This is a genomic window from Burkholderia sp. 22PA0099 (assembly GCF_047497165.1).
Taxonomy (GTDB): domain Bacteria; phylum Pseudomonadota; class Gammaproteobacteria; order Burkholderiales; family Burkholderiaceae; genus Burkholderia.
In genome coordinates, this window is record NZ_CP163165.1 from 969,943 (window position 1) to 1,026,009 (window position 56,067).

General features: G+C 67.4%; 51 protein-coding genes (2 of these 51 cut by a window edge). 26 read left to right on the top strand and 25 right to left on the bottom strand.

The features are described from left to right. On the top strand, positions 1-55 hold the final stretch of the coding sequence (gene murB, locus AB4851_RS19635) for a UDP-N-acetylmuramate dehydrogenase (RefSeq protein WP_414451136.1). 1,019 nt of this gene lie to the left of the window's left edge; the window shows 55 of its 1,074 coding nt (coding positions 1,020-1,074); its start codon lies beyond the left edge, outside the window; it ends in the stop codon at positions 53-55. A 93-nt stretch (positions 56-148) separates the two neighbouring features. On the opposite strand, the gene argF is transcribed toward murB, so the two are convergent. Further along, positions 149-1,078 carry an ornithine carbamoyltransferase gene (argF, locus tag AB4851_RS19640; protein ID WP_414442920.1) on the bottom strand — a complete coding sequence of 310 codons (930 nt, stop codon included), beginning with the start codon at positions 1,076-1,078 and terminating at the stop codon, positions 149-151. Positions 1,079-1,490: 412 nt separating this feature from the next. Here argF and AB4851_RS19645 point away from each other — a divergent pair, with 412 nt between their 5' ends. After that, positions 1,491-1,814, top strand: a complete 324-nt coding sequence (locus tag AB4851_RS19645; RefSeq protein WP_414445650.1) for a DUF3579 domain-containing protein — start codon at positions 1,491-1,493, stop codon at positions 1,812-1,814. A gap of 236 nt (positions 1,815-2,050) precedes the next feature. Here AB4851_RS19645 and rpsT read toward each other — a convergent pair whose 3' ends face one another. Next, positions 2,051-2,326, bottom strand: coding sequence for a 30S ribosomal protein S20 (gene rpsT, locus AB4851_RS19650; RefSeq protein ID WP_414442919.1), 276 nt, complete (start codon positions 2,324-2,326; stop codon positions 2,051-2,053). Between the two features lie 295 nt (positions 2,327-2,621). On the opposite strand from rpsT, the gene murJ reads away from it, so the two are divergent. Together murJ and AB4851_RS19660 are read left to right on the top strand one after the other, a co-directional pair. Then, positions 2,622-4,172, top strand: a complete 1,551-nt coding sequence (murJ, locus tag AB4851_RS19655) for a murein biosynthesis integral membrane protein MurJ (RefSeq protein WP_414451137.1) — start codon at positions 2,622-2,624, stop codon at positions 4,170-4,172. Between the two features lie 8 nt (positions 4,173-4,180). Beyond that, positions 4,181-5,023, top strand: a complete 843-nt coding sequence (locus tag AB4851_RS19660) for a SirB1 family protein (protein WP_414451138.1) — start codon at positions 4,181-4,183, stop codon at positions 5,021-5,023. A 149-nt stretch (positions 5,024-5,172) separates the two neighbouring features. On the opposite strand, the gene AB4851_RS19665 is transcribed toward AB4851_RS19660, so the two are convergent. From AB4851_RS19665 to lpxK, 5 genes are all read right to left on the bottom strand, one after another. Continuing rightward, complete coding sequence (locus AB4851_RS19665) at positions 5,173-5,931, bottom strand: SDR family NAD(P)-dependent oxidoreductase (protein ID WP_414451139.1); 759 nt, start codon at positions 5,929-5,931, stop codon at positions 5,173-5,175. Between the two features lie 151 nt (positions 5,932-6,082). Further along, positions 6,083-6,745, bottom strand: a complete 663-nt coding sequence (gene adk, locus AB4851_RS19670) for an adenylate kinase (RefSeq protein ID WP_414451140.1) — start codon at positions 6,743-6,745, stop codon at positions 6,083-6,085. A 209-nt stretch (positions 6,746-6,954) separates the two neighbouring features. Beyond that, positions 6,955-7,746, bottom strand: a complete 792-nt coding sequence (gene kdsB, locus AB4851_RS19675) for a 3-deoxy-manno-octulosonate cytidylyltransferase (RefSeq protein ID WP_414451141.1) — start codon at positions 7,744-7,746, stop codon at positions 6,955-6,957. A gap of 159 nt (positions 7,747-7,905) precedes the next feature. After that, complete coding sequence (locus AB4851_RS19680; RefSeq protein ID WP_414442913.1) at positions 7,906-8,106, bottom strand: Trm112 family protein; 201 nt, start codon at positions 8,104-8,106, stop codon at positions 7,906-7,908. Then, positions 8,087-9,115, bottom strand: coding sequence for a tetraacyldisaccharide 4'-kinase (lpxK, locus tag AB4851_RS19685; RefSeq protein ID WP_414451142.1), 1,029 nt, complete (start codon positions 9,113-9,115; stop codon positions 8,087-8,089). Before lpxK ends, AB4851_RS19680 begins: the two co-directional genes overlap by 20 nt. Positions 9,116-9,603: 488 nt before the next feature. Between lpxK and xseA the strand changes: the two genes are divergently transcribed. Next, positions 9,604-10,995 carry an exodeoxyribonuclease VII large subunit gene (gene xseA / locus AB4851_RS19690; protein WP_414451143.1) on the top strand — a complete coding sequence of 464 codons (1,392 nt, stop codon included), beginning with the start codon at positions 9,604-9,606 and terminating at the stop codon, positions 10,993-10,995. Positions 10,996-11,250: 255 nt separating this feature from the next. Then, a complete protein-coding gene (gene sodB / locus AB4851_RS19695; RefSeq protein ID WP_414442910.1) occupies positions 11,251-11,829 on the top strand; it encodes a superoxide dismutase [Fe] in 579 nt (192 codons plus the stop codon). A gap of 122 nt (positions 11,830-11,951) precedes the next feature. On the opposite strand, the gene surE is transcribed toward sodB, so the two are convergent. Both surE and AB4851_RS19705 read right to left on the bottom strand, forming a co-directional pair. Continuing rightward, entirely contained in the window at positions 11,952-12,734 is a 783-nt protein-coding gene (surE, locus tag AB4851_RS19700) for a 5'/3'-nucleotidase SurE (protein ID WP_414451144.1), read from the bottom strand. Positions 12,735-12,874: 140 nt separating this feature from the next. Continuing rightward, positions 12,875-13,582 carry a Crp/Fnr family transcriptional regulator gene (locus AB4851_RS19705; protein ID WP_414451145.1) on the bottom strand — a complete coding sequence of 236 codons (708 nt, stop codon included), beginning with the start codon at positions 13,580-13,582 and terminating at the stop codon, positions 12,875-12,877. A gap of 74 nt (positions 13,583-13,656) precedes the next feature. On the opposite strand from AB4851_RS19705, the gene AB4851_RS19710 reads away from it, so the two are divergent. Continuing rightward, positions 13,657-14,184: a DUF962 domain-containing protein gene (locus AB4851_RS19710; RefSeq protein ID WP_414451146.1), complete on the top strand. Its 528-nt coding sequence runs from the start codon at positions 13,657-13,659 to the stop codon at positions 14,182-14,184. 7 nt (positions 14,185-14,191) lie between these two features. Then, the gene (locus AB4851_RS19715) at positions 14,192-15,238 is read left to right on the top strand and encodes a 2-dehydropantoate 2-reductase (protein ID WP_414451897.1); all 1,047 of its coding nucleotides are present in this window, start codon (positions 14,192-14,194) and stop codon (positions 15,236-15,238) included. A 25-nt stretch (positions 15,239-15,263) separates the two neighbouring features. On the opposite strand, the gene AB4851_RS19720 is transcribed toward AB4851_RS19715, so the two are convergent. The 3 genes from AB4851_RS19720 to AB4851_RS19730 all read right to left on the bottom strand — a co-directional run bounded on the left by AB4851_RS19720 (position 15,264) and on the right by AB4851_RS19730 (position 19,892). Then, a complete protein-coding gene (locus AB4851_RS19720; protein WP_414445648.1) occupies positions 15,264-16,511 on the bottom strand; it encodes an EAL domain-containing protein in 1,248 nt (415 codons plus the stop codon). 413 nt (positions 16,512-16,924) lie between these two features. Continuing rightward, positions 16,925-18,358: a multidrug transporter subunit MdtD gene (gene mdtD / locus AB4851_RS19725; protein WP_414451147.1), complete on the bottom strand. Its 1,434-nt coding sequence runs from the start codon at positions 18,356-18,358 to the stop codon at positions 16,925-16,927. Between the two features lie 301 nt (positions 18,359-18,659). After that, positions 18,660-19,892 (bottom strand): citrate/2-methylcitrate synthase, encoded by a 1,233-nt coding sequence (locus AB4851_RS19730; protein WP_414451148.1) that lies wholly within the window; start codon positions 19,890-19,892, stop codon positions 18,660-18,662. 131 nt (positions 19,893-20,023) lie between these two features. Between AB4851_RS19730 and AB4851_RS19735 the strand changes: the two genes are divergently transcribed. Next, complete coding sequence (locus AB4851_RS19735; protein ID WP_414451149.1) at positions 20,024-21,442, top strand: CoA transferase; 1,419 nt, start codon at positions 20,024-20,026, stop codon at positions 21,440-21,442. Between the two features lie 84 nt (positions 21,443-21,526). On the opposite strand, the gene AB4851_RS19740 is transcribed toward AB4851_RS19735, so the two are convergent. Continuing rightward, the gene (locus tag AB4851_RS19740) at positions 21,527-22,273 is read right to left on the bottom strand and encodes a GntR family transcriptional regulator (RefSeq protein ID WP_414451150.1); all 747 of its coding nucleotides are present in this window, start codon (positions 22,271-22,273) and stop codon (positions 21,527-21,529) included. A gap of 129 nt (positions 22,274-22,402) precedes the next feature. On the opposite strand from AB4851_RS19740, the gene AB4851_RS19745 reads away from it, so the two are divergent. After that, positions 22,403-23,245, top strand: coding sequence for an aldo/keto reductase (locus tag AB4851_RS19745; RefSeq protein ID WP_414451151.1), 843 nt, complete (start codon positions 22,403-22,405; stop codon positions 23,243-23,245). Positions 23,246-23,269: 24 nt separating this feature from the next. Here AB4851_RS19745 and AB4851_RS19750 read toward each other — a convergent pair whose 3' ends face one another. Next, the gene (locus tag AB4851_RS19750; protein ID WP_414451152.1) at positions 23,270-24,316 is read right to left on the bottom strand and encodes a HoxN/HupN/NixA family nickel/cobalt transporter; all 1,047 of its coding nucleotides are present in this window, start codon (positions 24,314-24,316) and stop codon (positions 23,270-23,272) included. Between the two features lie 161 nt (positions 24,317-24,477). Here AB4851_RS19750 and AB4851_RS19755 point away from each other — a divergent pair, with 161 nt between their 5' ends. Both AB4851_RS19755 and AB4851_RS19760 read left to right on the top strand, forming a co-directional pair. Further along, entirely contained in the window at positions 24,478-24,930 is a 453-nt protein-coding gene (locus tag AB4851_RS19755; protein WP_414442901.1) for a MarR family winged helix-turn-helix transcriptional regulator, read from the top strand. 4 nt (positions 24,931-24,934) lie between these two features. Next, complete coding sequence (locus AB4851_RS19760; RefSeq protein ID WP_414451153.1) at positions 24,935-26,245, top strand: MFS transporter; 1,311 nt, start codon at positions 24,935-24,937, stop codon at positions 26,243-26,245. Positions 26,246-26,374: 129 nt separating this feature from the next. On the opposite strand, the gene fusA is transcribed toward AB4851_RS19760, so the two are convergent. The 4 genes from fusA to AB4851_RS19780 form a co-directional block, all read right to left on the bottom strand. Next, the gene (gene fusA / locus AB4851_RS19765; protein ID WP_414442899.1) at positions 26,375-28,486 is read right to left on the bottom strand and encodes an elongation factor G; all 2,112 of its coding nucleotides are present in this window, start codon (positions 28,484-28,486) and stop codon (positions 26,375-26,377) included. 393 nt (positions 28,487-28,879) lie between these two features. Further along, a complete protein-coding gene (locus AB4851_RS19770; protein WP_414442898.1) occupies positions 28,880-29,389 on the bottom strand; it encodes a DUF192 domain-containing protein in 510 nt (169 codons plus the stop codon). Between the two features lie 182 nt (positions 29,390-29,571). Continuing rightward, the gene (locus AB4851_RS19775; RefSeq protein WP_206129959.1) at positions 29,572-29,778 is read right to left on the bottom strand and encodes a hypothetical protein; all 207 of its coding nucleotides are present in this window, start codon (positions 29,776-29,778) and stop codon (positions 29,572-29,574) included. A 248-nt stretch (positions 29,779-30,026) separates the two neighbouring features. Further along, positions 30,027-30,605, bottom strand: a complete 579-nt coding sequence (locus AB4851_RS19780) for a pseudouridine synthase (RefSeq protein ID WP_414442897.1) — start codon at positions 30,603-30,605, stop codon at positions 30,027-30,029. Positions 30,606-30,838: 233 nt separating this feature from the next. On the opposite strand from AB4851_RS19780, the gene icd reads away from it, so the two are divergent. Both icd and AB4851_RS19790 read left to right on the top strand, forming a co-directional pair. Further along, the gene (gene icd, locus AB4851_RS19785) at positions 30,839-32,092 is read left to right on the top strand and encodes an NADP-dependent isocitrate dehydrogenase (RefSeq protein WP_414442896.1); all 1,254 of its coding nucleotides are present in this window, start codon (positions 30,839-30,841) and stop codon (positions 32,090-32,092) included. A gap of 170 nt (positions 32,093-32,262) precedes the next feature. Beyond that, complete coding sequence (locus tag AB4851_RS19790) at positions 32,263-34,491, top strand: NADP-dependent isocitrate dehydrogenase (RefSeq protein ID WP_414451154.1); 2,229 nt, start codon at positions 32,263-32,265, stop codon at positions 34,489-34,491. 185 nt (positions 34,492-34,676) lie between these two features. Here the strand turns inward: AB4851_RS19790 and AB4851_RS19795 are convergent, their stop codons facing one another. Next, positions 34,677-34,904, bottom strand: coding sequence for a hypothetical protein (locus AB4851_RS19795; RefSeq protein WP_414442894.1), 228 nt, complete (start codon positions 34,902-34,904; stop codon positions 34,677-34,679). Between the two features lie 693 nt (positions 34,905-35,597). Between AB4851_RS19795 and AB4851_RS19800 the strand changes: the two genes are divergently transcribed. The 6 genes from AB4851_RS19800 (at position 35,598) to AB4851_RS19825 (ending at position 42,322) form a co-directional block, all read left to right on the top strand. Further along, on the top strand, positions 35,598-37,982 hold the full coding sequence (locus AB4851_RS19800) for an ATP-binding protein (protein WP_414451155.1): 2,385 nt from the start codon (positions 35,598-35,600) through the stop codon (positions 37,980-37,982). A 10-nt stretch (positions 37,983-37,992) separates the two neighbouring features. Next, positions 37,993-38,730 (top strand): methyl-accepting chemotaxis protein, encoded by a 738-nt coding sequence (locus AB4851_RS19805; RefSeq protein WP_414442892.1) that lies wholly within the window; start codon positions 37,993-37,995, stop codon positions 38,728-38,730. Further along, positions 38,727-39,254 (top strand): hypothetical protein, encoded by a 528-nt coding sequence (locus tag AB4851_RS19810; protein WP_414451156.1) that lies wholly within the window; start codon positions 38,727-38,729, stop codon positions 39,252-39,254. The genes AB4851_RS19805 and AB4851_RS19810 overlap by 4 nt, the downstream gene beginning before the upstream one ends. A 26-nt stretch (positions 39,255-39,280) precedes the next feature. Next, positions 39,281-40,243: a chemotaxis protein CheX gene (locus tag AB4851_RS19815; RefSeq protein ID WP_414451157.1), complete on the top strand. Its 963-nt coding sequence runs from the start codon at positions 39,281-39,283 to the stop codon at positions 40,241-40,243. Between the two features lie 20 nt (positions 40,244-40,263). After that, on the top strand, positions 40,264-40,629 hold the full coding sequence (locus AB4851_RS19820) for a response regulator (RefSeq protein ID WP_414442889.1): 366 nt from the start codon (positions 40,264-40,266) through the stop codon (positions 40,627-40,629). A 79-nt stretch (positions 40,630-40,708) separates the two neighbouring features. Further along, a complete protein-coding gene (locus tag AB4851_RS19825) occupies positions 40,709-42,322 on the top strand; it encodes a multicopper oxidase family protein (protein WP_414451158.1) in 1,614 nt (537 codons plus the stop codon). 73 nt (positions 42,323-42,395) lie between these two features. On the opposite strand, the gene AB4851_RS19830 is transcribed toward AB4851_RS19825, so the two are convergent. Next, complete coding sequence (locus tag AB4851_RS19830; RefSeq protein WP_206130780.1) at positions 42,396-42,599, bottom strand: cold-shock protein; 204 nt, start codon at positions 42,597-42,599, stop codon at positions 42,396-42,398. A gap of 529 nt (positions 42,600-43,128) precedes the next feature. Here AB4851_RS19830 and clpS point away from each other — a divergent pair. The 3 genes from clpS (at position 43,129) to AB4851_RS19845 (ending at position 46,371) form a co-directional block, all read left to right on the top strand. Next, complete coding sequence (gene clpS, locus AB4851_RS19835) at positions 43,129-43,443, top strand: ATP-dependent Clp protease adapter ClpS (protein WP_414442887.1); 315 nt, start codon at positions 43,129-43,131, stop codon at positions 43,441-43,443. Next, on the top strand, positions 43,440-45,740 hold the full coding sequence (clpA, locus tag AB4851_RS19840; protein ID WP_414442886.1) for an ATP-dependent Clp protease ATP-binding subunit ClpA: 2,301 nt from the start codon (positions 43,440-43,442) through the stop codon (positions 45,738-45,740). The genes clpS and clpA overlap by 4 nt, the downstream gene beginning before the upstream one ends. Before the next feature lie 193 nt (positions 45,741-45,933). Continuing rightward, positions 45,934-46,371 (top strand): hypothetical protein, encoded by a 438-nt coding sequence (locus AB4851_RS19845; protein ID WP_414451159.1) that lies wholly within the window; start codon positions 45,934-45,936, stop codon positions 46,369-46,371. 15 nt (positions 46,372-46,386) lie between these two features. Here the strand turns inward: AB4851_RS19845 and dut are convergent, their stop codons facing one another. From dut to AB4851_RS19870, 5 genes are all read right to left on the bottom strand, one after another. Further along, the gene (gene dut, locus AB4851_RS19850; RefSeq protein ID WP_414451160.1) at positions 46,387-46,833 is read right to left on the bottom strand and encodes a dUTP diphosphatase; all 447 of its coding nucleotides are present in this window, start codon (positions 46,831-46,833) and stop codon (positions 46,387-46,389) included. 77 nt (positions 46,834-46,910) lie between these two features. Beyond that, entirely contained in the window at positions 46,911-48,122 is a 1,212-nt protein-coding gene (gene coaBC, locus AB4851_RS19855; protein WP_414451161.1) for a bifunctional phosphopantothenoylcysteine decarboxylase/phosphopantothenate--cysteine ligase CoaBC, read from the bottom strand. Between the two features lie 85 nt (positions 48,123-48,207). Continuing rightward, positions 48,208-48,711: a signal peptidase II gene (gene lspA, locus AB4851_RS19860; RefSeq protein ID WP_414442882.1), complete on the bottom strand. Its 504-nt coding sequence runs from the start codon at positions 48,709-48,711 to the stop codon at positions 48,208-48,210. Between the two features lie 2 nt (positions 48,712-48,713). Further along, positions 48,714-51,551 (bottom strand): isoleucine--tRNA ligase, encoded by a 2,838-nt coding sequence (gene ileS / locus AB4851_RS19865; protein ID WP_414451162.1) that lies wholly within the window; start codon positions 51,549-51,551, stop codon positions 48,714-48,716. A gap of 100 nt (positions 51,552-51,651) precedes the next feature. After that, the gene (locus AB4851_RS19870; protein ID WP_414451163.1) at positions 51,652-52,644 is read right to left on the bottom strand and encodes a bifunctional riboflavin kinase/FAD synthetase; all 993 of its coding nucleotides are present in this window, start codon (positions 52,642-52,644) and stop codon (positions 51,652-51,654) included. Positions 52,645-52,769: 125 nt separating this feature from the next. Between AB4851_RS19870 and purN the strand changes: the two genes are divergently transcribed. The 3 genes from purN to AB4851_RS19885 form a co-directional block, all read left to right on the top strand. Next, positions 52,770-53,441, top strand: coding sequence for a phosphoribosylglycinamide formyltransferase (gene purN, locus AB4851_RS19875; RefSeq protein WP_414451164.1), 672 nt, complete (start codon positions 52,770-52,772; stop codon positions 53,439-53,441). Beyond that, entirely contained in the window at positions 53,438-54,868 is a 1,431-nt protein-coding gene (locus tag AB4851_RS19880; protein ID WP_414451165.1) for an RsmB/NOP family class I SAM-dependent RNA methyltransferase, read from the top strand. The genes purN and AB4851_RS19880 overlap by 4 nt, the downstream gene beginning before the upstream one ends. Before the next feature lie 77 nt (positions 54,869-54,945). Next, positions 54,946-56,067, top strand: partial view of a mechanosensitive ion channel family protein gene (locus tag AB4851_RS19885; RefSeq protein WP_414451898.1) — the 5' portion only. It continues 123 nt past the right edge of the window; only the first 1,122 of its 1,245 coding nucleotides appear in the window; its start codon is at positions 54,946-54,948; its stop codon lies off the right edge, out of view.

Genomic DNA, 56,067 nt, shown 5'->3' on the forward strand with positions numbered 1-56,067 from the left:
CGACGTGCGCGCGCGCTTCGGCGTCGAACTCGAAGCCGAGCCGGTTGCGATCTGAGCCCCGCTCGGCCGATTCCGCCGCGCAACCATGAAAAACCCCGCCGAAGCGGGGTTTTTCATATCAAGCCAGCGGGGTATTGATGCCGCCGGCTCAGTGATTGAGCTTGCCGAGCAGCAGGAATTCCATCAGTGCCTTCTGCACGTGCAGACGGTTTTCGGCTTCGTCCCAGACCACGCTTTGCGGGCCGTCGATCACGCCGGCCGTCACTTCCTCGCCGCGATGCGCGGGCAGGCAGTGCATGAACAGCGCGTCGGGGTTGGCGAACGCCATCATTTCCTCGTCGACGCACCAGTCGGCGAATGCCTGCTTGCGCACTTCGTTCTCGGCTTCGAAGCCCATGCTGGTCCACACGTCGGTGGTGACCAGGTCGGCGCCTCGGCAGGCTTCGTTCGGATCCTCGTACACCTCGTAGGCCGACGCGCTTTCGGCATCGACGAGCTTCATGTCGAGCGCGTAGCCCGGCGGCGTGGACAGGCGCAGCTTGAAGCCGAGGATTTGCGCGGCCTGGATCCAGGTGTACAGCATGTTGTTCGCGTCACCGACCCAGGCGACCGTCTTGCCGCGGATCGGGCCGCGCTGCTCGACGTACGTGAAGATGTCGGCGAGCACCTGGCACGGGTGGAAATCGTTGGTCAGGCCGTTGATCACCGGCACGCGCGAATTCGCGGCGAAGCGCTGGATGATCTCCTGCTCGAACGTGCGGATCATGATGATGTCGACCATGCGCGAGATCACCTGCGCCGAATCCTCCACCGGTTCGCCGCGGCCGAGCTGGGTGTCGCGCGTGCTCATGAACACCGCGTGACCGCCGAGCTGGAAGATGCCGGCTTCGAACGACAGGCGCGTGCGCGTCGAGTTCTTCTCGAAGATCATCGCCAGCGTGCGGTCGTGCAGCGGGTGGTAGGTTTCGTAGTTCTTGAATTTGCGCTTCAGGATACCCGTGCGTTCGAGCACGTACTCGTAGTCTTCCAGCGAGAAATCCTTGAACTGCAGGTAGTGACGAATGGTTTTGGCGGTCATGAAACGAAACGCGGCGGGAGGCAGCCGGCGCGGTGCGCCGTACGGCGCCCGCCGTCGGAGGTGATAACCCGATCGAGCATAAAGGATTTTCCGGGCTTTGACGAGTTGCGCCGGAGGCCGCTGCCGGCCGCCGTTGCGGGCCGTCGGGTTGTGGCCGAGGCGCGCGCAGGGGGCTTTGTGGCGCCGCAGCATGCGGCGGTGCGGTATAATTTCGCGGTTTTCCGAAGCCCGGCGGCTCTCGTTGCCGGGTGAGGGCGGCACCCGTGCGCAAGCGTGCGGATGCGTGTCCCGGCATGCTCGCGGTGGTCGTCGGGCAGCGCCGGCAACATCGCACCCGCAGCCGGCAAGCGAAGCCAGGCCCTGCTTCCGCCGCGGCAGCATCGTGCCGTCGGCCCCTCATCTGGGACCCTTCATGGCAGAAACTCCCCCGATCGAATTTTTCATTCAAGGCATCACGACAGAAGGGAAGACGTTTCGTCCGAGCGATTGGTCGGAGCGGCTGGCCGGCGTGATGGCCCAATTCGGACCGGGCGCGAGCGGGCGCAATGCCTACATGAAGTATTCGCTGTATGTGCGTCCCACCATCGTCGGCAACGTCAAGTGCGTGATCATCGATTCGCGCTTGCGCGAGCTCGAGCCGATGGCCTTCGATTTCGTCATGAATTTCGCGCGCGACAACGATCTGGTCGTGACCGAGGCCTGCGAGCTGACGCTCCACAAGCACGACAAGGCCTGATCACCAGGTTGCCTGCCGTTCAATCGATGTGCCGGGCATTCCCGCCCCGGCTTCGCATCGAGATTCCGGTTTCCCTATCGAGATAGCCCGCTGAGAGCACCGCGTTGCGCCGCAGCCGACCCGCGTTCGTCGCAATCGAAAAAGCGCTGCCGAAGGAACGACGAAAAGCCCGCCAAGGCGGGCTTTTCGTGATCGGCAGGAAACAGGGCCGCCCGCGCGAGGCGGGCGTGCCGGAGTTACTGCGCGGCGGCCTGCAGGCCCTTGACCGCTGCCGACAGGCGGCTCTTATGGCGAGCAGCCTTGTTCTTGTGAACGATCTTCTTGTCGGCGATCGTGTCGATCGTCTTGGTGGCGGCCTTGTACAGATCGGCAGCCTTGGCTTGATCGCCGGCGTCGATCGCCTTGCGAACGGCCTTGATGGCGGTGCGGAATTTCGAGCGCAGTGCCGAGTTGTGCGAGTTTGCCTTCGCTGCCTGACGGGCGCGCTTGCGTGCTTGTGCGGAGTTAGCCATTGACGGTTCCTTATCCTGTCCTGTTCCCAGAGCTTGGAGCCTGACGGCCAAGCGCTGCTTTTCGATCCGACCCTCGAGAGCGATTGCCCGGGGCCCAAAAAACGTAGGTTTCACCGAGGCCGGCAACGTGCTCGATGATTACGCAGCGCGAATGCAGACTCAGAAACGGCGGATTATAGCAACAAAATCAAGGCAATGACAAGCTCGACGCGCATCTGCGCTGCGGCGGCCTCGTGGCGCGTTTTTCGGCGGCGATCGGCGGTTCGCCGCGGGCGTTCCGTATAATCGGTGCCCCATGAATCTATTCCGCGCCCTGCTGACGGTCAGCGGCTTCACGTTGTTGTCGCGCGTGACCGGTCTGGCCCGTGAGACGCTGATCGCGAGAGCGTTCGGCGCCAGTCAATATACCGACGCATTCTACGTCGCGTTCCGCATCCCGAACCTGCTGCGCCGGCTGTCGGCCGAGGGCGCCTTCTCGCAGGCGTTCGTGCCGATCCTCGCCGAATTCAAGAACCAGCAGGGGCACGACGCCACCAAGGCGCTGGTCGATGCGATGTCGACGGTGCTGGCCTGGGCGCTGGCGGCGCTGTCGGTGGTGGGCGTGGTGGGCGCGTCGTGGGTGGTGTACGCGGTGGCGTCCGGCCTGCGCACCGACGGCCAGGCCTTTCCGCTTGCCGTCGCGATGACGCGGATCATGTTCCCGTACATCATCTTCATCTCGCTGACGACGCTCGCCTCGGGCGTGCTGAACACCTACAAGAACTTCTCGCTGCCGGCGTTCGCGCCGGTGCTGCTGAACGTGTCGTTCATCGGCGCGGCCGCGTTCGTCGCGCCCTATATGAAGATGCCGGTGTATGCGCTGGCGTGGGCCGTGATCGTCGGCGGCGTGCTGCAGTTCATCGTGCAGTGGCCGGGCCTCAAGCGCATCGACATGATGCCGCGCATCGGCCTGAACCCGATGCGCGCGCTGGCTCACCCGGGCGTCAAGCGCGTGCTGGTGAAAATGGTGCCGGCCACCTTCGCCGTGTCGGTCGCGCAGCTTTCGCTGATCATCAATACCAATATCGCGTCGCGGCTCGGGCAGGGCGCCGTGTCGTGGATCAACTATGCCGATCGGCTGATGGAATTTCCCACCGCGCTGCTCGGCGTGGCGCTCGGCACGATCCTGCTGCCGAGCCTGTCGAAGGCGCATATCGACGCCGACGCCACCGAATATTCGGCGCTGCTCGACTGGGGCCTGCGCGTGACGTTCCTGCTCGCCGCGCCGAGCGCGCTCGGCCTGCTGGTGTTCGCCGAGCCGCTCACGGCCACGCTGTTCAACTACGGCAAGTTCGACGCGCACACGGTGGAGATGGTGTCGCGCGCGCTGGCCGCCTACGGCATCGGCCTGGTCGGCATCATCCTGATCAAGATCCTGGCGCCGGGCTTCTACGCGAAGCAGGACATCAAGACGCCGGTCAAGATCGCGGTCGGCGTGCTGATCGTCACGCAGTTGTCGAATTATGTGTTCGTGCCGATCCTCGGTCATGCGGGTCTGACGCTGAGCATCGGGGTGGGCGCCACGCTCAATTCGCTGCTGCTGTTCCTCGGCCTGCGTCGGCGCGGCATTTACACGCCGTCGCCGGGCTGGCCGCGTTTCTTCCTGCAGTTGCTGGGCGCCTCGCTGGTGCTGGCCGGCGTCATGCATTGGTTCTCGATCAGCTTCGACTGGACCGGCCTGCGCGCCGAACCGCTCGCGCGCATCGCGCTGACGGCCGCGTGCCTGGTTCTGTTCGCCGCTCTATATTTCGGTATGTTGTGGTTGATGGGCTTCAAATACGCGTATTTCCGCCGCCGAGCCAAATGACGAAAGCCATGACCCGCGTCCTCGATTTTTTCAGCACCCTCGTTGCCGAAGACGACAGCCTGCCGCTCACCGAGGCGGCGCTGTCGCTTGCGCAGGACGCCTATCCCGACCTCGACATGCAGGCGGTGCAGGCCGAGCTCGACATGCTGGCCGTGCGCTTTCGCCGCCGCGTGCGCGCCGATCTCGGCGAGCGCGGCAAGGTCGACGCGCTGAACGATTTCTTTTTCCGCGAGCTGGGTTTTGCCTGCAATCACAACGATTACTACGATCCCGACAACAGCTACCTGAACATGGTGCTCAAGCGCCGGCGCGGCATTCCGATCTCGCTGGCGGTGCTGTATCTGGAACTGGCCGGGCAGCTCGGGCTGGCGGTGCGTGGCGTGTCGTTCCCGGGGCATTTCCTGTTGCGCGCGACGCTGGCCGACGGCGACGCGATGATCGACCCGACCACCGGGCGTTCGCTGTCCGAAACCGATCTGATCGAGATGCTCGAACCCTATGTCGCGCATCCCGAGGCCACCATGGCGAGCACGCTGCGCGCGCTGCTGCAGCCGGCCACGAGCCGCGAAGTGCTGGCGCGCATGCTCAACAACCTGAAGGCGATCTATCTGCAGACCGAGCGCTGGCAACGGCTGCTGGCGGTGCAGCAGCGGCTCGTGGTGCTGCTGCCGGGGCAGCCCGACGAACTGCGCGACCGCGGCTTCGCCTATGCCCGGCTCGATTACCTGCGCCCGGCGCTCGAGGATCTGGAGGCGTATCTCGACGAACGCCCGGAAGCGGTCGATGCGACCGTGGTGGAGGCGCAGTTGACCGAGCTGCGGCAGCGCATGCGGCGCGGCGACGACGACTGACGCGCGAAATCCCGCGCTTTCGGCCTGCTCCGGAGAATGACCGAGGCCCGCACCTGCCGTTACCGGCGCGTGCGGGCCTCGTTGTTTTGCGATGGGTGTGGCGGGCTCGTCGTTTGCTCGGCAAGCCCGTTGGTTCGCTTTTCCGTCGCTTACTTCGGCTGCATGCGGATCGCGCCGTCGAGGCGGATCACCTCGCCGTTGAGCATCGGGTTCTCGAAGATCTGGCGCACCAGCATCGCATATTCGTCCGCTTTGCCGAGGCGCGGCGGGAACGGCACCATCGCGCCGAGCGCATCCTGCACCTCCTGCGGCATGCCGAGCAGCATCGGCGTTTCGAAGATGCCGGGCGCGATCGTCATCACGCGGATCGCATTGCGCGACAGGTCGCGCGCGAGCGGCAGCGTCATGCCGGCCACGCCGGCCTTCGAGGCGGCGTAGGCGGCCTGGCCGATCTGGCCGTCGAACGCGGCCACCGAGGCGGTATTGACGATCACGCCGCGCTCGCCATAGCCGTTCGGCGCATTGGTGGCCATCGCGGCCGCGGCCAGGCGCGCCATGTTGAAGGTGCCGATGAGATTGATCGACACCACCTTCGCGAACAGGTCGAGCGCGTGCGGGCCGTCCTTGCCGACCGTCTTCGCGGCCGGCGCGATGCCGGCGCAGTTCACCAGCCCGCGCAGCGTGCCCAGTTGCGTGGCGGCCTCGACGGCGGCCTGCGCGTGATCCTCGCGCGTGACGTCGCAGGCGACGAACACGCCGCCCAGCTCGCGCGCGAGCGCCTCGCCCGCCTCGCGGTTCAGGTCGGCGAGCACGGGCTTGCCGCCCGCGGCGGCCAGCATGCGCGCGGTGCCGGCGCCAAGGCCCGAGGCGCCGCCGGTGATCAGAAAGACGTTGTCGCGTAATTCCATCGTTGCTCCTGTTGCGTGGGTCGTGTGGATGCCGACCGATTGTACGGAAGCCGGCCTGACGGTGGCGTGAAGCGAACGCCCGTGCGCTTTCATGCGCGCAGGCGAAAAAAAACCGCCCGGGCAGGGCGGTTTCGCGTGGCGCGCGAGGCGCTTACTTCAAGGCGTCGAACGCGCGCTGACGGATTTCGTCGACGCTGCCGAGGCCCGAGATCTTGCGGTAGGCCGGCGCCTTCAGGCCGTTTTCCTCGCCGCGTTGCGCCCAGTCGCCGTAGTAGCTGATCAGCGGCTTGGTTTGCGATTCGTACACTTCGAGGCGCTTCTTGACGACGTCTTCCTTGTCGTCGTCGCGCTGGATCAGCGCTTCGCCGGTGGTGTCGTCCTTGCCTTCTTCCTTCGGCGGGTTGAACGTGACGTGATAGATGCGGCCCGATGCCGGGTGCGTGCGGCGGCCGCTGATGCGCTCGATGATTTCCGAGAACGGCACGTCGATTTCGAGCACGTAGTCGATCGCGACGCCGGCGTCCTTCATGGCGTCGGCTTGCGCCAGCGTGCGCGGGAAACCGTCGAACAGGTAACCGTTCGCGCAATCCGCTTCCTTCAGGCGTTCCTTGACGAGGCCGATGATCAGCGAATCCGGCACCAGCTTGCCTTCGTCCATGTAGCCCTTGGCCTCGACGCCGAGCGGCGTGCCGGCCTTGACGGCGGCGCGCAGCATGTCGCCCGTCGAGATTTGCGGGATGCCGAACTTTTCCTTGATGAAGGTAGCCTGAGTGCCCTTGCCGGCGCCGGGCGCGCCCAACAGGATCAAACGCATGGTGATATCTCCAAGTTTCGTGAATATGTGGCGCGAGGGGAATGGCATCGGCGCGCGGCCCGGAGGTCGGCTGCAACAGACAGGCTCCGGCCGGACTGACGGCGGCGCCGGCAGCGGGGCCGGCGCGGCTGCCGGCGGGAGAGCTGGCGAGCGCGACTCATCGTGGGCGGCGCCTGACGGCTCGCACAGTCGTCCGATTATGCCACGGCTTATTTTGCCGTCGACCGAAAAAGGGCCTGCACGCGGGCCAGGTCGGCCGGCGTATCGACGCCCGGCGCGGGCGCCGAGGCCGTCACGCGCACCGCGATGCGCTCGCCGTGCCACATCGCGCGCAGCTGTTCGAGCTGCTCGGCCTGCTCGATCGGCGCCTGCGCGAGCGACGGATAGGTGCGCAGGAAGCGCGCGCGGTAGGCATACAGCCCGATGTGCCGATACACCGGAAAGGCCGGCTCCGGCATGGTTTCGACGGCCGGCCAGTGCGGCTGGTAGGCGTCGCGCGACCACGGAATCGGCGCGCGCGAGAAATACAGGGCCACGCTTTTCGCGTCGAGCGCCACTTTCACCACGTTCGGGTTGAACACTTCGGCGGGATCGTCAATCGGATGGGCAGCGGTTGCGATCGCGCAATCGGGGTGCGATGAAAGGTGCGACGCTACGTCGCGGATTAGCGCCGGGTCGATCAGCGGCTCGTCGCCCTGTACGTTCACCACGATCGTGTCGTCCGGCAGGGCGAGCAGCGTGGCGACTTCGGCGAGCCGATCGGTGCCCGACGGATGGTCGGCGCGCGTCATCAACGCCTCGAAGCCTTCGGCCTGGGCGGCGTCGAGCACGCTTTGCGCGTCGGAGGCCACCAGCACGCGGGCCGCGCCCGCTTCACGCGCGCGTTCGGCGACGCGCACCACCATCGGCTTGCCGCCGAGGTCGGCGAGCGGCTTGTTCGGCAGGCGCGTCGAGGCCAGGCGGGCCGGGACGACGGCGATGAAGGGCTGCGGGTTGGTCATCGGAGTTCGGGCGGTGAGCAGGAGACGGAACCAGGAGGCGGAACCGCCGGCGCGCTTCGCGGCGCGCGCGGCAATGGGATTCGGGCGGCTGAAACGCCGCGCCCGCCACGAGGGCGGGCGCGAGCGGCGCGGCGGGCGCCAAGGCTGCCCGCCCGCGCGTCAGTTCGCGGGGCCGGCAGGGTCGACGGGCGTGCCTTCGACGGTCTGTCGCGCTTCGTCGACCAGCATCACGGGGATGCCGTCGCGAATCGGATACGCGAGCTTGTCGGCGTGACAGATCAGTTCCTGCGCGGCGCGGTCATGCTGGAGTGGGCCTTTGCAGATAGGGCACACGATGATTTCAAGCAGGCGAGCGTCCACGGAGTTTCTCCACAACGAGAGCGATAAGGCGGGGGTCGAGCGCGGCTTCGACAGGGACAACCCACAGTCGGGCATCGCGCCAGGAAGCGCCCAATTTTACTGCATCCTTCTCGGTGATCAGGATCACATCGGCATCGTCGTGCGCGAACGGGTTCTCGGCGAAGGCGTAATGGTCCGGCAGCGCACGCGTGGCGGGCGCGAGGCCAGCCGCGCGCAGCGTGGCGAAGAAGCGCTCGGGCGCGCCGATCCCGGCCGCGGCCAGCACGCGCTCGCCCGCGAATTGCGCGAGCGGGCGTCGCCGCGACGGGGCGTCGAGATGCCAGGCGTCGCCCGGCGCCAGTTGCAGCGCGAACGTGTTCGGCCAGGGCGGCAGCGCCCGGCTGTACGGATCGTTGACGAGCGTGGCGTCGCGACGGCGCGACAGCGGCTCGCGCAGCGGGCCGGCCGGCAACAGGAAGCCGTTGCCGCCGAGCCGGTGATCGAACACCACGAGTTCGACGGTGCGCGCCATCCGGTAATGCTGGAGGCCGTCGTCGCTGATCACCACGTCCACCTCGGGATGCGCGGCGCGCAGCGCGCGGATCGCGGCGATGCGGTCGGGGCACACGCACACCGGCGCCTGGGTGCGGCGTGCGATCAGGAGCGGTTCGTCGCCGGCGCGCGAGGCCGGCGAATCGGGCGTGACCTCGGTCGGCTCGCGGATCTCGGCGCCATAGCCGCGCGACACCACGCCGGGATGGAAGCCGTTGGCGCGCAACGCGTCGACCAGCGCGATCACGGTCGGCGTCTTGCCGGTGCCGCCCACCGTCACGTTGCCGACCACCACCACCGGCACGCCCGGATCGACGCGCGCCTTCCAGCCGGCCGCGAACGCCGCGCGGCGGCCGGCGGCGATCGCGCCGAACACGGCGGCGAACGGCGTCAGCGCCCATGCGAGCGGCCCGCGCCGTTGCCATTCGCGCGTGAGCGTCGCCTCGATGCGCGCCACCCAGCCAGCGGGGCGGCTCATCGAAGGGCGCCGGCGGCGGGCCGGATCGGACGGAGGGCGAACGGATCGGTCAAGGGCAAATCTCCGGAAGCGGCGGCGGGATCGTCGAGGCAGGACGAGGGGCTGACGGCCGCTCGGCCGGCCTCGGCAATGACCCCTCGAAAGGCGGCACTCTAGCGCGGCGGCGGCGCGTGCGGCAAGTCGCGCGCACGGGGCGCTTGCCCGCGAGACCTGTGGATAACTCTGTGAAGAACTACCCCGACGATCTGCGCAAACGCCCGTATGGCGGCCTTCCGGTCGGTGGCAAGTCACAATATGTCACATATTATTTGTTTTAAATCAATGGTTTAAGTATTTTTCATGCTGTTTTTAAGGGGTATGTTACGGCTCTGTGAATGCCGCCGCGCGGGTGTGGACACTTCTCGCCGGCCCGCCGCCGGCTGGCGGTGGCGCTTGCCGGCGCGGCGCGGCGGGGCTATCGTGTGCCCGCTCCCATTTCTTCCGACGCGATGCCTTCCGATTCCTTCCTGTCCGGCCCCGGCGGCGCCTCATCCGGCGACGGCGTGATCCCCGTTTCCGCGCTCAATCGCGCGATCGGCTCGATGCTCGAGCGCGCGTTCCCGCTCAGTTGGGTGTCGGGCGAGGTGTCGAATTTCACGCGTGCGGCCAGCGGCCACTGGTATTTCTCGATCAAGGACAAGGACGCGCAGATGCGCTGCGTGATGTTCCGCGGCCGCGCCCAGCACGCGCCGTTCACGCCGCGCGAGGGCGATCGCATCGAGGTGCGGGCGCTGGTCACGATGTACGAGCCGCGCGGCGAGGTGCAACTGAGCGTCGAGGCGGTGCGGCGGACCGGCCAGGGGCGGCTGTTCGAGGCGTTCCTGAAGCTCAAGGCGCAGCTCGAAAGCGAAGGGCTGTTCACGCCCGAGCGCAAGCGGCCGCTGCCCGCGCACCCGCGCGCGATCGGCATCGTCACGTCGTTGCAGGCCGCGGCGTTGCGCGACGTGTTGAGCACGCTGGCGCGCCGCGCGCCGCACGTGCCGGTGATCGTCTACCCGGCGCCGGTGCAGGGCGCGGGCGCCGCCGAGCGGCTCACGGCAATGGTCGAGGCGGCCAACGCGCGCCGCGAGCAGGATCGCACCGACGTGCTGATCGTTTGCCGCGGCGGCGGCTCGATCGAGGATCTCTGGTCGTTCAACGACGAAGCGCTGGCGCGGGCGATTGCCGCGAGCGCGTTGCCGGTGATCAGCGGCGTGGGCCACGAAACCGACTTCACGATCGCCGATTTCGCCGCCGACGTGCGCGCGCCCACGCCCACCGGCGCGGCCGAACTCGTCAGCCCGCAGCGCGCGCTGCTGCTGCGCGAGCTGGCCGAGCGTCACGCGGCGCTCGCGCGCGGCCTGCGCCGCGGGCTCGACGCGCGTGGCCAGCAGTTGGACTGGCTCGCGCGCCGGCTGGTCAGCCCGGCCGAGCGGCTGGCGCGTCAGCGCACCCACTTGCAGCAACTGTCGGTACGGCTTGCCTCGGCCGGCGCGCGGCCGGTGCGCGATGCGCGCGGCCGTTTCGCGCTGGTCATGCTGCGCTGGCAACGCACCCGTCCCGATCCGGCGGCGGCCCGGCAGGCACTGGCCGGGCACGCGCAGCGCCTGGGCACGGCGCTGCGTTACCGCCACGAGCGCGAGGCGTCGCGTGTGGCCGGCCTGGCGGCGCGGCTCGAGGTGTTGAGCCCGCAGCGCACGCTGGAGCGTGGCTACGCGGCGCTGATCGACACGCAAACCGGCCGCGCGGTGCGCTCGCCGGGCACGCTGAAGCCGCAGCGCCGGCTGGCCGTGCATCTGGCCGAGGGCACCGTCGACGTGACGTTGGCCGACGTCCAGCCGCGCCTCGACGAATCGTTCTGAACCCCGCGCGGCCGGCGCGGTTCGCCGCGCCGCGCAACGGGATCGAATCGTGCTGCATTTCCATCGACGCGTGCGCGTTTCCCGATGCCGGAAATATGTCGCACGCGTGTCGGCAGGCCGCTATGACAGCGGCTCCGACAGCCGGACGGATGGCGGCGCGCCCGAATACCCGCGAGTTTGCGGGGTTATTCGGTCTCGCCTACAATCGGACGCTCGCAGGACCCTGTCCCCCACACATACTTCAAAGGAATCGCCATGGCTCATACGCTCCCGCCGCTGCCGTACGCTGAAGACGCGCTCGCTCCGCACATCTCGGTCGAGACGATCCAGTTCCACTACGGCAAGCACCATCAGACCTATGTGACGAACCTGAACAACCTGATCCCGGGCACCGAGTTCGAAAACCTCTCGCTCGAAGAGATCGTGAAGAAGTCGTCGGGCGGTATTTTCAACAACGCCGCGCAAATCTGGAATCACACGTTCTTCTGGAACAGCCTGTCGCCGAAGGGTGGCGGTGCACCGACGGGCGCGCTGGCCGACGCGATCAACGCCAAGTGGGGTTCGTTCGACGCATTCAAGGAAGCGTTCACCAAGACGGCAATCGGCACGTTCGGCTCGGGCTGGGCATGGCTGGTGAAGAAGGCCGACGGTTCGCTCGACCTGGTCTCGACCAGCAACGCCGCCACGCCGCTGACGACCGATGCCAAGGCCCTGCTGACGATCGACGTCTGGGAACACGCCTACTACATCGACTACCGCAACGCGCGTCCGAAGTTCGTCGAAGCGTTCTGGAACATCGTGAACTGGGACTTCGCAGCCAAGAACTTCGCGTAAGTCACGGTTTCGGTTCTGATCGGCAAGCAGCTTCCGGGCTGCCGCCGATGAAAAAAGCCCTCGCATGCGAGGGCTTTTTTTCGTCCGGGCGAAACGGCGCGTGCCGCCCGCCCGTTGGCGGTTCAGCCCGCCAGTTTCGCCGCGAGCCGCTCGCGCGCCGCGTCGTGGGTGCGCTCGAACTTCAGCGGCGTGACGGTGATGTGGCCGGCGCGCAGCGACAGCGTTTCGGAATCGGGCGCGTCGTCGCGCGGGCCGCGCGCGAGCTTGAGCCAGTGATAGCCGTGTTCGCGCGGATCGGTGCGCGAGACGATCTCCACGCCGCCGAGCAGGCCCCGGCCCTGCGTGGTCACCTTCAGCGTGCCCACTTCGCTGGCCGCCACGGGCGGGAAGTTCACGTTCAGGCACGCGTCGGCATCCCAGCCGGCCGCCACCAACTGGCGGATCACGCCGGCCGCATGCTCGCCGGCCGTGTCCCACGGCACCGCGTTGCGGTTCGCGAACGCCTGGCTCAGCGCGATGGCCGGCACGCCGATCAGCATGCTCGTCATGGCCGCGCCGACGGTGCCCGAGAACACCGTCTCGGTGCCGAGGTTCGCGCCGCGATTGATGCCGGACAGCACGAGTTCGGGCCGCGCCTCCTGCATCAGGCTGCCGAGCGCCACGGCCACGCTGTCGCCCGGCGTGCCGCGCACGGCGAAGCGCCGTTCGCCGGCGGGAACCACGCGCAGCGGCTCGTGCAGGCTCAAGGAATGCGAGGTGCCGCTTTGGTCCGAGGCCGGCGCGACGGTCCAGACTTCGCGCGCCAGCGTCCGGGCGACCCGTTCGAGCACGGCGAGGCCGGGCGCGTCGATACCGTCGTCGTTGGTGAGCAGGATGCGGTTGAAGAGCGGCGGGGCTGACGACATCGGGTGGGTCCTCGTGGAATGAAGTGACGTGAAGCGGGATGGGGAGACGGGCGAGGGGAGTACACACTGCCGGCCGCCCGCGCCGAGAGGCTCATGCTATCAACATCCGGCGGCGCGGCAGCCCGCGATGCGCGCAGGGTTCACAGCGCCCGCCCGATATCGCCGCTCGCGGCCCGCAATGCGGCGAGATCGAGGATCTCGATCTCGCCCACCTGCAAGCGCACCACGCCGCGCGCGGCCATCTCGCGCAGCAACTGGTTGGTGGTCTGGCGCGTGAGCGAAGCCAGCGACGCGAGCCGCTCCTGCGAGAGCCGGATGCGCGTGTGGCCGGTGCTGATGCCGCCGTAGCCCTCGGCGATCATCAGCAGCCGCGCGGCCAGCCGCTGGGCGGCCGGCATCACGCTGATCGCCTCCACGCTCAGGAACGACAGCCGCAGCTTCTGGGCCATCAGGAGCCCGAAGTGTCGCCAGTAATGCGGCGACTCGGCGAGCAGTTGTTGCAGCGCAGCTTGCGCGAGATGCAAAAGTCGTGTGTTCTCCACGGCAATCGCATCGTGTGTGCAGGGCTGGCCGTCGAACAGGGAGATCTCGCCGAACCAGGTGGTGGGTTCGAGCACGGTCAGCAGCGATTCGCGGCCATCGGGATCGACGGCGCCGATGCTGAGTGCGCCGGTTAGTACCGCGTACAGCCCGCACGGCGGATCGCCGCGCCGGAACAGCGTCTCGCCGGCGGCGAGTTCGCGCACGGCGGCGGTGGCGCGCAGCCTGGCGCGCAAGGCGTCGGGCAGGGCGCGGAACCAGGGGTTCGCGTCGAGCAGGGGAAGCAGCGGATCGGGCGGCGCGAGCATGGGGGATGTCGGGTAGCTGACAGCGAAGGCGCGGGGCAATCCGCATCATAGCGCTCGTCAAGGAGGCAGACACGATGAAGACACTGGTCGATCAACTCGCAAACTACGCCGCGTATCACCGCGATACGCGCAATATCGTCACCCACTTGTTCGGCATCCCGATGATCGTCGCCGCGGTGGCCGTGCTGCTGTCGCGGCCGGCGGCCGGCGCGCTGGCCGGCGTCGCGTTGAGCCCGGCGCTGGTGGTGGCCGTGGCCGCCGCGCTTTACTACCTGCGGCTCGACCTGCGCTTCGGCGCCGCCATGAGCGTGCTGCTCGCGCTGACGCTCTGGCTCGGCCAGGCGCTGGCCGCCGAGCGCACCGGCGTGTGGCTCGCGGCGGGCATCGGTTTGTTCGTGGCGGGGTGGGTGATCCAGTTCGTCGGTCATGCGTTCGAGGGCCGCAAGCCGGCCTTCGTCGACGACGTCATCGGCCTGGCGATCGGGCCGCTGTTCGTGGTGGCGGAGCTCGCGTTCCACGCGGGCCTGCGCCGCGAGGTGCGTGACGCGATCGAGCGGCGTGTCGGCCCGCAGCGTCACGGGCCTCACGGCGCACGCGTCTGACCCGACCATGACCCGGCTCGCGGTGTTCGGCGCGGGCACCATCGGCTGCTATATCGGCGGCCGGCTTGCGGTCGCGGGCGGCAATGTGCGCTTCGTCGGCCGCGCCGACACCGGGGACATGCTGCGCACCCACGGGCTCACGCTCGACGATTACTTCGGCCGCGAGGCGCAGGTCGCGCCCGAGCGGATCGATTTCCACACCGACGCGCGTGCGCTGGCCGATGCCGACGTGGTGTTCGTGACGGTGAAATGCACGGCGACGCCGGCCGCGGCCGCCGCGCTCGATCCGGTGCTGCGCCCCGGCACGCTCGTGATCAGCTTCCAGAACGGCGTGCGCCAGGCCGATGCGTTGCGCATCGCGCTGCCGGCGCGCACGGTGCTCGCGGCGATGGTGCCGTTCAACGTGATGGCGCGCGGCAACGGCGTATTCCATCAGGGCTCGGGCGGCCAGCTCGTGGTGGAGGCGTCGCCGCGGCTCGACGCCATCAACGACGTGTTCGACCGCGCGGTGCTGCCGCTGCGGCATTGCGAGAACATCCTGCCGGTGCAATGGGCCAAGCTGCTGTTCAACCTCAACAACGCGATCAACGCGCTGTCGTGGCTGCCGTTGCGCGAGCAACTGGGCCAGCGCGATTACCGGCGCTGCCTCGCGCTGGCGCAAACCGAGGCGTTGCGCATCCTGCATCGTTCGGGGATTCGGCCGGCGTGGCTCACGCCGTTGCCGCCCGGCTGGCTGCCGGCGGTGCTGGGGTTGCCCGATGCGCTGTTCGCGCGATTCGCGGGGCCGATGCTGTCGATCGATCCGCATGCGCGCTCGTCGATGGCCGACGATCTCGCCGCGGGCCGCCAGACCGAGATCGACTGGCTCAACGGCGAGATCGTGCGGCTGGCGGCGGAATCGGGGATGCGCGCGCCGGTCAATGAGCGGCTGCGCGAGCTGGTGCGGCTGGCGAGCAGCGATCGTTCGCACACGCGCTGGCGCGCCGATGCCTTGCTGCATACGTTGCGCGACGCGGCGGATGAGCCGCCGCCGCTGCCCGCCGACCAGGCCTGAGCCTGGCCTGAGCGGGCGCCGCGCGTTACCAGTTGATGTCGACGCAGAGCACCTGCATGCCGCTCGTGCGCACGGCGGCGATCGAGGCGGTCACGCACAGGTGCGCCTCGTTGATCGACAGATAGGGCGGCGTCACGCGCACGCTGCCCGGCGCGCGCATCGCCTCGATGAAGTACGGCCGACGTTCCCAGCTCGCGCCCTCCGAATGCAGCAACGGCCTGAAGCGCTTGGCGCGCTGCGAGGCGCGGGTGCGCGGCAGCACGTTGTCGCCGATCTGGCGGCCCGAGGCGTCGAGCAGGAAGCAGCGCGCCGCGTCGGGCAGCGCGAGCAGGTCGGCGGCGGCCGTGCCGATATCCTGTCCGGCCGCGATGCGCGTGCTGGCCTGTTCGAGCGCGGCCACGTACGGCGCGAGCCGCGCATGCTGGGTGCGCTCGCGCTCGGCCACGCGCAGCCGCAGCGCGGCCGACAGCGTGTCCATCGAGCCGGCCGCCGCCTGCGGCTGCACCGGCTCGACGCTCGGCCCAGAAAAATACGTGCCCTGCACGAAATCGACGTTGCATTCGAGCGCGATCAGCGCCTCGCGCTCGGTCGACAGCCCGCCCATCAGCACCAGTTGCCCCGATTCGTGCAGCAGCGAGACCAGCCCCGGCAGCACGCGTTCGAGGTGCGAGTGCTCGCTCGCCTGGGCGAGAATGCCGCGGTCGAGCGCGACGATATCGGGATGCAGATGCCAGACGCGATCGATGTTCGAATGCTTCGCGCCGAAGCCGCCCAGCGCGATCAGGAAGCCGGCCTTGCGCAGGCCGTCGACGATCGCGCCGAAGCGCGGCGTGTCGCCACCGGCCTGCTCGGGCACTTCGAGCACCACGCGCTGCGGCGGCAGGCCCAGGGTTTTCAGGTTCGCGAGCAGCGCGTCGCCGTAGATGGTGTCCATCAGCGCGGCCGGGTGCAGGCTCAGGAAGAGCCATTCCTCGTGGCTGTCGAACGCGTGGAAGTTGCCCAGATGCAGCGATTCCGCGAGCCGGCCCAGTTCGAGCAGGTCACCGCGCCGCGCCGCCTGCGTGAACACTTCGTGCGACGGCACCTGCGCGCCGTCGGCGCCATGCGCGCGCAGCGAGGCGTGATAGCCGATCGCGCGGCGGTGCGAGACCGAGAACACCGGCTGGAACACGCTGAACACGGTGTAGTCGCCGTACAGCACGGTGCGCCGGTTGCCGTCGTCGCCCGCGACGGGGCGCGGCGGCTGGAAGCCGGGAGGATCGATATCGATCATGGTCGTCATGGTGCGGCGGGGAAGAGGGTGACAGTTTACCTAGCACCGGTGAACGAGCAAGAAACATGCGCGGCGGACGTGCCGCATGCAGCCGTTGTGCAACGCTCGCGCGGGTGGGTGCCGGCGACGTGCATGGTGCGTTTGCACCGAGTTGGTGCGGTGATGCGGGCGCGGTCGTGCATGGCGCGGCGCTGCCGGTCGGCTTCGATGTCGAGCCGGATGTCGCGCCGGGCGAGGCTTTTCCGGCTGCGCCGGGGCCCCGGGTTCGCGGTCGAGTTCCCGGCCGAGTTCTGCGCCGAGTTCCTGCCGAATCCCCACTGAATCCCCACTGAATCCCCACTGAATCCCCCGCCGAATCCCCCGCCGAATCCCCCGCCGAATCCCCCGCCGAATCCCCCGCCGCTCGTCCCGATTTACGCCCGTTCCGACGGATCGGTCTTCTTCGCCGTGCTGCCGCGCACGTCAGGCGAGAGCTGCGCGAAGATCCACGCCGAGCACGCGGTGATGATGCCCACGCACACGAACGTGGCGTGGAAGGCCGGCAGCGTGTGGGTGGGCGTCACGCTGTGCATCACGCCCGTGAACGTGGCGAGCAGCGCGCCGGCCACCGTCACGCCGAGGCTCATCGCCAGCATCTGCACGAGCGAGAACAGGCTGTTGCCGCTGCTCGCGCCGCCGGTGCCGAGATCCTTGAGCGTCAGCGTGTTCATCGCCGTGAACTGCATCGAGTTGAAGCCGCCGAACACGGCCAGTTGCAGCACCTGCAGCCACAACGGCAGGCGGTCGCTGATCAGCGCCATGCTGGCCATCATCAGCCCGACCATGATGGTGTTCAGCAGCAGCACCTTGCGGTAGCCGTGGCGCGTGATGAGCTGGGTGATCAGGCGTTTCGAGAACATCCCGGCGGCCGCCACCGGCAGCATCATCAGGCCGGCCTCGAACGCCGAGTAGCCGAGGCTCACCTGCAGCAGCAGCGGAATCAGGTACGGCATCGCGCCGCTGCCGATCCGCGCGAACAGGTTGCCGAGCAGGCCCACGCTGAACGTGTGGATCTTGAACAGGTCGAGCGGAAACAGCGGATGCGGCGCGCGCACCGCGTACAGCCCGTAGGCAACGAACGCGGCGAGGCCGAGGATCATCAGCACCAGCACGGCGCCGTGGTCCATGCCGAGATCGGCCAGCCCGTCGAGCGACAGCGATACCGCAATCATGCCGATCGTCAGCAGCAGGTAGCCGCGCAGGTCGAAGCGGCCCACCGCCGGGTTGCGCGAATCGGGCATCGAGTAGTAGGTGGCCAGGCAGCCGACCACGCCCACCGGCACGTTGATCAGGAAGATCCAGTGCCACGAAGCGATCTTGACGAGCCAGCCGCCGAGCGTCGGGCCGATCAGCGGGCCGATCAGGCCCGGGATCGCGACGAACGACAGCGCCGGCAGGTAGCGCTCGGCCGGGAACGTGCGCAGCACGGCGAGCCGCCCGACCGGCAGCAGCATCGCGCCGCCCACCCCCTGCGCGACGCGGAACCCCACCAGTTGCGGCAGCGTGTGCGCGTTGGCGCACAGCAGCGAACTGGCCGAGAAGATCAGGATCGCGCTGAAGAACACCCGGCGCGTGCCGAATGTGTCGGCCAGCCAGCCCGAGACGGGGATCATCACCGCCATCGTCAGCGAATAGGCGATCACCACCGATTGCATGCGCAGCGGCGATTCGCCGAGGCTCGCGGCCATCGACGGCAGCGCCGTGTTTACGATGGTGGAGTCGAGCGTCTGCATGAAGAAGCCGGTGGCGACGACCCACAGCATCACGGTCAGGGACGATTCGCTCGGAGCGGCGGGGGGACGGGACATGGGTGGGGTTCGGAGTCGCGGACAGCCGCCATTGTAGGAAAAAGCGCAGTGGTCGCGCAGGAAGATCGTGGCGGGCGGAGGGACTTGCGCGACTGAAGTACTGACGTGACGAAGCGACGAAGCGACGAAGCGATGGACGCGACCGACGCGACCGATGTGGTCAACACGGCCGACGCAACGGACTTAACGGACTTAACGGACACAACGGACACAACGGACACAACGGACACAACGGACACAACGGACACAACGACTGCAACCGAATGTGCCAATGCGACCAAAGCGCCTGCCTACCACCCGCTCACCCGCCCGGCGCGTCGCTGCCCACATAGCGGGCGCGTGGGCGGATCAGCTTGCCGTCGCGCTGCTGCTCCAGCGCGTGCGCGATCCAGCCCGCGGTGCGCCCGGCCGCGAACAGCACGAAACCTGCGCCCTCGGGCAGCGCCAGCACGCGTTCGATCAGCGCGAGCGCGAAATCGACGGTCGGCCGTTCGCCGGTGGCCGCCTCCACGCGCGCGGCCACGGCCAGCCCCTGGCGCAGCGCCGCTTGCGTGCCGGCGTGCTCGCGCAACATGTCGATCAGCGCGATGCAGCGCGGATCGCCTTCCGGGTAGAGCGGATGGCCGAAGCCGGCGAGCCGGGTGCGGCCGCCGTCGTCGCGCTCGTCGTGGGCGAGCCGGATCGCGAGGTAGCGGTCGAGGTCCGCCGCGCGCGCGGCTTCCTCGAACAGCGCCCGCACGCGTACCGTCTCGCCGCCGTGACGCGGCCCCGACAGCGCAGCCAGGCCGCCCGCGATCGCGCCGAACAGATGCGTGCCGGTGGAGGCGATGCAGCGCACCGCGAAGGTCGAAGGGTTCAACTCGTGATCGGCGCACAGCACCATCGCGGCGCGCAGCAGGCCGGCCGCCTTGCCGCCGCGCAGGCCCCAGGCGGCGGCCAGTTGGCGGTGCGCCGGCTGCGCGGAAGGCGTCGTGCCCGCCAGCGCTGCGAGCGTGGCACGCAGCAGCGCGACGGCCACGTCGATCTGCGCGTGCGGCCCGCTCGCCCAGACGCGCGGCAGGCGCGCGGCGGCGGCCGGCAGCATGACCAGCGCGCGGTCGAGCGGCGGGCAATCGGCCCAGTCGTGCAGCCAGCGCTGCCATTGCGCGGCGTCGATGCCGTCGAGCGCGGGCTCGGCGGCGAGGCGCGCCGGCTCGCATTCCCACAGCAGCGCGGCGGTGTCCTCCAGCGAGGCGCGCCCGGCCAGCTCGACGGCATCGTGGCCGCGATAGCGCGGGCGGCCGTCGGCGATCCGCGTGATGCGCGATTCGAGCACCGGCACGCCGAAATCGAGCGAGCGCTCGGCCACGCCGCCCGCGCGTTTCGCGTCGGCGCGGCGGCGCGCCAGCAGCGTGACCTCGTCGGCATCGTAGTGGCGGCGCTTCGAGCGGCCGTCGGGATAGGACGCGAGCAGCCCGCGGCTGACATAGGCGTAGAGCGTGGGCAGGCTCACGCCGAGCTGGCGGGCGGCGTCGGCGGCGCTGATTCTGGGCATCGGCAGGCTCCGGCGCGCAGTCGTGCGCGCATAACCGAACAAATCTGTATGTATTGATTCGGGCCATCAAGATTGATCGCCCCGGTAGCGCGATTCTAGACTCGTCGCACCCCTTATGAACGGAGCAGACGATGGAGCCACGACAAGCCTTGCAGACCCTCTGGCAACTGGCGGACGGCGATCCGGCCGCGTTGGCGCGCGTCGATTTCGACGCGGGCGCGGGAGACCCTGGGCTGCCGTCGGTGCATCGCGTCGGCACGCTGGCCCAGGCCACCATTGCGGCGGCCGGCCTGGCCGCCGCCGAGTGCGACCGCTTGCGCACCGGCCGCGTGCAGCGCGTGGCGCTTTCGCAGGAGGCGGCGCTGGCCGCGTTTCGCAGCGAACGTTACCTGCGCGTCGATGGCCAGCCCGCGCCCGACCCGCGTGATCCGGCCACCGGCTTCTACCCGACCCGCGATGGCCGCTGGATTCAGTTGCACGCGAATTTTGCGCATCACCGGCAGGGCATCGTCGCCGTGCTCGGCTGCGCCGACACGCCCGAAGCGATCGCCACGGCGATCCTCGGCCGCGATGGCGCCGAACTCGACGCCACGCTGGCCGACGCGGGCCTGTGCGCGGCATTGATTCGCACCCCGGACGAATGGGCCGCGCTCGACGCGGCACGCGCGCTCGCACGCCGGCCGCTGTTCGAGATCGAGCGGATCGGTGACGCGCCACCGCGCCCGATCGGCCGCGCCGCGCGCGATGGCGCCCCGCCGGCGCGGCCGCTGGCCGGCACCCGCGTGCTCGATCTGACGCGCATCATCGCCGGGCCGGTGGCCGGGCGCACGCTCGCCCAGCATGGCGCCGACGTGCTGCTGGTGAACGGCCCGCATCTGCCGAACATCCCGGCGCTCGTGATCGACAACGGCCGCGGCAAGCGCTCGGCGCACGTCGATCTGCGCAGCAACGAAGGCCAGGCCACGCTCGACGCGCTGGCCGGCGGTGCGGACGTGTTCCTGCAGTCGTACCGGCCCGGCGCGCTGGCCGCGCGCGGTTTCGGCGACGACGCGCTGGCGCATCGGCATCCGGGCATCGTCAGCGTGTCGGTGTGCGCTTACGGCTATGACGGCCCGTGGGCGACGCGGCGCGGCTTCGACAGCCTCGTGCAGTCGGCCAGCGGCATCGCCTGGCACGAGCAACGCGCGGCCGGCGCCGACGGCCCCGTGCATCTGCCGTGTCAGGCGCTCGATCATGCGACGGGCTACCTCGCAGCGTTCGGCGCGATGATCGCGCTGGCGCGGCGCGCGACCGAGGGCGGCAGTTGGCGCGTGCGCGTGTCGCTGGCGCAGACCGGCCGCTGGCTGCAATCGTTCGGCCTGGTGGACGGCGGGCGCGCGGTGCCCGATCGTTCGCTCGACGACGTGCGCGATTACCTCGATACACCGCTCGCTTCGCCGTTCGGCGCGGTGCAGGGCGTGCGGCCGGCCGAGCGGCTCGACGCCACGCCCGCGCATTTCGCGCGGCCGCCGGTGCCCCCCGGCACCGATGCGCCGGCATGGCTCGATTGATCGGTGTGAATCGATAAAAAGGGCGGCGCGGCACGCACGGAAATTGCGCGCTGCGAGGGCGATGCGTCGGCCGCCAGCGGGGGCTTACTTCCGCAATTCCACGACGAAATCGTAGTAATCGTTGCGGCAGTACGTGTCGGTCAGTTCGATCGCGCGCTGGTCGTGGGTGTAGCCGATGCGCGTGATCAGCAGCAGCGCGTCGTGCGGCGCGATGCCCATCTGCGCGGCGATCTCGTCGCTGGCGTTGACGGCGCGGAAATGCTGCAGCGCCCGCACGATCGGTGTGCCGCGCTGTTCGAGGTAGGAATAGAGCGAATCGCCGATCACGGCGGGATCGGGAATCAGCGTGGCCGGGAACGTGGAGTTCTCGACCGCCATCACGATGCCGTCGGCGAGCCGCAAGCGCTTGAGCCGCGTGACCGAGGCGGCCGGCGACAGCCCGAGCTGGATCACCTCGTCGCGGTTGGCCGGCTGCACGCTGCCCGCGATCCAGCGCGAGCTGGGCGTGAAGCCGCGCCGGCGCAGCATCTCGCTGAAGCTCGACAGCCGCGAGAGCGGATCTTCATAACGCGGCTGGATGAAGTTGCCGGCGCCGTGCGTGCGGCGGATCAGGCCTTGCTCGACGAGCAGCGCGATCGCCTTGCGGGCCGTGATGCGCGACACGCCGAGCGCCTCCGACAGCACGCGCTCGGATGGCAGCGCTTCGCCGGCCGACCAGCGGTTGTCGTGGATCGCCTCGCCGAGCTTGCGCGCGAGTTGCAGATAGAGCGGCGTATCGTTGTCCGGGTCCGGGCGCAGATCGTGCCAACGGTCTTCCGTCGATGGCTTCATGAGGGCGGCGTGAAACAGGGTGGGGGCCATTTTATGTCATCGCGGACCGCCGTTATAGCCCGGCGATCCCTGCCATGAATCGCTACACTGGCCAGCCCGGCCTGTTGCCGGATCACCCGCGAGGACGAGATGGCGAACACTACCGATACGATCGCGCTGCCCGACGGCGAGCGCGTCGCGAAGCTCGGGCAGGGCACCTGGGAAATGGGCGAGCGGCCCGCGCGCCGCGCCGCCGAGATCGCCGCGCTGCGCGCCGGCATCGAACTGGGCATGACGCTGATCGATACGGCCGAGATGTACGGCGACGGCGCGACCGAAGAGTTGGTGGGCGAGGCGATCGGCGGCCTGCGCGATTCGGTGTTCCTGGTCAGCAAGGTCTATCCGCACAACGCCGACCGCCGCCGCATGATCGCGTCGTGCGAGGCCAGCCTGAAGCGTCTGGGCACCGATCGCCTCGATCTGTATCTGCTGCATTGGCGCGGCGGCGTGCCGCTCGACGAAACGCTCGAAGCGTTCGATGCGCTGCGCACGGCCGGCAAGATTCGCCATTGGGGCGTCAGCAACTTCGACACCAGCGACATGGAAGAACTGGTGGCCGCCAACGGCGCGGGCTGCGCGACCAACCAGATCCTCTACAACCTGGCACGGCGCAGGCCGGAATTCGACCTGCTGCCGTGGCTCGCGACACGCCACATGCCGGCCATGGCCTACAGCCCGATCGATCACCAGCGCTTGCCGCGCGGCACCGTGCTCGACGAGATCGCGGCCGAGCGCGGCGCCTCGCCCGAGCAGGTGGCGCTGGCCTGGGTGTTGCGGCGTGAGGAGGTGCTGGCGATTCCGAAAGCGGGCACCGTCGAGCATGTGCGCGCGAACCGCGCCGCGCTCGATCTGGTGCTCGACGACGCGGCGCTGGCGCGGCTCGACGTGGCGTTCAGGCCGCCGCGCCGCAAGCAGCCGCTCGAAATGCTGTAGACGCAGCCGCGCGCCCGCGCTCGTTCAGGCCAGTTGCGAGCTGGCGCGGCGCCAGCGGTGGAACAGGATCGAGCCGACCCAGCACACCAGAAACAGGCCGACGATGCCGTAGCCGATCGCGCCGAAGCGATCGTTGATGGCGCCCACCAGGTCCCACACGCCGCCTGCCAGCCCGAGCTTGTCGGCCACCAGGCCGAGCGCCTCGACGCCGCCGATCACCAGCGCCACCGCCGCCGACACGAACGTGATGCTGAGGTTGTAGGCGAGCTTGCGCTTCGGGTCGTCCATCGCCCAGCCGTAGGCGTGCACCATCAGCACGTTGTCGGTCGAATCGATCAGCGTCATGCCGGCCGTAAACAGCGCCGGGAACACCAGCACCGCGTGCAGCGGCAGCCCCTGGTTGGCTTGCGCGGCGGCGATCGCGAGCAGGCCGATTTCGGTGGCGGTGTCGAAGCCCAGGCCGAACAGCAGGCCGACCGGATACATGTGCGCGCTCTTCGTGACGAGCCGGAACAGCGGGCGCAGCAGACGCGTCAGCAGGCCGCCGGCCGGGTGGTGATGGGCATCGCCCGGGTGTGCGTCATGGTCGTCGTGTGCACCGTGACCGTCTTGACCGGTGCCGGCGCGCGCACGGCGGTAACGGCGCCAGATGTCGCGCAGGATCACGAGGTTGATGATCGCCAGCACCAGCAGGAAACTCGCCGAGACGGCCGTGCCGATCGTGCCGCCGACCGCCTTGAAGGTGTCGAACTGCGTGCGCAGCGCGAGCGCCGTGACGGCGATGCCGAGCGTCGCGACGATCACGATGGTCGAATGGCCGAGCGAGAAGAACAGGCCCACCGAGAACGGCCGCTTGCCGTCCTGCATCAGCTTGCGCGTGACGGTGTCGATCGCGGCGATGTGGTCGGCGTCGACCGCGTGGCGCAGCCCGAAGCCGTAGGCGAGCGCCGCGGTGCCGAGCAGCAGCGGATGGTCGTGCAGCGCCACCAGCGCCCAGATCCAGGCGGCGAGATTCGCGCCCAGCAGCGCGGCATAGAGCGTGAACAACTGGCGGCGGGGCGAGGTCGGCATGATCGGACGGAGCAGGGTGGGCGGCTGGGATGCGGGCATTCTGACACGAGCAAAAATCCGGTGGTATGACCGGACGAGCCGCTGCGCGCGGCTCGGCGGGGTTGAAGCAGGATGTGCAGTTTAGCTGTGCAGTTTTCCTGTAGAAGTGCTATCGTGCGCCGATGTCCCGATCCTCCGAATCTCCCATCGCCCCCGAGCCCGCCCATCTGGCCGGCGACCTGCGCATCGCGCTCGCCCGGCTGATGCGGCGGTTGCGCGAGCAGGGCCGCGCCGGCGATTTCACGTCGTCGCAGCGCTCGGTGCTGCTGCGTCTGGAGCGCGATGGCCCGTCCACCGTGTCGGCGCTGGCGCGCGCGGAGAGCGTACGGCCGCAGTCGATGCGCGCCACGGTGGCCGCGCTGGAAGCGGCCGGCGCCGTGAGCGGTTCGCCCGACCCGGCCGACGGCCGCCAGACGCTGATGCAACTGACCGATACGTTCCGCGCGCGCTTGCAGGCGAGCCGCGCCGCGCGCGAGGATTGGCTGGGCCGCGCGCTCGACGCGCGCCTGTCGGCCGCCGAGCGGCGCGAGCTGGCGGCGGCCGTGGCGCTGCTGCAGCGGCTCGCCGAGGACTAGCGCGATGGCGATGAACCTGGCCCGCTCGTTCCGTTCGCTGCGCAATCCGAACTACCGGTTGTGGGCGGGCGGCGCGCTGGTGTCGAACGTCGGCACCTGGATGCAGCGCACCGCGCAAAGCTGGCTCGTGCTGACCCAGCTCACGCATCACGATGCGTCGGCGGTCGGCATCGTGATGGCGCTGCAATACGCGCCGCAGATGCTGCTGCTGCCGTGGACAGGCTACGCCGCCGATCACTTCGACCAGCGCAAGCTGCTGCGCGTGACGCAGGCGCTGATGGGCCTGATCGCGCTGGCGCTCGGCGTGAGCGTGGTGGCCGGCGTGGTGAGGCTCTGGCATGTCTATCTGTTCGCGCTGCTGTTCGGCAGCGTGGCCGCGTTCGATGCGCCGGTGCGGCAGACCTTCGTCACCTCGCTGGTCGGCGACGCCGATCTGGCCAATGCCGTCGCGCTCAATTCCACCGTGTTCAACGCCGCGCGCATGATCGGGCCGGGCGTGGCCGGCGCCGTGATCGCCACGGTCGGCACCGGCTGGGCGTTCGTGCTGAACGGCCTGTCGTTCGGCGCGGTGCTGCTGTCGCTGTCGCGGCTGAAGGTGTCGGCGCCGCCTGCGGGGGCGCGGCCGCGGCGCGCGCAGGGCGGGCTGGCCGCGGGCCTCCATTACGTGCGCGGCCGGCCCGATCTGGTCGCGATCCTCGTCATGCTGTTCCTGATCGGCACGTTCGGGCTCAACTTCCAGATCTTCATTTCGACGATGGCCGTCGACGTGTTCCATACCGGCGCGAGCGGGTTCGGGCTGCTGTCGTCGATCATGGCGATCGGCACCATCGCCGGCGCGCTGGTGGCCGCCGGCCGCGACCGGCCGAGCCTGCGCACGCTGTTGTCGGGCTGCCTGCTGTTCGCGCTCGGCTGCGTGTGCGCGGCGCTCGCGCCGGGCTTCTGGATCTTCGGCGCGATGCTGGTGCTGACGGGCATCGCTTCGCTGACCATCACCAATTCCTCGAACAGCCTGATGCAGTTGTCGACCGAGCCAGGCATGCGCGGGCGCGTGACGGCGCTGCGTGTCGCGGTCGTGATGGGCGGCACGCCGATCGGCGCGCCCATCGTCGGCTGGATCGCCGACCGCTGCGGGCCGCGCTGGGCCTTGGGCGTGGGGGCGGCAGCCGGGGTGGTGGCCGCCTGGGTGGCGTGGCGAGCGATGCAGCGGCAGGCGCGGGAGGCGGATGAGGCGGCGGCCGTGGCGGCCGGTCATCGCATCATCGATGTCGTCGAGGCCGAGCCGGCCGATGAACCGCCTGCGCCTCGCCGGCGCTGATCCCGCCGCCGAAATACCCAGGCACAGACGAAAAAAAGCCCGTCCACACGGGACGGGCTCGATCCTGCCGATGGGCCGGCCGCCGCTCGCGCGGCTGCACCGGCCTGAGCCAGGCGATGCGCGCGGGGCTTAACGGCCCTTGGCGCTGATCACCGCTTCCGACACGTTGGCCGGCGTTTCGGCGTAGTGCTTGAACTCCATCGTGTAGGTCGCGCGGCCTTGCGTGGCCGAGCGCAGCGAGGTGGAGTAGCCGAACATCTCCGACAGCGGCACCTCGGCGCGCACGACCTTGCCGCCGCCGCCCGCGATGTCGTCCATGCCCTGCACGATGCCGCGACGGCTCGACAAATCGCCCATCACGTTGCCCATGAAATCCTCGGGCGTTTCCACCTCCACGGCCATCATCGGTTCGAGCAGCACCGGCTTGGCGCGCCGCATCGCTTCCTTGAACGCCATCGAGCCGGCCATCCGGAACGCGTTTTCGTTCGAGTCCACGTCGTGGTACGAGCCGAACGTCAGGTGCACCTTGACGTCGACGATCGGGTAGCCGGCCAGCACGCCGCTCTTCAGCGTGTCCTGGATGCCCTTGTCGACCGCCGGGATGTACTCGCGCGGAATCACGCCGCCCTTGATCTCGTCGAGGAACTCGTAGCCCTTGCCCGGATTCGGCTCCAGCGTCACCACCGCATGGCCGTACTGGCCGCGCCCGCCCGACTGCTTGACGAACTTGCCCTCGACATCCTTCGCGGTGGTGCGGATGGTTTCGCGATACGCCACCTGCGGCTTGCCGACCGTGGCCTCCACGCCGAATTCGCGCTTCATCCGGTCGACCAGGATTTCGAGGTGCAGCTCGCCCATCCCGGAGATGATCGTCTGGCCCGATTCCTCGTCGGTCTGCACGCGGAACGACGGGTCTTCCTGCGCGAGACGGTTCAGCGCCAGGCCCATCTTCTCCTGGTCGACCTTGGTCTTCGGCTCGACGGCCTGCGAAATCACCGGCTCGGGGAATTCCATGCGCTCCAGGATGATCGGCGCGTTGACGGCGCACAGCGTGTCGCCGGTCGTCGCGTCCTTCAGGCCGACCGCCGCGGCGATATCGCCGGCGCGCACTTCCTTGAGCTCCTTGCGCTCGTTGGCGTGCATCTGCAGGATCCGGCCCAGGCGTTCCTTCTTGTCCTTGGTCGCGTTGAGCAGCGTGTCGCCCGATTCCACCACGCCCGAATAGACGCGGAAGAAGATCAACTGGCCGACGAACGGGTCGGTCATGATCTTGAACGCGAGCGCCGAGAACGGCTCGTCGTCGCTCGGGTGACGTTCCGCCGGCTTTTCCGGGTCGGCGTAGTCGTGGCCGAGAATCGCGGGCACGTCCACCGGCGACGGCAGATAGTCGATCACGGCGTCGAGCATGGCCTGCACGCCCTTGTTCTTGAACGCGCTGCCGCACAGCATCGGCACGATTTCGTTGGCCACCGTGCGCTTGCGCAGCGCGGCCTTGATTTCATCCTCGGTCAGCGATTCCGGGTCCGCCAGGTATTTCTCCAGCAGTTCCTCGCTCGCCTCGGCGGCGGCCTCGACCATCTTCTCGCGCCACTCCCGCGACAGCTCGACGAGGTTCTCCGGGATCTCCTCGTAGGTGAACTTCACGCCCTGGCTCTCGTCGTCCCACAGGATCGCCTTCATCTTGACGAGGTCGACCACGCCCTGGAAGTGATCCTCGGCGCCGATCGGAAGCTGGATCGGCACGGCCACGCCCTTCAGGCGGTCGCCGATCTGCTTCTGCACGCGCAGGAAATCCGCGCCGATGCGGTCCATCTTGTTGACGAACGCGATGCGCGGCACCTTGTACTTGTTGGCCTGGCGCCAGACGGTTTCCGATTGCGGCTGCACGCCGCCCACCGAGTCGTAGACCATGCACGCGCCGTCGAGCACGCGCATCGAGCGCTCGACCTCGATCGTGAAGTCGACGTGCCCGGGGGTGTCGATGATGTTGATCCGGTGTTCGGGATAGTTGCCGGCCATGCCTTTCCAGAACGCGGTGGTTGCGGCCGACGTGATCGTGATGCCGCGTTCCTGCTCCTGCTCCATCCAGTCCATCGTGGCCGCACCGTCATGCACTTCGCCGATCTTGTGGCTCACGCCGGTGTAGAACAGGATGCGCTCGGTCGTCGTGGTCTTGCCGGCGTCGATGTGAGCGCTGATCCCGATATTTCTATAGCGCTCGATGGGGGTTTTGCGGGGCACGTGAACCTCCTGATGGTTCCTGGATGAGTCGGAGCCGGCCGAGATGGCCGGGTCGGCGACAACTTGCAAGCCTTCAAGCATAGCTTGTGCTGGTGGCTTTTGCAGATGAGGGCGTGAGCGGGCGATTCAAGCGGTGGCGCGCGGCGGGTGCGGGGGCCGGGCGAATGGCCGGCGAGCCGTGCGGGGCGGGCCTGACGGGGGATTCGGCTAAGCGCGATCAGGGAGGGCGTCGCGCTGGCCGGCGAGAAACCGGCACGCCGGCAGGGGCAAGCGCGAGCGGGGAAACTGCGATCGCGGGCCGGCAGCCGACGTGAAAACGGCGGCACGCCCGGCCGGAACCGGTGCGTGCCGCCGTCATGCGAACGGGCGCGCGTGGCGGAAAACCGGGCGGGCTTATTGCGCCGCCGGCAATCCGTCGATCTTCATGCCGGGCTTGATGCCCTTGGCGGTGAACCAGCCCTTCGGCATTTCGAGCGCATAGACGCCGTTGTTGCGCGGGCAATGGTTGTCGGTGGTTTCGGCGCGCATCTCGTCGATGTCGGTGATCGTGCCGTCGGCGCGGATGAACGCGATCGACAGCGGGATCAGCGTGTTCTTCATCCAGAAACAATGGACCGCATTCTCGTTGAAGACGAACACCATCCCTTCGTTGGGCGCGAGCTGGCTGCGGTACATCAGCCCCTGCTCGCGGTCGGCCTCGTTCGCGGCGACGCCGGCGTCGATCACGAACATGCCGACCCGCAGCTTCGCGCGCGGGAATTCGTTCGGCTGCTTCGCGCCCGGCGGGATGCCGTTCGACTGGGCGAAGGCGGGCGCGATGCCGCCGGCGGCCAGCGCGAGCGCGACGGGGAACACGGCGGCTCGCGCCAGGCGGGCGAGCGAAGAGCGCGGGGAAAATCGCACGACGAAACTCCTGAACGGGTAATCGAGGGCTGCATGGTACGCGATGCGCGCGGCCCGGTGCAGCATGCGCGGGCTCGTTGGCGGGCCCATAAAGAAAAAGGCAGATCGCCTTGCGGGGATCTGCCTTTCAACAGCGTGGAAGCCGAACGACAGGCCTCCGACGTTGCTTACAGCCTGCTTACTTAGTTCGAAGCAGCTGCCGGTGCTGCTGCGTCGCTTGCAGCTGCCTTCTTCTTTGCGTGCTTCTTGGCAGCGTGGTGCTTCTTGTGCGTAGCCTTCTTCGCCGGAGCCGAAGCGGCTGCCGGAGCAGCAGCTTCCGGTGCCGAAGCTTGTGCGAATGCAGCCGTTGCGAACAGGCCAGCGACCAGAGCGGCGATCAGTTTGTTCATTTTTTGTTTCCTCAGCTTTAGTTAATTAACCAATGACCCGGCATAGGAGTCAATTCGTCTAACGAGGCCATCCACCTTTCGGTTGACAGACGCGACAGGAAATTTTTCCTGGCGCTGCGGACACGGCTGCGGGCGGCGTCGCGAACGACGGTGTTACCGCGGCTTGGCGCCAATGCCGGATAGCTCGGTCGGCATCTGCTTGTCTTAACGGCTGCTCGGAACGATCGGTTGACGCGTTCACGAAACTTTCATGCGTCGGAGGCAAAACCGTCCCAGGGCGCGCGCGGCGGCAGCGCGGCGGTCTCGCCGGGCGCGAGGCCGAGCGCGAACAGGTCGAGCGCGCCGATGCCGACGCGCACCAGGCGCAAGGTCGGGAAGCCGACCGCCGCGGTCATGCGGCGCACCTGGCGGTTCTTGCCTTCGGTGATCGACAACTCGATCCAGGTGGTCGGGATCGCGGCGCGGTAACGCACCGGCGGATTGCGTGGCCACAGCGATTCGGGCGGCTCGACGTAATCGGCGCGACACGGCTTCGTTACATAGTCGCCCAGGTCGACGCCGCGCGCGAGCGCCTTCAGCGCGGCCGCGTCGGGCGCGCCGTCGAGTTGCGCCCAGTAGCGCTTGACGAGCTTGTGGCGCGGTTCGGCGATGCGCGCCTGGAGCGCGCCGTCGTCGGTCAGCAGCAGCAGGCCCTCGCTGTCGGCGTCGAGCCGGCCGGCCGGGTACACGCCGGGCGTGTGGACCCAGTCGCCGAGCGACGGCCGGGTTTCGTGCGCCGAAAACTGGCAGATCGTGCCGAACGGTTTGTTGAGGGCGATCAGGGGCATGAGGGAAGCTGGGCGGGGCTCGCCGCGTCGTATGGCAAATGGCGGAATCTTAATGCATAATACGGAACGCCAAGTCTTTTGTCTTATATAAGACTTGATGGTCGACGGTGTGGCGAGGGCGTCTCGTGCCGTTGCATGCGGTCCGGGCGCTAGAATAGCGGCAACGTTTTCTGTGCATCAGCCAGGCAACCACACGCTTTTTCAATCAGCCCAGCCATTCACTGGAGTCGACCATGCCGTATCAGCACATCGTGGTCCCGGCGGGCGGTGACAAGATCACCGTCAACCCGGACTTGACGCTCAACGTATCCGATCAGCCGATCATCCCTTACATCGAGGGCGACGGCGTCGGCGTCGACGTCACCCCGGTGATGCTGAAGGTGGTGGATGCCGCCGTGGAAAAGGCCTACGGCGGCCAGCGCAAGATTCACTGGATGGAAATTTTCGCGGGCGAGAAGGCCACGCGGGTGTACGGCCCCGATGTCTGGCTGCCGGACGAAACGGTGCAGGTGGTGCGCGATTACGTGGTCTCGATCAAGGGCCCGCTCACCACGCCGGTCGGCGGCGGGATCCGCTCGCTGAACGTCACGCTGCGCCAGGAGCTCGATCTCTACGTGTGCCTGCGCCCGGTGCGCTACTTCAAGGGCGTGCCCTCGCCGGTGCGCGCGCCGGAGAAAACCGACATGGTGATCTTCCGCGAGAATTCGGAAGACATCTACGCCGGCATCGAGTGGCCGGCCGAGTCGGAGCAGGCCAAGAAGGTGATCCGCTTCCTGCGCGAGGAAATGGGCGCCAAGATCCGTTTCCCGGAAAGCTCGGGGCTCGGCGTCAAGCCGGTGTCGCGCGAAGGCACCGAGCGGCTGGTGCGCCAGGCGATCCAGTATGCGATCGACCATGAGCGCAAGTCGGTCACGCTGGTGCACAAGGGCAACATCATGAAGTACACCGAAGGCGCGTTCCGCGACTACGGGTACGCGTTGGCCAACAAGGAATTCGGCGCCGAGCTGATCGACGGCGGCCCGTGGATGCGCCTGAAGAGCCCGAAAACGGGCGCCGAGATCGTCATCAAGGATTCGATCGCCGATGCGTTCCTGCAGCAGATCCTGCTGCGCCCGGTCGAATACGACGTGATCGCCACGCTGAATCTGAATGGCGACTATATTTCCGATGCACTGGCCGCGCAGGTCGGCGGCATCGGCATCGCGCCGGGCGCGAATCTGTCGGATTCGATCGCGATCTTCGAGGCGACCCACGGCACCGCGCCGAAGTACGCCGGCAAGGATTATGTGAACCCCGGCTCGGTCATCCTGTCTGCAGAGATGATGCTGCGCCACCTCGGCTGGACCGAGGCGGCGGATCTGATCATCGCGTCGATGGAGAAGTCCATCCAGCAGAAGCGCGTCACGTACGATTTCGCGCGGCTGATGGAAGGTGCGACGCAGGTGTCGTGCTCGGGCTTCGGCGGCGTGATGATCGAAAACATGTAACCCAACGCGGTATTGCCGGAGCGATCCGGCCGCCCCGGCGCGAGGCCGATCTCGCCGGGGTGCAAAAGAGGTTGTCGGCTCTGTTGCGCGGTCGGTGCGAAGGCGGCCCTGGTTGGTTCGCTGTCAGCGATCTCCTGTCAATTTTCACGTAGCAACGCATCAAACCAAACATGTCCACCTCGTCCAAGATCATCTATACCCTCACCGACGAAGCCCCGGCGCTCGCGACCTATTCGCTGCTGCCGATCGTCAAGGCTTTTACCCGCTCGTCGGGCGTCGCCGTCGAAACCCGCGACATCTCGCTCGCCGGCCGCATCATCGCCGTCTTCCCCGAGGCGCTGACGCCCGAGCAGAAGATCAGCGACGACCTGGCCGAACTCGGCCAGCTCACGCTGAAGCCGGAAGCGAACATCATCAAGCTGCCGAACATCAGCGCATCGGTGCCGCAGCTCAAGGCCGCGATCGCCGAATTGCAGAAGCAAGGCTACAAGGTGCCGAGCTATCCCGACGAAGCCACCACCGACGCCGAAAAGGACGTCAAGGCCCGTTACGACAAGATCAAGGGCAGCGCCGTGAACCCGGTGCTTCGCGAAGGCAATTCGGATCGCCGCGCGCCGCTGTCGGTCAAGAGCTACGCCCGCAAGCACCCGCACAAGATGGGCGCCTGGGCGTCGAGCTCGAAGTCGCACGTCGCCTCGATGAGCGAAGGCGATTTCTACGGCAGCGAGAAATCGGCGCTGATCGGCACGGCCGGCAACGTCAAGATCGAACTGACGACCGCCGACGGCACGAAGAAGGTGCTCAAGGAAAAGACGGCCGTGAAGGTCGGTGAAATCATCGACGCATCGCTGATGAGCCGCGCCGCGCTGCGCAGCTTCCTCGAAGCGCAGGTCGCCGACGCGAAGGCCCAGGACGTGCTGTTCTCGGTCCACCTGAAGGCCACCATGATGAAGGTGTCCGATCCGATCCTGTTCGGTCAGGTCGTTTCGGTGTTCTACGAAGACGTGCTGACCAAGCACGCCGACGCGCTGGCCAAGATCGGCTTCAACCCGAACAACGGCATCGGCGATCTGTACGCCCGCCTGAAGGACCTGCCGGCCGAAACGCGCGAAGCGATCGAAGCCGACATCAAGGCCCAGTACGAAAAGCGCCCGCACCTGGCGATGGTCAACTCGGACAAGGGCATCACGAACCTGCACGTGCCGAGCGACGTGATCGTCGACGCCTCGATGCCGGCGATGATCCGCGATTCGGGCGGCATGTGGGGCGCCGACGGCAAGCTGCACGACGCCAAGGCCGTGATTCCGGACCGCTGCTACGCCGGCGTGTACCAGACCGTGATCGAAGATTGCAAGAAGCACGGCGCGTTCGACCCGGTCACGATGGGCAGCGTGCCGAACGTCGGCCTGATGGCGCAGGCGGCCGAAGAATACGGTTCACACGACAAGACGTTCCAGATCCCGGCCGACGGCACCGTGCGCGTGACCGACGACGCCGGCAACGTGCTGCTCGAGCACGCCGTCAAGACGGGTGACATCTGGCGCCTGTGCCAGACCAAGGATGCTCCGGTGCAGGATTGGGTCAAGCTGGCCGTGAACCGCGCCCGCGCCTCGAACACGCCGGCCGTGTTCTGGCTCGACGCGAACCGCGCCCACGACGCGCAGATCATCAAGAAGGTCGAGCAGTACCTGAAGGATCACGACACCAACGGTCTCGACATCCGCATCCTGCCGCCGGTCGAAGCCACGCAGTTCTCGATCGATCGCATTCGCGCCGGCAAGGACACGATCTCGGTCACCGGCAACGTGCTGCGCGACTACCTGACCGACCTGTTCCCGATCATGGAACTGGGCACCAGCGCGAAGATGCTGTCGATCGTCCCGCTGATGGCCGGTGGCGGCATGTTCGAAACGGGCGCGGGCGGCTCGGCACCGAAGCACGTTCAGCAGTTCAACGAGGAAGGCTTCCTGCGTTGGGATTCGCTCGGCGAATTCCTCGCGCTGGCCGCCTCGCTCGAACACCTGGGCAACCAGTACCACAACCCGAAGGCGCTGGTGCTCGCGAAGACGCTCGATCAGGCAACCGGCAAGTTCCTGGACGAGAACCGCTCGCCGTCGCGCAAGGTCGGCGGCATCGACAATCGCGGCAGCCACTTCTACCTGAGCCTGTTCTGGGCGCAGGCGCTGGCGGCGCAAACGGAAGATGCGGAACTGGCCGCGCAATTCGCCGGCGTTGCCAAGACGCTGACGGAAAACGAAGCCAAGATCGTCGAGGAACTGGGTGCGGCGCAGGGCAAGCCGGTCGATATCGCCGGTTACTACCGTCCGGACGTCGAACTGACCAGCAAGGCAATGCGCCCGAGCGCCACGCTGAACGGCGTGATCGACGCGATCGCCTGAGTGCGGGCATGACGCAGTAACCGCGGCAGCCGCGACGTGCGCCTTGAGCGTGCGAGCGAGGGCCGCATGAAACACGGCGCGTGGGTGGGCTTCACCGCACGCGCCGCAGGTCGGGCCGATCGCAGCATGGGATCGGCTGGCCAGGCGGGAGGCCGCGCAGCGATGCGCGCGCCTCCCGTTGCCGTTTACACATGGACGATCTCCCAATCGTCGATCTGCTCGGGGATCTCGAGCGTCGAGGTATCCACCTCGTCGAGCGCCGGGCAGTTCACGCCGCGCGCCAGGTAATCCACCGCATGCTCGGGGCTCTGGAATTCGCCCAGCGAGTCATTGCCGAACGTCGCTTCCCAGCCGTCGTTGCCCGGCAGGATGTAGAACGACCCCTGGTCCGATCCGTAACGAAAACCCTTCATGTCACACCTCCGCTTGCTAGTCGAAAAATAATCGGGTGCTGGTCCGCCCGAGGGCGGGGCCGGCTCGTCGACGTCCGCGCCGGCTGGCGGGGGAGGCTGACCGTCTCGCGGTGCGGCTCCCGTTGCGTCGATCCATGGAAACCAGTCTACGTGTGCTTCGATACCGGATCGAGTGCGTAGAGCGCCTGTTCGAAACAAAAATAATTCAATAAAAACAATGGCTTGAAATTCTAATTTCGAGATGTGGAACGTTCTGCGGCATCGTGAAACCGCGAATTGGTGCCCCGCACCACGATTTTTCACGAGACACGGCAACGTTCCACATCGTGAAATTTTCGGGGTTTTCGAGGTGAGCAAGCGAGCGCCGCGAGATCGGTGCGCGTGGAGGAAGGGAAAAACGATGTGGCGAAGGGGGGGGGCGGCGTGAAACGGCGGCCCGGACGCAGGCGCCGAAGCGCGTCGCGAAACAAGATCGGCATCGATTAACGGCGCCGAATTCGAGAACTTTAGGCTTCGCGCCGGCTATTTCGTGGCAATAATCGTTTGCGCAAGCGTTTTCCCGTAGGTCATCGTTCGGTCATATCCCGGTCGCCATAATTCGCCCGCCTGCAGATTCGTCTGACCGTCGCGATTGCCACGCGCCGGACCGCCAGACCGCCGGGCTAAAAACATATTGCTGCTACGGGGATTCACATGACCATCCGACATCGCATTACGTTGCTTGTCGCGCTGATGTTCGTCGCGCTCGCGGCGATCGGCGGCTATGCCGTCTTCCAGGCGCAACGCAGCGCCGCGAGCGTTCGTCAGGTGACGCAGGGCGTGGTGCCCAGCGCGCTTGCCTCGTCCGATCTCGTGTCCGACGTGAAGGACGTGCAGATCGCGACCATGACGCTCGTCTACGCGCCCGACGCGACCATGGCCGCCCAGGCCACCGCCGACCTGAACACGAAGGAAACCCAACTGCGCGCCGAACTCGACGCGCAAGGCCGCTCGGCCGCCAGCCACGCCCAGTCGGGCCTGGTCGATCAGGCCCGCGAAAGCCTGAAGAACTACTTCGACGCGATCCACGACACCGCCAAGATGAAGGCGGACGGCAAGAACGAACTCGCGCAGGCCAACCTGTTCGCGAACGTCGCCCAATACCGCGACGAACTCGACGGCATCATCAAGACGCTGCGCATCGAGAAGAACCGCCAGAAGGACGACGCGATCTCGACGCTGAACGGCATGCTGGCCACCACCACGCTGACGATCGGGATCGTCGCGGGCGTGGTGATCGTGGTGCTGATCGGCGTGGGCCTGATGCTGTATCGCCAGATCGTGCAGCCGCTCGGCCGCATGCAGGCGATGATGAGCGAGATCGCCACCAGCCAGGATTTCACGCGCCGCGTGCCGGTGGGCCGCAAGGACGAAATCGGCCGCTCGATCGAGGCGTTCAACGGCATGATCGAGACGATCCAGCGCAACGCCGCCGCGCTCAAGCAGCGCACCGCCGACATCCAGGCAATGCTGCAGAACATGCAGCAGGGCATCCTGACGATCGTGCCGGGCGGCACCGTGCATCGCGAATACTCGGCGTTCCTCGAACGGATCTTCGAGACCAACGACATCGCGGGCCGCGCGGCGATGGAACTGGTGTTCGGCGAGTCGAACGTGGGCTCGGACGGCCTGTCGCAGATCGAAGCCGCGATCGACGCGTGCCTCGGCGAAGACGACATGAACTTCGAGTTCAACCAGCATCTGCTGGTGACCGATATCGCCAAGCGCATGCCGAACGGCGCCGACAAGTATCTCGACCTGTCGTGGTCGGCGATCACCGACGAAACCGGCACCATCGTGCGCCTGATGCTGTGCGTGCGCGACGTGACCGAGCTGCGCGCGCTGTCGGCGCAGGCCAACGAGCAGAGCCGCCGCCTCGAAATGATCGGCGAGATCCTGTCGGTCAGCCAGGACAAGTTCCACGATTTCGTCGAGAGCGCCACGGGCTTCCTGCACGAGAACGAACGCATCATCCGTCAGCACGAACATGCCGACAGCTCCGCGCTGGCCGAACTGTTCCGCAACATGCACACCATCAAGGGCAATGCGCGCACGTACAGCCTGCAGCATCTGACCGACATCGTTCACGAGGCCGAGCAGGTGTATGACGAGCTGCGCAGCGCCGAGGCCGAACGCGCGTGGGACCAGCACGAACTGATGACCGACCTGGCGCGCGTGCGCGAAGCGCTCGACAACTACGCCACGATCAACACCGTCAGCCTCGGCCGTCGCGGCCCGGGCGCGCCGGTGGAATCGGAGCGCTACCTGGTGGTGGAGCGCGAGCGCATCGACGAAAGCCTGCGCCTGCTCGAATCCGCCGAGCCGCACAGCTGGCCGAGGCTGCGCGATTCCGTGGCCGGCACGCTGCGCCTGCTCGGCACCGAAACGCTCGACGAGATGATCGCGGGCGTGACCGGTTCGCTGCCGGCGCTGGCGCAGGATCTCGGCAAGGCCGAACCGGTCGTGCGCATCGACGACAACGGCTACCGCCTGCGCAGCGAAGCGTCCAGCATCGTCAAGGACACCTTCATGCACCTGCTGCGCAACGCGCTCGACCACGGCATCGAATCGGTCGATGCGCGTCGCGCGGCCGGCAAGCCGGATGCGGGCACCATCGACATCGAGATGGGCGTCGATGCGGACCAACTGCAGATCACCGTCAGCGACGATGGCCGCGGCCTCGCGCTGGAGCGGATTCGTGCGATCGCCGTCGAGCGCGGCTGGCTCGACGACGCGAACCTGGCGAAGGACGACGAGGCGGTGGCCGCGCTGATCTTCCGCCCGGGCTTCTCGACCGCCAGCGCCGTGACCGACGTGTCGGGCCGCGGGGTGGGCATGGACGCGGTACGCAGCTTCATCATGCGTGCCGGCGGCAGCATCGCGCTGCGCTTCACGGACGAGCACCACGGTGCCGCGTTCCGCCGCTTCCAGACCATCGTCAGCCTGCCGGACCGCTTCGCGGTGGACAGCATGGGCGACGACGCGGCGAGCGACGCTGCATCGCAACGTGACGAAGATCCGGCGATCGACCGGGCATGACGGGATGTCGATGATGCAAGCAGGAATTCTGGTGGCCGTGTGCGCGCTCGTCGCCGTGGCGGCGAGCGTGGCGGCGGTGGTGCTGCGTGGCCGCCTCGTGCAGGCGCGCTCGGCGGCGCAAGGCTTCGCCGCCGAGCGTGACGCGGCGCTGGCGCGCGCCGACGCGCTCGACGCCGACTGGACGCGCCGCAGCGCCGAGGCCGAAGACGGCGCGGCCGCGCGCGAGCAGTCGCTGGCCGAATCGCTGGAGGAGGCATCGTCGCAGATCGCCGAGGTGCGCACCGCGCTGGCCGCCGCCGTGGGCGAGCGCGACGCGAGCGCGGCGCTGGCCGAGCGGATCGCCGGCGAGGCGGCGCGGCTGCGCGGCCTGACCGGCACGTTCGAGCGCTGGCATGAGCAGATGGCCTCGTTGATGACGCAGAACCAGGACATGCACGCGAAGAATCACGAGCTGTCGTCGATCGTCGCGCACGTGCTGATCGTGTCGCTGAATGCGTCGATCGAGGCGGCGCGCGCCGGCACGGCCGGGCGTGGCTTCTCGATCGTGGCGAGCGAGGTGCGATCGCTGGCCTCGCGCTCGCAGGAGTTGTCCAAGAGCTACCAGGACAGCCTGAACCGCAACGACCTCGTGACCACCGCGACGTTCCAGGACATCCAGGCCGGCGGCAAGATGATCACCGCCTCGCTCGGCAACGTCGATGCGCTGGCGACGCAGTTGCGCGGCCAACTCGAACGGAGCGCGGCGTGATCGGTGCCGGCGCGATCGAGAGCTTCGAGCGCATCTTCTTCAGCGCGGCGCGCGGGCGTCTCACCAATGGTTCGTCCTGCGAAATAAGCGCGCGCGAGAAGCCCGATACATCGCGTGGCGTCGAGGCCGTGGTGCTGACGATTTCGTCGGTGAAGTTCCGCCTGCTGCTGTTGCTGCATTACCGCGACGACGACGCGACGCGTGCGTTCTACACCGGTTCGACGCCGCAGCGTTCGCTGCGCGAGGCGTTCCTGGAGGTGGCGAACCTGTGTTGCGGGGCCGTCAACCAGGCGCTCGTCGAGCATTTTCCCGACCTCGGGATGTCGACGCCGTACCGCCTGAACGGTGCGAGCGCCGGGCATCTCGCCGAACTGAAGCCGGATTACCTGGCTGCCTACGACCTGACGGTCGGCGGCAGCGTGTGGCTCTCCGCCACGCTGTGCGTGTGTGCGAACGCGCCGGTCGATTTCGTCGCCGACGTGCGCGATGTCGACGAGGGCGTGGGCGAACTCGAAATGTTTTGATGAACGGATAACCGGCAGGAGAAGTGATGACGACCCACGATACGCCCGTCAGCAAGGTGCTGGTGCTCGACGACAGCGACGTTCACATGGACGCGATCCGGCAGTTCTGCGACGAGCATCATCTCGTCGGGCTGAAGGCGCGCCGCAACCGCCTGCTGAAGGTGCTGCGCTCGAACATCGACCTCGGCGCGGTGCTGCTGGCCGCCGACTACGGCGGCTCGAACGAGGAAGCCGCCGCCGTGGCCGCGCAGATCGACGCGCTGCGCCCGGAGCTGCCGATCATCGTGCGTCGCGCCGACGGCAGCAGCGAAGATGCGTTGCCCGAAGCATTCAAGCGGGTGGCCTGCGCGAGCTTCGCGTTGCCCGATCTCGAACCGCTGCGTCGCGCCATCGACGAATACCTGTTCAGCCTGGCCTACCCGAACGCGCTGGTGCGCGGCATCGAGGAGATCACGGAATCGCGCCTCGGCACGATCTTCCGCGGCATGACGATCGAATGCGAAACGCCGTGCATCGTGCGCGACAACATCATCTACGGCGAGGTGTTCAGCCTGATCCCGCTGGAGAGCGCGTGGTGCCGCGGCTACATGATGATGCAGGCTGACGAGCAGCCGATGCTCGACTTCGTCGCCGCGATGAACCCGGGCGAGCGCGAGCCCGATTTCCGCGACCTGAACGGCGTGCTCGGCGAGCTGACGAACCTCGTGTGGGGCGCGTTCAAGGATCGCTTCCTCGGCAGCGCGGCGGTGCCCTCGGCCAGCAACGTGCAGGTGCCGCTGCTGATCAACCACAAGCAGAAGTACATCTCGTTCGGGTCCGAAAACCCGCAGCTGTGCTTCCAGTATCAGGTGACGGACGAAGCGTCGGGCCGCACCGTAACGATCCATCAGCGTTTCGTGTTCAGCCTGCAATGGTCGCCGGAATCGTTCGACGACCATGCGCAGGCGGTGGGCGAAATGGTTGAAGCGGGTGAACTCGACTGGTTTTAAGTGACAAACGGATAACTGACATGGCAAAGATTCTGGTGGTGGATGATTCGAGCACGGTGCGCGACGAAGTCGCGGGCTTCCTGCGCAAGAACGGGCTGGAAGTGGATACGGCGGTGGACGGCAAGGACGGCCTCGCGAAGCTGAAGACGAGCCCGGGCATCAAGCTCGTGGTCAGCGACGTGAACATGCCGAACATGGACGGCCTGACGATGGTCGAGAAGATCCGCAGCGAGCTGGGCAACGCGGCCGTCAACGTCGTGATGCTGACGACCGAAAGCAGCCCGGCGATGAAGGAACGCGGCAAGGCCGCCGGCGTGCGCGGCTGGATCGTCAAGCCGTTTCGCGGCGAGGCCGTGCTCGACACGTTCCGCAAGCTCGCGAGCTGAGTGCGGAATGCGCACCGTGCCGCTCGCACGGTGCGCCGCTGGTGTATCGTCATCGCTTCGCTGATTCGGGATTCGATCGATGCTACGCAGGCAATTTCTTCGTCACGCGTTCGGGGCTGCGGCCGCGCTGGCCTTCGCGCGCGCGGCGCTCGCGCAGTCGCATGCCATGCACGGCATGCCGGGGATGAAGGGCATGCAGGACGATATGTCCGGCATGGCCGGCATGCACGACGCGGCGGCCTCCGCACCGGCCGCGCCGATGCCCGACATGACGCTGGCCGCCGCCGATGCGCTGCCGGCCGGCGCGCCGCTCGCGCCGCTGCGCGTGCTCGCGAACGAAAGCAGCACGCCGGGCCGGTTCCAGGCCACGCTGGTGGCGCAGCCGGTTGCGCGCCAACTGCTGCCCGGCGCGCAACCCACGCCGATGTGGCTCTACGGCGATGCCGCCGAAGGCGCCGTCGCCGGCCCGCTGATCGCGCTGCAGGAAGGCGATGCGGTGGAGATCCGCGTGGTCAACCGTTTGCCGCAGCCGACCACGATGCATTGGCACGGCCTGCCGGTGCCACCCGATCAGGACGGCAACCCGCTTGCGCTGATCGAGCCGGGTGCCTCGCGCACCTATCGGTTCACGTTGCCGAAAGGCAGCGCGGGCACCTACTGGTATCACCCGCATCCGCACAATTTCACGGCCGAGCAGGTGTTTCGCGGCCTCGCCGGCCCCATCGTGGTGCGCGCGGCCGACGATCCGCTGGCCGGCTGGCCGGAGCGGCATCTATTTGTTTCCGATCTGAAGCTGGCGCGCGACGGCACGATCGTGCCCGATGACATGATGGACTGGATGAACGGCCGCGAAGGCCAGTTCGCGTTGCTGAACGGCGCACGCCGGCCGCGCATCGAGGTCGCGCAGGACGAGCGCTGGCGCGTGTGGAACGCCTGCAGCGCGCGCTACCTGAACCTCGCGTTCGACGACGGCCGCAGCTTCGAGCAGGTCGGCACCGATGGCGGCCTGTTCGAGCAGCCGCGCCGCATGACATCGCTGGTGCTGGCGCCGGGCGAGCGCGCCGAGCTGCTGGTGCGCGCCGGCGATCACGCCGGGCAGGCCGTGCTGCGCGCCGACAGCTACGACCGCAGCAAGATGGCAATGGCCATGTCGGACGACGACGATGCGTCCCTTCCGGCCGATCCGCCGCTGCCGCTGGCCGACGTGAGCTTCGTGCCGGCCGCCGCGCGCGCCGTGCCGGGCATGCTGCGTGCGGTGCCGCCGCTTGGCCGGCCGGTGGCGCGCAAGACGGTCACGTTCGGCGAGGCGATGGACATGGACGCGATGATGGGTTCGGCGCCGGGGCAGCGGCCGGCCGGGATGCGCTTCATGGTGAACGGCCAGGTATTCGCGCCGCATCGCGCCACGCTGACGAGCCGCCGCGGCGACGTCGAACTGTGGTCGATCGCGAACACTACCGACATGGATCACCCGTTTCATCTGCACGGCACGCAGTTCCAGGTGCTGGAGCGCGATTATCGCGGCCGGCGCACGGCGGAGCCGTATCGGGCCTGGCGCGACACGGTCAACGTGCGCAAGGGCGAGACGGTGCGCATCGCGACCGTCCAGCACGAGGCCGGTGATCGCATGTTCCATTGCCATATCCTCGAGCACGAGGATCTCGGCATGATGGGCACGCTGCGGGTGGTGTGAGCGCAGGCGCGGGAACGACAGAGCAAAAAAAACCCGGCTTGGAGCCGGGTTTTTGTCGAATTCAGTACTGCGCTCAGGCTGCCTGAATATTCGAAGCTTGCTTGCCCTTCGGGCCTTGAACCACATCAAAGCTCACTTTCTGGCCTTCCTTGAGGGTCTTGAAACCCGCCATGGTGATAGCCGAGAAATGTGCAAACAGATCTTCGCCGCCTTCATCGGGCGTAATGAAACCGAAGCCTTTCGCGTCGTTGAACCATTTGACGATACCAGTTGCCATGCCTACTTCCCCTGTCACTCAGTCGTTACCACGAGCACGCTCGAAAAGCTAAACGACCGGAAAATACAGCCGTTCCCCCCTCACAAGCTCACCTCGGCCTTTTTTTATCGTCGAATAAGACGGATTGAAAAAAGTGCCAGCTTGATTGTTGGCGCTCTTTATTTGAGTGTCAAGGGGAATTTGTCGGCGGTTTGGGGGTCGTTGTAAAGAACCCATCTTCAGGGTTTATCCCGCTTTGCAGTGTCATACGGGTGCCAAGCGAAGGTGCTTGAAAAGCCCCATAATCGGCCCATATACCAGAACCGGACGACAGCCCGTCGAGCTTTCCGGGAATATGGGATACTCGATCCACGCGTTGCGACACGGAGCATTTCCGGCGTCGCGGCCACGATCGGAGGCCGGCGCCGCGAGCCGGTTTTCGTAGCGTGCGCAGCGTTCGAGCTGGTGAGCATGCATGCAGAACGGCGCCGGCCGCAAGGCTGGTTTATGACAGGATTGCGGGCCTGTCCGAGTTGTTTAGAATGGGTGTATGGCGATTATCCCGGACAAGCAGGACAACACCGTCCTGGAACGCAATGAGCAGAAACTGAAGCCGCCTTCGATGTACAAGGTGGTGCTGCTGAACGACGATTTCACCCCGATGGAATTCGTCGTGATGGTGGTTCAGGAGTACTTCAAGAGGGATCGCGAGACCGCGATGCAGATCATGCTCAAGGTTCATCGCGAGGGGCGGGGGGTATGTGGGGTCTATACGCGAGACATCGCGTCGACCAAAGTTGAGCAAGTCGTTACCCATGCGCGGCAGGCAGGGCATCCGCTGCAGTGCGTGATGGAGGAAGCATGATTGCCCAGGAATTGGAAGTCAGCCTGCACATGGCGTTCATGGAAGCGCGTCAGGCGCGGCATGAATTCATTACGGTCGAACACCTGTTGCTCGCGTTGCTCGACAACCCGACCGCAGCCGAGGTGTTGCGAGCGTGCGCGGCGAACATCGAAGACCTGCGCCAGAACCTGCGCAACTTCATCCATGACAACACGCCTACCGTGCCGGGCACCGAGGACGTCGACACCCAGCCGACGCTCGGTTTCCAGCGCGTGATCCAGCGCGCGATCATGCATGTGCAATCCACCTCGAACGGCAAGAAGGAAGTGACCGGCGCGAACGTGCTGGTGGCGATCTTCGGCGAGAAGGATTCGCACGCGGTCTACTACCTGCAACAGCAGGGCGTGACGCGTCTCGACGTCGTGAATTTCATTTCGCACGGTATCGCGAAAACCGGCAACGCCGGCGATGCGGCAAAGGCTGGCGAAGGCACGCCCGAGTCGGAAGATCCGAACGCGCAGAAGGAAACCCCGCTCGCGCAGTTCACGCAGAACCTCAACCAATTGGCGAAGGACGGTCGCATCGATCCGCTCATCGGTCGCGAGACCGAGGTCGAGCGCGTGGTGCAGGTGCTGTGTCGTCGCCGCAAGAACAACCCGCTGCTGGTCGGCGAGGCCGGCGTCGGCAAGACCGCGATCGCCGAGGGCCTGGCCTGGCGCATCACGCGGGGCGAAGTGCCGGACATCCTCGCGAACGCGCAGGTGTTCTCGCTCGACATGGGCGCGTTGCTGGCAGGCACGAAATATCGTGGCGACTTCGAACAGCGTCTGAAGACGGTGCTCAAGGAGCTCAAGGAGCGTCCGCACGCGATCCTGTTCATCGACGAGATCCACACGCTGATCGGCGCGGGCGCCGCGTCGGGCGGCACGCTCGATGCGTCGAACCTGCTGAAGCCGGCGTTGTCGTCGGGCAACCTGAAGTGCATGGGCGCGACCACCTTCACGGAATACCGCGGCATCTTCGAAAAGGATGCGGCGCTGTCGCGGCGTTTCCAGAAAGTCGACGTCAACGAGCCGTCGGTCGAGCAGACCGTCGCGATCCTTCGCGGGCTCAAGTCGCGCTTCGAGGAGCACCACGGCGTCAAGTATTCGTCGAGTGCGCTGTCGGCCGCCGCTGAACTGTCGGCACGCTTCATCACCGATCGCCATCTGCCCGACAAGGCGATCGACGTGATCGACGAAGCCGGCGCAGCGCAGCGCATCCTGCCGAAGTCGAAGCAGAAGAAGACGATCGGCAAGTCGGAGATCGAGGAAATCATCTCGAAGATCGCCCGCGTCCCGCCGCAAAGCGTGTCGCAGGACGATCGCAGCAAGCTGCAAACGCTCGATCGTGACCTGAAGAGCGTCGTGTTCGGCCAGGATCCGGCGATCGACGCGCTCGCCGCCGCGATCAAGATGGCACGGGCCGGCCTCGGCAAGCTCGACAAGCCGATCGGCTCGTTCCTGTTCTCCGGCCCGACCGGCGTCGGCAAGACCGAAGTGGCGCGGCAGCTCGCGTTCACGCTCGGCATCGAGCTGATCCGTTTCGACATGTCGGAATACATGGAGCGTCATGCGGTCAGCCGGTTGATCGGCGCGCCGCCGGGCTATGTCGGGTTCGACCAGGGTGGTTTGCTGACCGAAGCCGTCACGAAGAAGCCGCATTGCGTGCTGCTGCTCGACGAAATCGAGAAGGCGCATCCGGACATCTTCAACGTGCTGCTGCAGGTGATGGACCACGGCACGCTGACCGACAACAACGGTCGCAAGGCGGATTTCCGCAACGTCATCATCATCATGACGACCAACGCGGGTGCCGAGTCGATGCAGAAGGGCACGATCGGCTTCACGACGCGGCGCGAAGTCGGCGACGAAATGGGCGAGATCAAGCGTCTGTTCACGCCGGAATTCCGCAACCGTCTCGACTCGACGATCAGCTTCCGCTCGCTCGATGAGGAAATCATCATGCGCGTGGTCGACAAGTTCCTGATCCAGTTGGAAGATCAACTGCACGAGAAGAAGGTCGATGCGTTGTTCACCGATGCGCTTCGCAAGTATCTCGCGAAGAACGGCTTCGATCCGCTGATGGGTGCGCGTCCGATGCAGCGTCTGATTCAGGACACGATCCGTCGTGCGCTGGCCGACGAACTGCTGTTCGGCAAGCTCGTGAGCGGCGGCCGCGTGACGGTCGACGTCGACGAGAAGGAAGTCGTGCAACTGTCGTTCGACAATTCGGCGGAGCCGCCGAAGCCGAGCGAGGAAACGGTCGAAGTGGAATGACACGCGGCAACGCGTGAAGCAAACGGCGCGGGAGCTTCCCGCGCCGTTTTATTTTGTCCGGCGCCGGTGCGTGCGTGCGGATGAAGGCAGAAGGAGGTTGGCAGTTTTGGCGCACACACAAGAACAGATCGCGCTCGCTAACGGCGAGGTGCGGCAGTCGAGAGAAATGGGGCGCGGATTCCGTCCGCACGCAATGACCAATCAAACCGGGGCGGCGCGATCCGCAGTACATCGTGCCGCGTGGCGGCGCCTCGAGGCCGCCGCATTCGGCGTGTTGCTGTTGGCCTGCCCGGCCTGGAGCGTGGCGCACGCCGGTGCGCCGGTACGCCATGGCGCTCACGCCTGGGATGGCCACTGGCGCAGCAGCGCCGGCGGGCGCGACCTGACGATTTCGCAAGGCAGCGTCAGCTATTCGTATCGCAGCGCACGCGCGCCAGGTGGGCGTACCGGCTTGCTGCTGCGGCTCAAGGAAGTCGAGCCGAACCTGGCTCGGCTCTCGCGCGCCGATCGGTCCGGCGGCCCGTGTGAGCTCGATGCGCGTCAACTCGGCCATGACCTCGTGATCGCGGCGCGCAGCGGCTGTCAGGTCGCCGACGCGAACCCGGACGCCGTACTGCGCCGGGTGCGCTGACCGGGTTGGCGGGCCTTATTGCCGGCCGGTGCTGCCGAAGCCGCCTTCGCCGCGCTCGCTCTGTGCGAAATCATCGACGATGTTGAAGCGAGCCTGCACCACCGGCACGATCACGAGCTGCGCGAGGCGCTCGAACGGGTTCAGCGTGAATTCGGTCTGGCCGCGGTTCCAGGTCGACACTATCAGTTGCCCCTGGTAATCCGAATCGATCAGGCCGACCAGGTTGCCGAGCACGATGCCGTGCTTGTGGCCGAGGCCCGAGCGCGGCAGGATCAGCGCCGCGTAGCCCGGGTCCGCCACGTGGATCGCGAGGCCGGTGGGCACCAGAATGGTGTCGCCCGGCTTCAGCACGACGGGCGCATCGAGGCAGGCGCGCAGGTCGAGGCCCGCGCTGCCCGGCGTGGCGTAGTTCGGCAGATATTCGCGCATGCGCGCGTCGAGGATTTTGAGGTCGAGATTCATGCGGCGAATGGCGGGCAGGAGTCGGTAAAGGAAATGCCGGGCCGCCACGGCAAGCGCGGCGGCCCGGCGCTGAAGCGTCAGATCAGACGGGTGTCGGGCAGGCGCCTGGCGATCTCGTCGATCAGCGTATGCGCCAGCGTGGCTTTCGCCTCGCGCGGCAAAGGCGTGGCGCCGCTCGCTTCGAACAGCACCACTTCGTTGTCGTCGCGGCCGAACGTCAGCGGGCCGAGATTGCCGATCAGGAGCGGCACCTGCTTGCGGCGTCGCTTTTCCTCGCCGTGCACGTCGAGGTCGCCGCTCTCGGCGGCGAAGCCGACGCAGAACGGCGCATCGGGCCGGGCCGCCACGGTCGCGAGGATATCGGGGTTCTCGACGAATTCGAGCACCGGCATCTTGCGATCGGCGGTCTTCTTGATCTTGTGCTCGGCCGGTTGCGCCACGCGCCAGTCGGCCACGGCGGCCACGGCGATGAACAGGTCGGCGTCGGCGGCGGCATGCATGACCGCATCGTGCATCTGCTGCGCGGTTTGCACATCCTCGCGATAGACACCCCACGGCGTCGCCAGATGAACGGGGCCGGCGATCAGGTGCACGTCGGCACCGGCCTGCTGGGCCGCGCGGGCGAGCGCGAAGCCCATCTTGCCGCTCGACAGGTTGGTCAGCCCGCGCACCGGATCGAGCGGCTCGAACGTCGGGCCGGCCGTGATCAGCACGCGCTTGTGGGCGAGCTTCTTGGGCCGGAAGTGCGACACGATCGCCTCGTAGATCGCTTCCGGTTCGAGCATGCGGCCGTCGCCGATCTCGCCGCAGGCCTGGGCGCCCGAATCGGGGCCGAGCACCGACACGCCGTCGGCGCGCAGTTGCGCCGCGTTGCGCTGGGTGGCCGGGTTCTGCCACATCTGGCGGTTCATGGCCGGCACCACCAGCAGCGGACAATCGCGCGCGACGCAGAGCGTCGACAGCAGATCGTCGGCGAAGCCGTGCGCGAGCTTGGCGAGGAAATCGGTGGAGGCGGGCGCGATCACGATGGCGTCGGCTTCGCGCGACAGATCGATGTGCGCCATGTTGTTGTCGACGCGCGCGTCCCACTGGCTCGTGTAGACGGGCCGCCCCGACAGCGCCTGCATCGTGACGGGCGTGATGAACTGGGCGGCGGCCTCGGTCATTACCACCTGCACGGTCGCGCCGGCCTTGGTCAGCAGGCGCGTGAGCTCGGCGATCTTGTAGCAGGCGATGCCGCCCGTCAGGCCGAGAACGAGATGTTTTCCTGCGAGTTCCTGATGTTCCAACGGGACCTCCGCTAATGAAACGGGCCGGCACCCGAAGGCCCGGCCCCGTAATTTACCGCGTTGTCGCGGCCATTGCGTCAGGCGCTCAACGCGTGCCGCGCACGCGGCGCAGTTCGTCGTAGATCAGCAGGATCGCGCCGATCGTGATGGCCGAATCGGCCAGGTTGAACGCCGGAAAGTGCCAGCGGCCGACGTGGAAATCGAGGAAGTCGATCACGTGGCCGTACATCAGGCGGTCGATCACGTTGCCGAGCGCGCCGCCGAGGATCAGCGCCAGCGACAGGCTGAACAGGCGCTGATGGCCATGGCGCTTCAGCAGATAGCAGATCACCAGCGTGGCGGCGATGCCGAGCGCCGTGAAGGCCCAGCGCTGCCAGCCGCTGGCGGCCGACAGGAAGCCGAACGCCGCGCCGCGGTTGTAGATCAGCGTCAGGTCGAAGAAGCTCGTCAGCGTATGGAACGAGCCATAGCTGAAGGTCTTCAGCACCGCGATCTTGCTGAGCTGATCGAACAGGATGACGATCAGCGAAATGCCGAGCCAGGGCGCGAGCGCGCCGCCGGTGGATTTCGACAAGGATTTCGTTGCCATGATTACGCAGCGCTCCGGGTTTCGCCGTTTTCAAAGAGGTTGGAGAAGCAGCGGCCGCACAGCGTCGGGTGCTCGGCATGCGCGCCGACATCCTCGCGGTAGTGCCAGCAGCGCTCGCACTTCTGGTACGACGAGGCCGACACGTTGACGGCTTCGTCGCCTTCCGCCTCGACCTTCGCGACCGTGGCAGCCGACGTGATCAGCACGAACTTCAGGTCGTCGCCGAGGCTCGCGAGCGCGTCGTAACGTGCGCCGCTCGCGCGGATTTCCACTTCGGCCTGCAGCGACGAGCCGATCCGGTTCGCCGTGCGGGCTTCCTCGAGCGCCTTCGTCACGTCCGCGCGCACCGCGCGCAGCAGCGTCCACTTGTCGACCAGCGCCGCCGCGCCGTCGATGTCCGGGTAAGCGTAGTAGGTTTCCGTGAAAATCGTCTGGCTGGCCGGCTGGAACACCTTCCAGGCTTCCTCGGCCGTGAACGAGAGGAACGGCGCGAGCACGCGCAGCAGGCCCTGCGTGATGTGGTACAGCGCCGTCTGCGCCGAGCGGCGGGCGTGCGACGCCGGCGCGCTGGTGTAGAGGCGGTCCTTCAGCACGTCGAGGTAGAAGCCGCCGAGGTCTTCCGAGCAGTAGGTTTGCAGCTTGGCGACGATCGGATGGAACTCGTACTTCTCGTAGTAGCCGAGCAGTTCGGTTTGCAACTGCGCGGAGAAGGCGATCGCATAGCGGTCGATTTCGAGCCACTCGGCGGCCGGCACCGCATCCTTCGCGTAGTCGAAATCGGACAGGTTCGCGAGCAGGAAGCGCAGCGTGTTGCGGATGCGGCGATAGCCTTCCGTCACGCGCTTGAGGATTTCTTCCGAGATCGCCAGTTCGCCCGAGTAATCGGTCGAGGCGATCCACAGGCGCACGATTTCCGCGCCGAGGCGGTTCGACACTTCATGCGGATCGATGCCGTTGCCGAGCGACTTGCTCATCTTGCGGCCTTCGCCGTCGACCGTGAAGCCGTGCGTGAGCAGGCCCTTGTACGGCGCGCGGCCGTCGATCATCGACGCCGTCAGCAGCGACGAATGGAACCAGCCGCGGTGCTGATCCGAGCCTTCGAGGTAGAGGTCGGCCGGGAATTGCAGCGAATCCTTGTGCGAGCCGCGCAGCACGTGCCAGTGCGTCGTGCCCGAATCGAACCAGACGTCGAGCGTGTCGCGGTTCTTTTCATAGAGGTTGGCTTCGTCGCCGATCAGTTCGCGTGCGTCGAGCGCCTGCCAGGCCTCGATGCCGCCCACTTCCACGCGCTTGGCCACTTCTTCCAGCAGCTCCAGCGTGCGCGGATGCAGGTCGCCGGTTTCCTTGTGGACGAAGAACGCCATCGGCACGCCCCACTGGCGCTGACGCGACAGCGTCCAGTCCGGGCGGTTCGCGATCATGCTGTAGAGGCGCTGCTTGCCCCACGACGGGTAGAACGCGGTGTCTTCCACGCCTTGCAGCGCGACTTCGCGCAGCGTGCGGCCGCCGTCGTTCGGGGGCGTATCCATGCCGGCGAACCATTGCGAGGTGGCGCGGTAGATGATCGGCGTCTTGTGGCGCCAGCAGTGCATGTAGCTGTGCGTGTACTTCTCGCTGCGCAGCAGCGTGCCCGCGGCCTCGAGCGCCTCGACCACCTTCGGGTTCGCATCCCAGATCGCCAGGCCGCCGAACAGCGGCAGCGATTCGATATAGCGGCCGTCGCCCATCACCGGGTTGATGATGTCGGCGTCGGTCAGGCCGTGGGCCTTGCACGAGATGAAATCTTCCACGCCGTAGGCGGGCGACGAGTGGACGATGCCGGTGCCGGTGTCGGTCGTGACGTAGTCGCCGAGGTAGATCGGCGCCGTGCGCTGATAGCCCGGATGCGCGCCGGCCAGCGGGTGATGGAAGCGCAGGCCGGCGAGCTTGGCGCCCGGCGCGGTGGCGATCGTCGTGCCGCTCAGCTTGAACGCTTCGAGGCAGGCCGCGACGCGCTCTTCGGCCAGGATCAGCAGGCCGCGCGGCGTGTCGACCAGCGCGTAGACGATTTCCGGGTGCGCGTTGAGCGCCTGGTTGGCCGGCATGGTCCACGGCGTGGTGGTCCAGATCACGATGCCGCCTTCGGCGCGCGGCAGCGCGGCCAGGCCGAACGCCTGCGCGGTCAGCTCGGGCTCCGCGAACGGGAACAGCACGTCGATGGTCGGATCGGTGCGGTCCTTGTATTCGACTTCCGCCTCGGCCAGCGCCGAGCCGCAATCGAAGCACCAGTTGACCGGCTTCAGGCCGCGATACACGAAGCCCTTCTCCATGATCTTGCCGAGCGCGCGCAGTTCGCCCGCTTCGTTGGCGAAGTTCATCGTCTTGTACGGGTTCTTCCAGTCGCCGAGCACGCCGAGCCGCTTGAAGCCGGGCTTCTGCTTCTCGATCTGCTCGGTGGCGTAGGCGCGCGCCTTCTTCTGCACTTCGGCGGCCGGCAGCGATTTGCCGAACTGCTTTTCGATCTGGATTTCGATCGGCATGCCGTGGCAATCCCAGCCCGGCACGTAGGGCGCGTCGAAGCCGGCCATGTTGCGCGACTTGACGACGATGTCCTTCAGGATCTTGTTGACGGCGTGGCCGAGGTGGATGTCGCCGTTCGCATAGGGCGGGCCGTCGTGCATGATGAACTTCGGACGGCCGGCGCTGGCGGCGCGGATCGTTTCGTAGACATTGCGGTCTTCCCAGTCCTGAACCCATTGGGGTTCGCGCTTGGGCAGGTCGCCGCGCATCGGGAACGGCGTGTCGAGCAGGTTGACCGGATATTTGGCCTGCGGTTTCGAATCGGCTTTCTTGTTGCTCATGTCGGGAATCGCTATCTCTATTCGGGGACGCTCGCGCGTCGTGAATCGGGGGACGGGCACCGGGGGCGGCGGGGCGGGCGCGGGTGGCGCCCGAACCGGATCAGCTAATTCGGTCGGTGGCCGAAATGGCGAAGCCGGTTGCGCGGCCGCCGGGCGGGACGCCATGCGCGGCGAAGTAGGCGCGCGTGTCGACGACGTCCTGCGCGATCGCGCGGGTCAGCGTTTCCAGGTCGATGAATTTCGCCTCGTCACGCAGCTTCTTCAGGAATTCGACGCGCACGAGCTTGCCGTAGGCGTCGCCGTGCCAGTCGAGAATATGGACTTCGAGCAGCACGCGGCCCGCATCGACCACCGTGGGGCGCACGCCGAGGCTGGCCACCGCGGGCAGCGGGTGATCGGCGAGGCCGTGCACCGTCACCACGAAGATGCCCGACAGCGCCGGGCGCTTGTGCGCGATCGACAGGTTCAGGGTCGGGAAGCCGAGATCGCGGCCGAGCTTCAGGCCGTGCGTGACATGGCCGCTGATCGCGTAGCCGTGGCCGAGCGCGTTCTTGGCCGCATCGAGATCGCCGGCCGCCAGCGAGGCGCGCACGCCCGAGCTGGAAATGCGCGCGCCGTTCGGCGCGGCCAGCGTGGCCATCTGCTCGACGTCGAACCCGTAGCGCGTGCCGGCTTCCTTCAGCGAGGCGAAATTGCCGGCGCGCTTGGCGCCGTAGCGGAAATCGTCGCCGACGATCATCCAGCGCGTGTGCAGGCCGCTCACCAGGGTGTCCTCGACGAACGCCTCGGGCGACTGGTTCGCGAACGTCTGGTTGAAGTGCTCGACCACCACGCGATCGACGCCGTTCTCGCGCAGCGCCTCGAGCTTGTCGCGCAGCATCGCGATGCGCGGCGGCGCGCCGGCCGGGTTGAAGAATTCGCGCGGGTGCGGTTCGAACGTCATCACGCACACGGGCAGCCCGCGTGCGTCCGCCGCCGCGCGCACGCGCGCGAGCAAGGCCTGATGGCCGCGATGGACACCGTCGAAATTGCCGATCGTCAGCGCGCACGGGGCGCGACTTTCGGCGTTGGGCAGGCCGCGAAACACTTTCACGATAGCGGGTTGGCAGCGGACGAAATGGGCGGGCGGATGCCGCAAAGCACAAGATTATAAACGCTTCGCGGCAATGGGCGCCCCGTCGGGCCGGAAACGGCGATCCCGGATGGTAAAATCCGCGCATGAAGAAAATAGTCATCCTGATTTCAGGTCGCGGCAGCAACATGGAGGCCATCGTCGAAGCGTGCAGGCGCGACGGCTGGCCGGCCCAGGTTGCCGCCGTGATCGCAAACCGGCCCGATGCGGCCGGTTTGTCATTTGCGGCCGCGCGCGGAGTCCCGACCGCGGTGGTCGATCATCGCGGCCACGACGGCCGGGAGGCCTTCGACGCCGCGCTGGCGGCCGAGATCGACCGTTTCGCGCCCGATCTCGTGGTGCTGGCCGGGTTCATGCGGATCCTGACGCCGGCCTTCGTCGCCCGTTTCGAGGGCCGGATGCTGAACGTTCATCCGTCGCTGTTGCCCAGCTTCAAGGGCATCCGCACACATGAGGCCGCTCTGGCCGCCGGCGTGGCCCTGCATGGCGCGACGGTGCATTTCGTGATTCCCGAGCTGGACAGCGGCGCGATCGTCGCGCAGGCGGCGGTGCCGGTGCGCGACGGCGACACGCCCGACGCGCTGGCGCAGCGCGTGCTGGCCGCCGAGCACCAGCTTTATCCGCGCGCCGTGCGCTGGTTCGTCGAGGGCCGGCTGCGGCTCGAAGCGGGCCGCGCGGTGCTGGCGCCGGGCGCTTGCCGCTGGCTGCTGGCCGACGGCGACGTCAACGACTACAACGATTTGGGTGAGGGTGTATGAAGCTGCATGGATTCCTGATTGGCCAGACCGAGCTGCTGCTCGGCGACGTACTGAAGTTCACCGGCCCGGCCGATGCCGCCACGAGCCGCTTTTTCCGCGCGCATCCGAAGCTCGGCCACGCCGAGCGCGGGGTGATCGCCGAAGCGGTGTTCGCGGTGCTGCGCCGGAAGATGGAATATTCGCATCTGGCCGAAAGCGGCACGGGCAACCCGACGCGGCGCCTGACGCTGCTCGGCCTGATGCAGACGGCGGGCCGCTCGGCGCTGCGCGCGCACGTCTCGGAATCCGAATGGGCGTGGCTCGATCACGTCGCGAAGATCGATCCGGCCAGCCTGCCGCTGCGCGTGCGCACCAACCTGCCCGACTGGATCTACCAGGCTCTCGCGCAGCGTTTCGATGCCGACACGCTGGCGAAGTTCGCCGCCGCCGTGAACTATCCGGCCCCGCTCGACCTGCGGGCCAACGCCCAGAAGGCCACGCGCGAGCAGGTGGTGGCCGCGCTCAAGGCCAACGGCATCGAGGCCGGCGAGACGCCGTTCGCCCCGTACGGCGTGCGCGTGAACGGCAAGCCGGCGCTGACCAAGCTCGCGCTGTTCCAGGAAGGCATGATCGAGGTGCAGGACGAGGGCAGCCAGTTGCTGTGTTCGCTGATGGCGCCGCGCCGTGGCGAGATGATCGTCGACTTCTGCGCCGGCGCGGGCGGCAAGACGCTGGCGATCGGTGCGGCCATGCGTTCGACCGGCCGCCTGTATGCGTTCGACGTCTCCGAAAAGCGCTTGGCCAAGCTCAAGCCGCGCCTTGCGCGCAGCGGGCTGTCAAACGTGAACCCGGTGCTGATCGACAGCGAGCACGACGCGAAGATCAAGCGTCTGGCGGGCAAGATCGACCGCGTGCTGGTGGACGCGCCGTGCAGCGGGCTCGGCACGCTGCGCCGCAATCCGGACCTGAAGTGGCGCCAGACGCGCGACTCGATCGCCGAACTGACGCCCAAGCAGGGCTCGATTCTGGCCAGCGCCGCGCGGCTCGTGAAGCCGGGCGGCCGGCTCGTCTACGCGACCTGCAGCGTGCTGGAAGCCGAAAACGAAGCGATCGTCGAGCAGTTCCTGGCCGCGCACCCCGATTTCGTGCTGGTGCCCGCCAACAAGGTGTTGGCCGAGCAGCGCATCGAGCTCGATACCGGCGATTACCTGTCGTTGTGGCCGCATCGTCACGCCACCGACGGCTTCTTCGCCGCCGTGATGGAGCGCCGTGCGAAGCCGGCCGTGAAGAAGGCCGACAAGCAAGCCGAAGCGAAGGCGGACGAATCGGCGGCTGAATCGGTGGCTGAATCGACAACCGAGTCGATCGAAGTTGCCAACGCGGCAGAAGCCGCTGTGTCGGCTGATCCGGTTGCGCCGGCTGCCGAGCCGGCCGCCGGTCAGGACTGACCGCGGGGCAGGCCGTGCAGGACCCGTTGCTGTCGAAGCGGCTGGCCAGCGTGATCCGCGATTTCGGGCAGCCGGTCATGATCTGGCAGCTCGCGGTGCTGGCCGGCACGCTGGTGTTGGCCTGGTTCGTCGCGCGCTGGCTGCGCGCGCGGATCGACGCACGGCGGCGCGCCGCCGGCCGCGCGTCCGGCACCGGTTCGGAAAGCCTGAACCGCGCGCTGTTCCCGCTCGCCGGCGGCACGCTGCTGACGGTGGCGCAGGCGGTTGGCGACCGCTTCTTCGCCACGCCCATCCTGCAACTCGCGCTGGTGCCGTTGTTCGGCATCGCGCTGCTCTATCTGCTGTTCTCGATCGCGCGCCGCGCGTTTGCGCGCGACGGCGATACCCACGCGTGGCTGTCGATCGTCGAAAAGCTGGTGTCGGCGGTGGTCTGGGTCGCGATGGGGCTGACCGTGCTCGGCATCCAGCGCGACGTGGTCGACTGGCTCGACAGCCTGACGTTCCATGTCGGCAGTGCGCACCTGAGCCTGCTCTCGCTGTTGTCCGGTTGCCTGTGGATCTGCGTGACGCTGGTGGTGGCGATGTGGCTCGGTTCGCTGCTGGAGGACCGCCTGGCGCGGGCCGTCACGCTCGATGCGAACCTCAAGGTGGTGCTGTCGCGGGTCGGCCGCGCGCTGCTGGTGGTGGCGGCCGTGCTGATCGGCCTGTCGCTGGTCGGCATCGACGTGACCGTGCTCGGCGTGTTCGGCGGCGCGCTCGGCGTGGGGCTCGGCTTCGGCCTGCAGAAGATCGCCAGCAACTACGTGTCGGGCTTCATCATCCTGCTCGACCGCTCGCTGCGGCTGGGCGACGCGATCGACGTGGGCGGCCTGCAGGGCATCGTCACGCAGATCCGCACCCGCTACACGGTGGTGCGTGGCCTCGACGGCTACGAAAAGCTGATCCCGAACGAGAAGCTGATTACCGACGTGGTGCAGAACCAGTCGTCGTTCCAGACCCGCGGCTACGCCAAGGTGGCGATCCGCATCGCCTACACGAGCGACGTCGAAGCGGCGCTGGCCTTGCTGGCCGAGGCCGCGAACGGCGTCGAGCGCGTGCTCGACGAGCCGGCGCCGGCACCTTATCTGGTGGGCTTCGGCGTGGACGGCATCGAACTCGAACTGGGCTTCTGGATTGCCGATGCCGCGCGCGGCACGTCG

What these genes read in the sequence shown, in the direction of transcription:
- argF (WP_414442920.1), bottom strand. Translation starts at nt 1,078, where the DNA reads ATGACCGCCAAAACCATTCGTCACTACCTGCAGTTCAAGGATTTCTCG.
- AB4851_RS19645 (WP_414445650.1), top strand. Translation starts at nt 1,491, where the DNA reads ATGGCAGAAACTCCCCCGATCGAATTTTTCATTCAAGGCATCACGACA.
- rpsT (WP_414442919.1), bottom strand. Translation starts at nt 2,326, where the DNA reads ATGGCTAACTCCGCACAAGCACGCAAGCGCGCCCGTCAGGCAGCGAAG.
- murJ (WP_414451137.1), top strand. Translation starts at nt 2,622, where the DNA reads ATGAATCTATTCCGCGCCCTGCTGACGGTCAGCGGCTTCACGTTGTTG.
- AB4851_RS19660 (WP_414451138.1), top strand. Translation starts at nt 4,181, where the DNA reads ATGACCCGCGTCCTCGATTTTTTCAGCACCCTCGTTGCCGAAGACGAC.
- AB4851_RS19665 (WP_414451139.1), bottom strand. Translation starts at nt 5,931, where the DNA reads ATGGAATTACGCGACAACGTCTTTCTGATCACCGGCGGCGCCTCGGGC.
- adk (WP_414451140.1), bottom strand. Translation starts at nt 6,745, where the DNA reads ATGCGTTTGATCCTGTTGGGCGCGCCCGGCGCCGGCAAGGGCACTCAG.
- kdsB (WP_414451141.1), bottom strand. Translation starts at nt 7,746, where the DNA reads ATGACCAACCCGCAGCCCTTCATCGCCGTCGTCCCGGCCCGCCTGGCC.
- lpxK (WP_414451142.1), bottom strand. Translation starts at nt 9,115, where the DNA reads ATGAGCCGCCCCGCTGGCTGGGTGGCGCGCATCGAGGCGACGCTCACG.
- xseA (WP_414451143.1), top strand. Translation starts at nt 9,604, where the DNA reads ATGCCTTCCGATTCCTTCCTGTCCGGCCCCGGCGGCGCCTCATCCGGC.
- sodB (WP_414442910.1), top strand. Translation starts at nt 11,251, where the DNA reads ATGGCTCATACGCTCCCGCCGCTGCCGTACGCTGAAGACGCGCTCGCT.
- surE (WP_414451144.1), bottom strand. Translation starts at nt 12,734, where the DNA reads ATGTCGTCAGCCCCGCCGCTCTTCAACCGCATCCTGCTCACCAACGAC.
- AB4851_RS19705 (WP_414451145.1), bottom strand. Translation starts at nt 13,582, where the DNA reads ATGCTCGCGCCGCCCGATCCGCTGCTTCCCCTGCTCGACGCGAACCCC.
- AB4851_RS19710 (WP_414451146.1), top strand. Translation starts at nt 13,657, where the DNA reads ATGAAGACACTGGTCGATCAACTCGCAAACTACGCCGCGTATCACCGC.
- AB4851_RS19715 (WP_414451897.1), top strand. Translation starts at nt 14,192, where the DNA reads ATGACCCGGCTCGCGGTGTTCGGCGCGGGCACCATCGGCTGCTATATC.
- AB4851_RS19720 (WP_414445648.1), bottom strand. Translation starts at nt 16,511, where the DNA reads ATGATCGATATCGATCCTCCCGGCTTCCAGCCGCCGCGCCCCGTCGCG.
- mdtD (WP_414451147.1), bottom strand. Translation starts at nt 18,358, where the DNA reads ATGTCCCGTCCCCCCGCCGCTCCGAGCGAATCGTCCCTGACCGTGATG.
- AB4851_RS19730 (WP_414451148.1), bottom strand. Translation starts at nt 19,892, where the DNA reads ATGCCCAGAATCAGCGCCGCCGACGCCGCCCGCCAGCTCGGCGTGAGC.
- AB4851_RS19735 (WP_414451149.1), top strand. Translation starts at nt 20,024, where the DNA reads ATGGAGCCACGACAAGCCTTGCAGACCCTCTGGCAACTGGCGGACGGC.
- AB4851_RS19740 (WP_414451150.1), bottom strand. Translation starts at nt 22,273, where the DNA reads ATGAAGCCATCGACGGAAGACCGTTGGCACGATCTGCGCCCGGACCCG.
- AB4851_RS19745 (WP_414451151.1), top strand. Translation starts at nt 22,403, where the DNA reads ATGGCGAACACTACCGATACGATCGCGCTGCCCGACGGCGAGCGCGTC.
- AB4851_RS19750 (WP_414451152.1), bottom strand. Translation starts at nt 24,316, where the DNA reads ATGCCGACCTCGCCCCGCCGCCAGTTGTTCACGCTCTATGCCGCGCTG.
- AB4851_RS19755 (WP_414442901.1), top strand. Translation starts at nt 24,478, where the DNA reads ATGTCCCGATCCTCCGAATCTCCCATCGCCCCCGAGCCCGCCCATCTG.
- AB4851_RS19760 (WP_414451153.1), top strand. Translation starts at nt 24,935, where the DNA reads ATGGCGATGAACCTGGCCCGCTCGTTCCGTTCGCTGCGCAATCCGAAC.
- AB4851_RS19775 (WP_206129959.1), bottom strand. Translation starts at nt 29,778, where the DNA reads ATGAACAAACTGATCGCCGCTCTGGTCGCTGGCCTGTTCGCAACGGCT.
- AB4851_RS19780 (WP_414442897.1), bottom strand. Translation starts at nt 30,605, where the DNA reads ATGCCCCTGATCGCCCTCAACAAACCGTTCGGCACGATCTGCCAGTTT.
- icd (WP_414442896.1), top strand. Translation starts at nt 30,839, where the DNA reads ATGCCGTATCAGCACATCGTGGTCCCGGCGGGCGGTGACAAGATCACC.
- AB4851_RS19790 (WP_414451154.1), top strand. Translation starts at nt 32,263, where the DNA reads ATGTCCACCTCGTCCAAGATCATCTATACCCTCACCGACGAAGCCCCG.
- AB4851_RS19795 (WP_414442894.1), bottom strand. Translation starts at nt 34,904, where the DNA reads ATGAAGGGTTTTCGTTACGGATCGGACCAGGGGTCGTTCTACATCCTG.
- AB4851_RS19800 (WP_414451155.1), top strand. Translation starts at nt 35,598, where the DNA reads ATGACCATCCGACATCGCATTACGTTGCTTGTCGCGCTGATGTTCGTC.
- AB4851_RS19805 (WP_414442892.1), top strand. Translation starts at nt 37,993, where the DNA reads ATGATGCAAGCAGGAATTCTGGTGGCCGTGTGCGCGCTCGTCGCCGTG.
- AB4851_RS19815 (WP_414451157.1), top strand. Translation starts at nt 39,281, where the DNA reads ATGACGACCCACGATACGCCCGTCAGCAAGGTGCTGGTGCTCGACGAC.
- AB4851_RS19820 (WP_414442889.1), top strand. Translation starts at nt 40,264, where the DNA reads ATGGCAAAGATTCTGGTGGTGGATGATTCGAGCACGGTGCGCGACGAA.
- AB4851_RS19825 (WP_414451158.1), top strand. Translation starts at nt 40,709, where the DNA reads ATGCTACGCAGGCAATTTCTTCGTCACGCGTTCGGGGCTGCGGCCGCG.
- AB4851_RS19830 (WP_206130780.1), bottom strand. Translation starts at nt 42,599, where the DNA reads ATGGCAACTGGTATCGTCAAATGGTTCAACGACGCGAAAGGCTTCGGT.
- clpS (WP_414442887.1), top strand. Translation starts at nt 43,129, where the DNA reads ATGGCGATTATCCCGGACAAGCAGGACAACACCGTCCTGGAACGCAAT.
- clpA (WP_414442886.1), top strand. Translation starts at nt 43,440, where the DNA reads ATGATTGCCCAGGAATTGGAAGTCAGCCTGCACATGGCGTTCATGGAA.
- AB4851_RS19845 (WP_414451159.1), top strand. Translation starts at nt 45,934, where the DNA reads ATGACCAATCAAACCGGGGCGGCGCGATCCGCAGTACATCGTGCCGCG.
- dut (WP_414451160.1), bottom strand. Translation starts at nt 46,833, where the DNA reads ATGAATCTCGACCTCAAAATCCTCGACGCGCGCATGCGCGAATATCTG.
- lspA (WP_414442882.1), bottom strand. Translation starts at nt 48,711, where the DNA reads ATGGCAACGAAATCCTTGTCGAAATCCACCGGCGGCGCGCTCGCGCCC.
- ileS (WP_414451162.1), bottom strand. Translation starts at nt 51,551, where the DNA reads ATGAGCAACAAGAAAGCCGATTCGAAACCGCAGGCCAAATATCCGGTC.
- purN (WP_414451164.1), top strand. Translation starts at nt 52,770, where the DNA reads ATGAAGAAAATAGTCATCCTGATTTCAGGTCGCGGCAGCAACATGGAG.
- AB4851_RS19880 (WP_414451165.1), top strand. Translation starts at nt 53,438, where the DNA reads ATGAAGCTGCATGGATTCCTGATTGGCCAGACCGAGCTGCTGCTCGGC.